General features: G+C 37.2%; 48 protein-coding genes and 1 riboswitch. Of the genes, 7 read left to right on the top strand and 41 right to left on the bottom strand.

What is annotated here, in order from left to right; genetic code table 11:
• The 14 genes from ACFFUE_RS02990 to ACFFUE_RS02925 form a co-directional block, all read right to left on the bottom strand.
• Window positions 1–1,135 (bottom strand): phage tail-like protein (locus tag ACFFUE_RS02990; protein ID WP_376832739.1); only part of this gene is annotated, 1,135 nt, incomplete at its 3' end.
• A gap of 425 nt (window positions 1,136–1,560) precedes the next feature.
• The gene (locus ACFFUE_RS02985) at window positions 1,561–2,115 is read right to left on the bottom strand and encodes an IS30 family transposase (protein WP_376832738.1); all 555 of its coding nucleotides are present in this window, start codon (window positions 2,113–2,115) and stop codon (window positions 1,561–1,563) included.
• The gene (locus ACFFUE_RS02980) at window positions 2,049–2,219 is read right to left on the bottom strand and encodes a helix-turn-helix domain-containing protein (RefSeq protein ID WP_376832737.1); all 171 of its coding nucleotides are present in this window, start codon (window positions 2,217–2,219) and stop codon (window positions 2,049–2,051) included. The genes ACFFUE_RS02985 and ACFFUE_RS02980 overlap by 67 nt, the downstream gene beginning before the upstream one ends.
• A gap of 131 nt (window positions 2,220–2,350) precedes the next feature.
• Complete coding sequence (locus ACFFUE_RS02975; protein ID WP_376832736.1) at window positions 2,351–2,632, bottom strand: hypothetical protein; 282 nt, start codon at window positions 2,630–2,632, stop codon at window positions 2,351–2,353.
• Window positions 2,622–2,870 carry a RelB antitoxin-like protein gene (locus ACFFUE_RS02970; protein ID WP_327984286.1) on the bottom strand — a complete coding sequence of 83 codons (249 nt, stop codon included), beginning with the start codon at window positions 2,868–2,870 and terminating at the stop codon, window positions 2,622–2,624. Before ACFFUE_RS02970 ends, ACFFUE_RS02975 begins: the two co-directional genes overlap by 11 nt.
• Before the next feature lie 71 nt (window positions 2,871–2,941).
• Window positions 2,942–3,580: a hypothetical protein gene (locus tag ACFFUE_RS02965; protein WP_376832735.1), complete on the bottom strand. Its 639-nt coding sequence runs from the start codon at window positions 3,578–3,580 to the stop codon at window positions 2,942–2,944.
• Window positions 3,581–3,587: 7 nt separating this feature from the next.
• Entirely contained in the window at window positions 3,588–4,514 is a 927-nt protein-coding gene (locus tag ACFFUE_RS02960; protein ID WP_376832734.1) for a hypothetical protein, read from the bottom strand.
• 88 nt (window positions 4,515–4,602) lie between these two features.
• Window positions 4,603–4,917, bottom strand: a complete 315-nt coding sequence (locus ACFFUE_RS02955) for a hypothetical protein (RefSeq protein WP_376832733.1) — start codon at window positions 4,915–4,917, stop codon at window positions 4,603–4,605.
• 7 nt (window positions 4,918–4,924) lie between these two features.
• Window positions 4,925–5,350: a hypothetical protein gene (locus ACFFUE_RS02950; protein WP_376832732.1), complete on the bottom strand. Its 426-nt coding sequence runs from the start codon at window positions 5,348–5,350 to the stop codon at window positions 4,925–4,927.
• Between the two features lie 89 nt (window positions 5,351–5,439).
• Window positions 5,440–5,616 carry a hypothetical protein gene (locus ACFFUE_RS02945; RefSeq protein ID WP_376832731.1) on the bottom strand — a complete coding sequence of 59 codons (177 nt, stop codon included), beginning with the start codon at window positions 5,614–5,616 and terminating at the stop codon, window positions 5,440–5,442.
• A gap of 41 nt (window positions 5,617–5,657) precedes the next feature.
• Window positions 5,658–6,161, bottom strand: a complete 504-nt coding sequence (locus tag ACFFUE_RS02940; RefSeq protein WP_376832730.1) for a hypothetical protein — start codon at window positions 6,159–6,161, stop codon at window positions 5,658–5,660.
• A gap of 363 nt (window positions 6,162–6,524) precedes the next feature.
• A complete protein-coding gene (locus tag ACFFUE_RS02935; protein WP_376832729.1) occupies window positions 6,525–8,264 on the bottom strand; it encodes an OstA-like protein in 1,740 nt (579 codons plus the stop codon).
• 12 nt (window positions 8,265–8,276) lie between these two features.
• The gene (locus tag ACFFUE_RS02930) at window positions 8,277–8,750 is read right to left on the bottom strand and encodes a Fur family transcriptional regulator (protein ID WP_376832728.1); all 474 of its coding nucleotides are present in this window, start codon (window positions 8,748–8,750) and stop codon (window positions 8,277–8,279) included.
• Between the two features lie 215 nt (window positions 8,751–8,965).
• Complete coding sequence (locus ACFFUE_RS02925; RefSeq protein WP_376832727.1) at window positions 8,966–10,936, bottom strand: KUP/HAK/KT family potassium transporter; 1,971 nt, start codon at window positions 10,934–10,936, stop codon at window positions 8,966–8,968.
• A gap of 271 nt (window positions 10,937–11,207) precedes the next feature.
• Between ACFFUE_RS02925 and ACFFUE_RS02920 the strand changes: the two genes are divergently transcribed.
• Window positions 11,208–11,627, top strand: coding sequence for a DUF2147 domain-containing protein (locus ACFFUE_RS02920; RefSeq protein WP_376832725.1), 420 nt, complete (start codon window positions 11,208–11,210; stop codon window positions 11,625–11,627).
• Window positions 11,628–11,747: 120 nt separating this feature from the next.
• Here the strand turns inward: ACFFUE_RS02920 and ACFFUE_RS02915 are convergent, their stop codons facing one another.
• Window positions 11,748–12,074: a helix-turn-helix domain-containing protein gene (locus tag ACFFUE_RS02915; RefSeq protein WP_376832723.1), complete on the bottom strand. Its 327-nt coding sequence runs from the start codon at window positions 12,072–12,074 to the stop codon at window positions 11,748–11,750.
• Window positions 12,075–12,217: 143 nt separating this feature from the next.
• On the opposite strand from ACFFUE_RS02915, the gene ACFFUE_RS02910 reads away from it, so the two are divergent.
• Window positions 12,218–12,967: a hypothetical protein gene (locus ACFFUE_RS02910; protein ID WP_376832721.1), complete on the top strand. Its 750-nt coding sequence runs from the start codon at window positions 12,218–12,220 to the stop codon at window positions 12,965–12,967.
• Between the two features lie 126 nt (window positions 12,968–13,093).
• On the opposite strand, the gene ACFFUE_RS02905 is transcribed toward ACFFUE_RS02910, so the two are convergent.
• Complete coding sequence (locus tag ACFFUE_RS02905) at window positions 13,094–14,641, bottom strand: serine hydrolase (protein ID WP_376832740.1); 1,548 nt, start codon at window positions 14,639–14,641, stop codon at window positions 13,094–13,096.
• A 109-nt stretch (window positions 14,642–14,750) separates the two neighbouring features.
• On the opposite strand from ACFFUE_RS02905, the gene pyrF reads away from it, so the two are divergent.
• Window positions 14,751–16,112 (top strand): orotidine-5'-phosphate decarboxylase, encoded by a 1,362-nt coding sequence (pyrF, locus tag ACFFUE_RS02900; RefSeq protein ID WP_376832719.1) that lies wholly within the window; start codon window positions 14,751–14,753, stop codon window positions 16,110–16,112.
• Window positions 16,113–16,627: 515 nt separating this feature from the next.
• Here pyrF and ACFFUE_RS02895 read toward each other — a convergent pair.
• The 6 genes from ACFFUE_RS02895 to ACFFUE_RS02870 form a co-directional block, all read right to left on the bottom strand.
• Window positions 16,628–17,467 carry a glycosyltransferase family 2 protein gene (locus ACFFUE_RS02895; protein ID WP_376832717.1) on the bottom strand — a complete coding sequence of 280 codons (840 nt, stop codon included), beginning with the start codon at window positions 17,465–17,467 and terminating at the stop codon, window positions 16,628–16,630.
• 16 nt (window positions 17,468–17,483) lie between these two features.
• A complete protein-coding gene (locus tag ACFFUE_RS02890) occupies window positions 17,484–18,587 on the bottom strand; it encodes a hypothetical protein (RefSeq protein WP_376832715.1) in 1,104 nt (367 codons plus the stop codon).
• Between the two features lie 15 nt (window positions 18,588–18,602).
• A complete protein-coding gene (gene recR, locus ACFFUE_RS02885) occupies window positions 18,603–19,214 on the bottom strand; it encodes a recombination mediator RecR (protein WP_376832713.1) in 612 nt (203 codons plus the stop codon).
• Window positions 19,215–19,302: 88 nt separating this feature from the next.
• Entirely contained in the window at window positions 19,303–19,818 is a 516-nt protein-coding gene (gene purE, locus ACFFUE_RS02880; RefSeq protein WP_376832711.1) for a 5-(carboxyamino)imidazole ribonucleotide mutase, read from the bottom strand.
• Window positions 19,819–19,999: 181 nt separating this feature from the next.
• Window positions 20,000–20,239 carry a hypothetical protein gene (locus ACFFUE_RS02875; RefSeq protein WP_376832709.1) on the bottom strand — a complete coding sequence of 80 codons (240 nt, stop codon included), beginning with the start codon at window positions 20,237–20,239 and terminating at the stop codon, window positions 20,000–20,002.
• 30 nt (window positions 20,240–20,269) lie between these two features.
• Window positions 20,270–20,485: a hypothetical protein gene (locus ACFFUE_RS02870; protein ID WP_376832707.1), complete on the bottom strand. Its 216-nt coding sequence runs from the start codon at window positions 20,483–20,485 to the stop codon at window positions 20,270–20,272.
• Window positions 20,486–21,225: 740 nt separating this feature from the next.
• Here ACFFUE_RS02870 and ACFFUE_RS02865 point away from each other — a divergent pair.
• A complete protein-coding gene (locus ACFFUE_RS02865) occupies window positions 21,226–22,950 on the top strand; it encodes an ABC transporter ATP-binding protein (RefSeq protein ID WP_376832705.1) in 1,725 nt (574 codons plus the stop codon).
• Between the two features lie 115 nt (window positions 22,951–23,065).
• On the opposite strand, the gene murA is transcribed toward ACFFUE_RS02865, so the two are convergent.
• Genes murA through ACFFUE_RS02850 form a run of 3 tightly spaced genes read right to left on the bottom strand, consistent with a single transcriptional unit; the run spans window position 23,066 to window position 25,445 of the window.
• The gene (gene murA / locus ACFFUE_RS02860) at window positions 23,066–24,373 is read right to left on the bottom strand and encodes a UDP-N-acetylglucosamine 1-carboxyvinyltransferase (protein ID WP_376832703.1); all 1,308 of its coding nucleotides are present in this window, start codon (window positions 24,371–24,373) and stop codon (window positions 23,066–23,068) included.
• Window positions 24,373–25,002 (bottom strand): DUF4290 domain-containing protein, encoded by a 630-nt coding sequence (locus ACFFUE_RS02855; RefSeq protein ID WP_327984965.1) that lies wholly within the window; start codon window positions 25,000–25,002, stop codon window positions 24,373–24,375. The genes murA and ACFFUE_RS02855 overlap by 1 nt, the downstream gene beginning before the upstream one ends.
• 38 nt (window positions 25,003–25,040) lie before the next feature.
• Complete coding sequence (locus ACFFUE_RS02850; RefSeq protein ID WP_376832700.1) at window positions 25,041–25,445, bottom strand: thiol-disulfide oxidoreductase DCC family protein; 405 nt, start codon at window positions 25,443–25,445, stop codon at window positions 25,041–25,043.
• Window positions 25,446–25,638: 193 nt separating this feature from the next.
• Here ACFFUE_RS02850 and secG point away from each other — a divergent pair, with 193 nt between their 5' ends.
• Window positions 25,639–25,965, top strand: coding sequence for a preprotein translocase subunit SecG (gene secG, locus ACFFUE_RS02845; protein WP_327984967.1), 327 nt, complete (start codon window positions 25,639–25,641; stop codon window positions 25,963–25,965).
• A gap of 89 nt (window positions 25,966–26,054) precedes the next feature.
• Here the strand turns inward: secG and ACFFUE_RS02840 are convergent, their stop codons facing one another.
• The 3 genes from ACFFUE_RS02840 to ACFFUE_RS02830 all read right to left on the bottom strand — a co-directional run bounded on the left by ACFFUE_RS02840 (window position 26,055) and on the right by ACFFUE_RS02830 (window position 28,444).
• On the bottom strand, window positions 26,055–26,660 hold the full coding sequence (locus tag ACFFUE_RS02840) for a fumarylacetoacetate hydrolase family protein (RefSeq protein ID WP_376832697.1): 606 nt from the start codon (window positions 26,658–26,660) through the stop codon (window positions 26,055–26,057).
• An 89-nt stretch (window positions 26,661–26,749) separates the two neighbouring features.
• Window positions 26,750–27,514 (bottom strand): exonuclease domain-containing protein, encoded by a 765-nt coding sequence (locus ACFFUE_RS02835; protein WP_376832695.1) that lies wholly within the window; start codon window positions 27,512–27,514, stop codon window positions 26,750–26,752.
• Between the two features lie 216 nt (window positions 27,515–27,730).
• On the bottom strand, window positions 27,731–28,444 hold the full coding sequence (locus ACFFUE_RS02830; protein ID WP_376832693.1) for a CDP-alcohol phosphatidyltransferase family protein: 714 nt from the start codon (window positions 28,442–28,444) through the stop codon (window positions 27,731–27,733).
• A 70-nt stretch (window positions 28,445–28,514) separates the two neighbouring features.
• Between ACFFUE_RS02830 and ACFFUE_RS02825 the strand changes: the two genes are divergently transcribed.
• Window positions 28,515–30,437, top strand: coding sequence for an LTA synthase family protein (locus ACFFUE_RS02825; protein ID WP_376832691.1), 1,923 nt, complete (start codon window positions 28,515–28,517; stop codon window positions 30,435–30,437).
• Between the two features lie 305 nt (window positions 30,438–30,742).
• Here the strand turns inward: ACFFUE_RS02825 and ccsA are convergent, their stop codons facing one another.
• The 5 genes from ccsA to ACFFUE_RS02800 all read right to left on the bottom strand — a co-directional run bounded on the left by ccsA (window position 30,743) and on the right by ACFFUE_RS02800 (window position 36,345).
• On the bottom strand, window positions 30,743–31,537 hold the full coding sequence (gene ccsA / locus ACFFUE_RS02820) for a cytochrome c biogenesis protein CcsA (protein WP_327984972.1): 795 nt from the start codon (window positions 31,535–31,537) through the stop codon (window positions 30,743–30,745).
• A 1-nt stretch (window position 31,538) separates the two neighbouring features.
• Window positions 31,539–32,816, bottom strand: a complete 1,278-nt coding sequence (locus ACFFUE_RS02815) for a cytochrome c biogenesis ResB family protein (RefSeq protein ID WP_376832688.1) — start codon at window positions 32,814–32,816, stop codon at window positions 31,539–31,541.
• A gap of 94 nt (window positions 32,817–32,910) precedes the next feature.
• Window positions 32,911–34,374 (bottom strand): ammonia-forming cytochrome c nitrite reductase, encoded by a 1,464-nt coding sequence (gene nrfA, locus ACFFUE_RS02810; RefSeq protein ID WP_376832686.1) that lies wholly within the window; start codon window positions 34,372–34,374, stop codon window positions 32,911–32,913.
• Window positions 34,375–34,393: 19 nt separating this feature from the next.
• The gene (gene nrfH, locus ACFFUE_RS02805) at window positions 34,394–34,972 is read right to left on the bottom strand and encodes a cytochrome c nitrite reductase small subunit (RefSeq protein ID WP_376832683.1); all 579 of its coding nucleotides are present in this window, start codon (window positions 34,970–34,972) and stop codon (window positions 34,394–34,396) included.
• A 95-nt stretch (window positions 34,973–35,067) separates the two neighbouring features.
• A complete protein-coding gene (locus tag ACFFUE_RS02800) occupies window positions 35,068–36,345 on the bottom strand; it encodes an alginate export family protein (protein WP_376832681.1) in 1,278 nt (425 codons plus the stop codon).
• Between the two features lie 200 nt (window positions 36,346–36,545).
• On the opposite strand from ACFFUE_RS02800, the gene ACFFUE_RS02795 reads away from it, so the two are divergent.
• The gene (locus tag ACFFUE_RS02795) at window positions 36,546–38,687 is read left to right on the top strand and encodes an endonuclease MutS2 (protein ID WP_376832679.1); all 2,142 of its coding nucleotides are present in this window, start codon (window positions 36,546–36,548) and stop codon (window positions 38,685–38,687) included.
• A gap of 67 nt (window positions 38,688–38,754) precedes the next feature.
• Here the strand turns inward: ACFFUE_RS02795 and ACFFUE_RS02790 are convergent, their stop codons facing one another.
• The 8 genes from ACFFUE_RS02790 to ACFFUE_RS02755 all read right to left on the bottom strand — a co-directional run bounded on the left by ACFFUE_RS02790 (window position 38,755) and on the right by ACFFUE_RS02755 (window position 51,690).
• Window positions 38,755–39,738 (bottom strand): pyruvate dehydrogenase complex E1 component subunit beta, encoded by a 984-nt coding sequence (locus ACFFUE_RS02790; protein ID WP_376832677.1) that lies wholly within the window; start codon window positions 39,736–39,738, stop codon window positions 38,755–38,757.
• Between the two features lie 173 nt (window positions 39,739–39,911).
• A complete protein-coding gene (locus tag ACFFUE_RS02785) occupies window positions 39,912–42,665 on the bottom strand; it encodes a reprolysin-like metallopeptidase (protein ID WP_376832675.1) in 2,754 nt (917 codons plus the stop codon).
• A gap of 2 nt (window positions 42,666–42,667) precedes the next feature.
• A complete protein-coding gene (locus ACFFUE_RS02780) occupies window positions 42,668–43,495 on the bottom strand; it encodes a T9SS type A sorting domain-containing protein (RefSeq protein ID WP_376832673.1) in 828 nt (275 codons plus the stop codon).
• A gap of 250 nt (window positions 43,496–43,745) precedes the next feature.
• Window positions 43,746–44,894, bottom strand: coding sequence for a leucine-rich repeat domain-containing protein (locus ACFFUE_RS02775; protein WP_376832671.1), 1,149 nt, complete (start codon window positions 44,892–44,894; stop codon window positions 43,746–43,748).
• A 131-nt stretch (window positions 44,895–45,025) separates the two neighbouring features.
• Window positions 45,026–47,275, bottom strand: a complete 2,250-nt coding sequence (locus tag ACFFUE_RS02770) for a DUF5074 domain-containing protein (RefSeq protein WP_376832669.1) — start codon at window positions 47,273–47,275, stop codon at window positions 45,026–45,028.
• Window positions 47,276–47,301: 26 nt separating this feature from the next.
• Complete coding sequence (locus ACFFUE_RS02765) at window positions 47,302–48,522, bottom strand: cell surface protein (protein WP_376832667.1); 1,221 nt, start codon at window positions 48,520–48,522, stop codon at window positions 47,302–47,304.
• Between the two features lie 16 nt (window positions 48,523–48,538).
• Window positions 48,539–49,669: a YncE family protein gene (locus tag ACFFUE_RS02760; RefSeq protein WP_376832665.1), complete on the bottom strand. Its 1,131-nt coding sequence runs from the start codon at window positions 49,667–49,669 to the stop codon at window positions 48,539–48,541.
• Window positions 49,666–51,690 carry a TonB-dependent receptor gene (locus ACFFUE_RS02755; protein WP_376832663.1) on the bottom strand — a complete coding sequence of 675 codons (2,025 nt, stop codon included), beginning with the start codon at window positions 51,688–51,690 and terminating at the stop codon, window positions 49,666–49,668. The genes ACFFUE_RS02760 and ACFFUE_RS02755 overlap by 4 nt, the downstream gene beginning before the upstream one ends.
• Window positions 51,691–51,789: 99 nt before the next feature.
• Window positions 51,790–51,978, bottom strand: a riboswitch (cobalamin riboswitch).
• Between the last annotated feature and the right edge of the window lie 274 nt (window positions 51,979–52,252).

The following is a 52,252-nucleotide window of genomic DNA, read 5'->3' as shown; positions in this document are numbered from 1 at the left end:
TTACAGCATTCGGGGCAATAGTAGTCGCATTGCTATTGGCTGCAGCTGTTACATCTCCTGTCAATGCAGCCCTTTGGAAGCTGTTTCCACTTAATGCAACCGAAGTTGAACCTGTGTAAGTGGTATTCGTATCAGTATCCGCTGCGGGTGCCCAAGTGTTCGTTGTTGCGTTATATTTCAACACTTGTCCATCGGTGGCTCCCATTTGGTTGAGATCGGCAGCTACTATAGACTTGTCTACAATCTTAGAAGAGTCCACTGAGTTTGCTGCTAAATCTGCCAACGCTACCTGTCCATCGGCTATCTTCGCTGAGGTTACGGCATTCGGGGCAATAGTAGTCGCATTGCTATTGGCGGCAGCTGTTACATCACCTGTTAATGCAGCTCTTTGGAAGCTGTTTCCACTTAATGCAACCGAAGTTGAACCTGTGTAAGTGGTATTCGTATCGGTATCCGCTGCGGGTGCCCAAGTGTTCGTTGTTGCGTTATATTTCAACACTTGTCCATCGGTGGCTCCCATTTGGTTGAGATCGGCAGCTACTATAGACTTGTCTACAATCTTAGAAGAGTCCACTGAGTTTGCTGCTAAATCTGCCAACGCTACCTGTCCATCGGCTATCTTCGCTGAGGTTACGGCATTTGGGGCAATGGTGGTCGCATTGCTATTGGCTGCAGCTGTTACATCACCCGTTAATGCAGCTCTTTGGAAGCTGTTTCCACTTAATGCAACAGAGGTAGAACCTGTGTATTGCGTTGCATTGGCTCCTATGGCTACCTTCACCCACTCTACACCGTTGTAGTAATAGTAACCTTTCTCTGTAATCTTCGCTACTTTAGCATTGGTGCCTGCATAGGAAGCAATGGTGCTAGAGGCATCATCGGTTACATAGACTAGAGTCCCCTCTACAAGCAAAGCGTCTTCTATATTCGCTACTCTGGTCTTGGAGAGTTTGGGGATAAGGATACCCTCATTGGTAGTCGCTGTTTCTTGTCTGTTGTCATCATTCGGACGAATGTCTATGGTCGCCTGTGGCGTCATTATGTTAATCCCTACTTTGCCCAAATAGCCTTTGTCTGTCTGGGCACTAGCAAAGCCTGCTGCTAGCAGTCCCGCTAAAACAAACTGTTTTTTCATTTGCGTTTACTATTTAATTTGTTACATGTTATTGTTATTAAGTTCCTTATCTACAACAGAAAAACTCAGAGCAAGTCCGAAGACTTCGGACTTGCTCTGAGTTTTATTTTAAAAATACCCCATACTAATACCCCAGCATTAGAAAGGTCTTTTATCCATAACTTATGTGTGTGTGTGTGTGTGTTTACACAATTATCTGAAACCACCAAATAATTGGGGTAGTTTTTTTCAGAAATTTGTAATGTGTGGATACTGTGCAACATAGAATGCGGCAAAGATAAAAAGTTTTTTGTAATAGGCAAATTAAATTTTAGTTTTTAGCCCCGGCAGATTCAACCCCCAAGTGCAATTTTTAGATTACAAATTTATAGAATAAACTTTTAGGCTCCTCAAAATCTAATGTTAATACTCACTTTTTATTGTTTTTAATTCAAGGAGTTCGTGATGTTCTTCGCAGTTCTAGGTCTACGGTTAATTTTATGTTGTATTTCTTTTATTGTTTCCTTGCTAACTTTCTCAAAATAAGTACCTTTCAGAATATATTGCCGAATAAGTCCATTGGTATTTTCATTCAAGCCTCGCTCCCAGGAGCAATAAGGATGTGCAAAATAAAAATCACACTCTAATTTTTTACTAATATACTGATGTTCATAAAACTCCAATCCATTATCGCTTGTAATGGTTTTTACAAAATCTTTATAAGCAAGCAAAGCCTCTACCATTGCTTGGGCTAAATTTTTGGCATTTTTACTACTTAACTTCCTCATTATTAAAAATTTTGTCTTTCTTTCTACGATGGTCAAAATCGCTGCTTTATGTTCTGCCCCGACGATTAAATCTACTTCAAAATGTCCAAATTCTTCATTCCTTAAAACAATCTCTGGACGCAAATCAATGCTTTTTTTATTTTTAATCACCTCGTGTTTGCCTGATACAGGGCGTTTTCTATGCTTGAGTTGATGGCGAAGATTTTGGTACAAATTTCTCTCCCCAATTGCTCGGCAATAAATTTTTGAGATTTATTGCATTTCAGATAAGCTTTTATTTCATACCTTTGCTCCAAAGTTAAATGTTTGTATTTCATTGTTTTTTGTTATTATTAAACTAAGTCTTCAAGAGAGAAAATATATCCCAAAAATTGCATTTACTAATGGAATTTAAGAGATACCTCGTTCTAATCTAAAAAAGCAACCTTTGTGGGGTTGCCTATAATGGTTATTGCTTGTTGCTACGGAATAGTTTAATGATTATCACATTTTCTTCATCAAGAATATCATAATACAAAGCAAATTTACTATTGAAGAAATGTCTTTGATACAACTTAACTTTCTTGATAAACCTTGCCAAGAAGTAAGGGTTTTCTGAGATGGATTTTTCTACTAATTCTACTTGTTCAAGAATTTTGAGGGCATAGTTGGGGCTTTTGTTACGCTCTGTCCAATAGTCCAATGTATTCTCCAAAAGCCTTGATGCTTCTTCTGTCCATCTAACCTCCATATTTGTTTCTTAGTTTTTGGAACAAATCTTTACTACTTATGGTCTTGCTTTCTTTGGCTTCTTGGTGGGAGATTTCTATACTTTCCAACTCTTCTTCGGAAAAATGAACATCCTCCTCTATATCTTGGTATTTCTCTGCAATGCTCAATAAATCTTTATACTCATTGATAGGGATAACCACAGATAGAGGCTTCCCATTATGGTCTGTGATAAACTGGTGTTGTAATTGCGTAGCCATTTTACTCATATTTTTTACAAAGGTAAATATTTTAAGAGAAAAGCAACCTTTATGGGGTTGCTTTTTATTTGTTATTTAGAATTCAATAATTCTTGAATATCTTGATATGCCGAATAGCAGAAAGTAGGTGCAGAAGGATGTGCTACTGCAATGATAGGAACTTCTCTACCATTTACTGAATAATAATAAATCCCCTTACCTCTATTTACGGAAGAAGGCTCCCCAAATCTACCTGTGGAAGGCATATTTCCCCACAGTCTCCAACTCCAAGCAATAATAACATCAGGTTGATATTTTTCTATAACTTCGTAAAATGCTTGTTCGCTCTGCTCAAATTCCTCTTGAGTAGGAGATGTTCTCACCGCTGTAATAGGAAACTGCACATAATTGTAAAACGCCACTGATTGCCAGAACTCTACCAAATCTACTTTATCCTCTTCCCAATTGTAAAATTCTTTAGCAAATTTGGTAAAAGAGTTCATCCAAGGACTATGCTCTCTCTCTCCTTTTTGATAAGAAATATAGGCGTTAATCACATCATCTGTAAAATCTAGATATTCCCCATTTTTCAAATCTTCGTAGGTGTTTTCGTAGATTTCTTCACCCCAATAGTGGCTCTCGCCCAAAATAAGAATTTTCTTACCATTGATACCCTTTTCGTAATTAGCTCCTACAAAAGGAGCAAAATTTACATTGTTAAATTGACTCATTGTTTTTTTATTGATTTTTTGTTTCGTTAATAATTTCTTGTATGGTTTTGCCCTTTATCTTAGCTTTATGATAAAACTCTATAATAGAAATAGATAGCTCTTGTAGTGTTTTTTCTGAAATATCTTTTCCATTTCTCAAATCATTATAGTCAAATTTCAAGGTTTCATATCCTACAAACCAATCTTTGGAATGCCCTCTCTGTGCGTACCTATAATCTGTATATTCTCTATGACTGAAATCAGACCAGAAAGTAATATAAGTAGTACCACTATTTCCTGTATCACCAAATCTTAGCCACATTCCTACCTCTTCTGTTCCTATCCTCCACCAAAGAATACCCTCCTCATCTACAAATTCCTTTTGAGCCAAAAAAGTCAATTTATCTGATACTTCGGAGCTAATATTATGTTTTCTTACCAAATCACTTAGCTTTTGGATATTTTTCTGTCTATTGAAAAACGGCATCACTTTGCTTTCCAATGAAGCTATCTGCTGCCTCACTTCTGCATTAAGTTCTCCTCCCAAACCAATTTCCTTTGCCAAAACATTGATAATATTAAACACATTTTCATCTATTTTCTCAGGCATATCTTCTTTATCAATACTATCTGCAATAACATTAAGGTAGCCCAATATTTCTTTGGTGGTATTAGGCTTCGTATAAGGAATAATATCCTTGCTCACTCGCCCAATAATCTCCACTATCTCATCCATAGAAATACTCTTTTTCTTCCAAATTCCCCAAAGATTGTTCATAAAATCATTGAAAATCTCTGATTTCTTCTCAAAAACTTTCATATTCTGCTCTTTCATTTCCTCCGTAGCCGTTTGCCCTTGCAGTAAAAGTACCGTAATAATCGCCGTTAAAATACCGCCAATAGTAGAATTATTGATTTCTTCCACCAATTTTGGAAGTTCATTCTGGTAAATCATTCCAAAGATGAAAATACTTAAAGATATTGCTAAAAGTGTAAGCAGAACAACAAATAACCTACTTGATAATATATTTTTTCCTTCCATTTTATCTTGCTTGTTTTGAGTTAATTTTCTTGCCGTTTTTATCGTAAGTTTCTAAATAATTACCGTTTTTCATTACAATAGTTTCCCCTGAAAAACTAATAAAATCTCCTTTCATTGCCACACAATTCACACTCTTATACTTCCTTCCCATATCATCATAAAACTCATAAGAACTCCCTCTTTTAGTCACAAAAAACACACTGCCAAATCCCATCAACTCTCCTATTGTATTAGAATGAATGGATTTAGATTTTTTACCCGAGGCATCGTATAATTCATAATACTGCCCATTTTTTACCACATTTGAAATTGCCATAATATTATTATTTTTTAATGATTTTATCTATTGCTTTTTTAGTCAATTTATATTCTTCGTTGAAATATGGAATTACAGAAATCTTTTTATGATACCTCACATTTTCAATACTTTCCTCATCGTGAACTATTTTGGTTATCCAGCCTTTTTGCTCAAGTCCTTCTATAGCTTTGTAATATCTTAATGCTTCTATTTTAGGAAATCTTAATTTTTCTACAACATCAGGGAATAGTATATTATCACTTTCTTCTACTTGTAATGCAAAAATTGCTGTAAGAAAAAACGCTTCCATTTCTGTAATTTCTAACTCTACTGAAATAACTTCTAGGTCGTTCTTAAATCTTGCTAACCTCCTTTCAATGTTCAATTTATCATCAGAATAAAATTCTTCATTCCAATAACTAATTTCTGAGAATGCTTTTAGTAAATCCATTTCTTATAAATTTTTATTTTTCTGCAAATCTAAATCTCAACTACGCCAAAATATGTCCTTTAAAGTTTTTTTTACTTTAATGATAAAGACTACACTTTTTCCTCCTCGCTACTACGCCCCAGCCATCTTTTTACCTCGCCCTGCATCCTCCGTTGGTGGCTAAAGCCACCTCCCAACCTCGAAAATCGTGCTTCGGAGGTGGGTAAAGTGTGCTCCGTTGGTGGCTTCATCGTGGTCTGGCGGTCGATTTTTGTACTTCCAACCACACTTTGCCCACCTCCGAACCTCGCTCAGCGTAGTCGCAAGGCTATTTTTCGCCCTCCGATGCCTGATTTTCACCATTCGGAGCTTGTTTCTTGTTAGATTTTACAAAAAACTGCTTCAGCTCTCGGTATTTTTCCTCAAAACCAACCGATTTAGTCCCTGCTTTATAAGTTGCAAAGGCATAATCTGCCAAAGCATCTTGGTAATTATCATAATCACCCAAAATTTTATGATTTTTGAGTTTCAGTTGCAGGTCATCAAGGCGAGACATCACCGTTTCGTAGAAATTACGGTCTTCATAATCCTTAAAAAACTCTGCCCAATCCACATCTGGTGAGCGTAACCCCTCTCTACTTTTTGCAAAATCATAAACTTTATTCACAAAAAGCTTGTTCTGCTCATTTACCCTGCCGTATTTGTTGCGGTCTTCTGGAGTTAGGTTGATGGATAGGCTCTGCATAGCCGTTTCTAATTGTGCCAAAGCATCGCTGATTGCCTTGATTTGTTCATCACTTAGATGACTGTTGTTTAGATTACTAATGCTCATTTTTTATAAAATTAAAAGTTAATTTGACATTTGAAGTTTAAGATTTCCCCTCTCTACAAAAGGAGAGCCTCGCAGAGACGAGGGGGATAAACATAAAAAATCCACTCCGAAGACTTTTCATCTCCGAAATGGATTTTTTCATTATTCTATAAAAGAAATTTAACCTAAATTTTACGCTGAACGCTGAACGCTGAACGCTGAACGCTGAACGCTGAACGCTGAACGCTTTCGCATCTCAAAGATACGGAAAATCAAAGATTTATGCAAATTTATAAAAGGCAAAAGCATTATTTTATCAAAAAAAAGTGATGCGATAAAGATAATAAAATTTTCATTACAGAGGTGTTTTTCAATCTCTCAAATTTACCTCCTCGTTCTTTTTTGTGTCTTAGGTTGTTTTTTCTTTTGCTCTTCTTCTAGTGCTTTTTGGGCTTTTTCGTAGAGTGTATCGTCTGAGGTATAGACCGTGGCTGGGTAATTAGGCGTTTCTTCAAAGATGTCTTGCCATTTTCTAGGTCTGTCTTTGGTGTTCCAATTAAAATCTGGGAAAAACCTTTGGGCTTTGGAGATTTTAGACATTGGATATGTCTGAGATTTAGCCCCAATATTACAAGAGATGATATGGGCTCTTCTGTCTACAAACTCGGCCTCTATGGTGCCACAGGTGGAAAGCACTACGCCAAACCGTTCCAATTCTTTGGTTTTAGCATCCTCCGAATCGGCATAGGTAATTGCCTGAGCGTTGCCCAATGCCTGAGCCAGACGGATTTCGTTATTCTCATAATATACCGTCATCACCCTGCCTTTCACTTGGTGAAACTCATCTTTGGTATTTAAAGAATCTACTTTGCTGATGGCAAAGGCGTTTTCTAAGACTTTCAGAGAGTCTATATTTTCCTTTTGAGTATCAAAATAGGCTTTTATCCTCTCGCCCGTTACTTGTTTTTCTCCACTCCATAGGTAGGGTTTGCCATCCAGATGCAAGATGCCATCGGTTTCATTAAAGCTGATGGAATCGGCTCTTGCCTGAGCGTTGCTTTTGAACAATCGTCCTTTTCGGAAGGCTCTTAGATAGCTTTTCTTCTGCATTGACGAATCTAATTTTTGAAACGCCAAGATGTTCTCTGCGGCAAAGTAGATGGAATCTTTTTCTAAAATTTTCACTGCATAAGGCTTTTGGGTAATCATTGCAGAGTCTTTCTTTTCAAAAATTTCACCGTAGCCACCTTTGATGTAGCGGTTTTCCTTCGGGTCGTTCAGAGTAACATTGCCTTCGGATTTTCCAAATCCTGAGAGTTGGTTATAGTACATTTTATCCCCCTTCAAGGTCTTACCATTGTAATAGATGATGGAGTTTTTATTGAGCCAAACTTCTTTGGTATTCATATTATAAGAGCCATTTTCGGTATAAACCCGATTGGCTGGGTTGGCTCTATTGGTAATGGTAGTAGCTCCCGTAAAAGTAGCGGTATTGGTGTTTTGATTTTGAATGATATTAGCCCCTTCTACAATGTAATCCGAATTGTCTATCTTCACATTTCCAGATAGGTCTATGATGCGGCTGGCAAGGTTGTAAGTGCCCGATTGGGTATAGATAACATTGCCCTCTCTTACGATGGTGCCTCCTGTATTAAAGTACGCCTTGTTAGACAATCTATCATAGTAGAGCGTTTCGGTTTTGATGGTTTGCATCGGGTCCGATAGATTCACCTTTCCTCTGGCGATACCCCGCTGGGTGTTGCCATCATATTCCATCTCTTGGGCGGTGATGACAGAGCCATCGGCATTTTGCAATTTCACATTCCCAATGGCTTTAATGAAGTTTTGCTCCCGATACAGAATCACCTCATCTGCTGTGAGCACCGAGCCTTGATGGGTAAACTGTACATTGCCCGAGAAAAAGGGATTGCCATTGTATTGATCTGCTCGAACGCCAAACTGGTCAGAATGCACCAGCTTCACTTTTTCACCTTGCGAAGCTTCGGCGGGTGTTGCTTTTTGAAAAAAAGGGTCTTTCACCAAAGGGTCTTTGGGCTGTGTAGCAATCTGAGCCAAGCAGATATTGGCAAGGAAGAGGAATAGGATTACAACAATGTTCTTCATTAAAGCGAGGGCTTATTTTTTCTTAGTGCCATAAAAATACAGGGAGTGGGTATCAATTTCCACACCAAAAGCCTCTTCTATGGATTCTTTAATGCCTTGGATTCTTGGGTCGCAAAACTCAATGATTTCCTCAATCTCTTTATCTGTTCCTTCTTTGTAAATCACGAGGTGATCGTGCTGTTTATCAAAGTACGATTTCTCATAGGAAGAGGTGCTGGCAGTTTTCTCACCAAACTGATGTTTGCGGATAAGCCCTGCATCAAGGAAAATCTCGATGGTATTGTAGATGGTAGCTTTGGAGACATGGTATTTCTTTTGCAACATCAGCAGGTAGAGGTCATCTACATTAAAGTGATGATTCATTTTATAGATTTCTTCCAAGATGGTGTATCGCTCTGGTGTATTGCGAAACCCTTTGTCTGCAAGATACTGCTTTAATACTTCCTTGATAATCTCAATGCTATTATCGGTTTGCTTTTTTCTCATTCAATCAAATTTACGGACAAATTTATTAAAAAAATAGGACAATTGAGAAAGTTGGACATTAGAGGTTAGAGGTTAGAGGTTAGAAAAAAGTCTTTGTTCTTTTTTCCTTCCTCTTTTCTCAAAAAACTCAACACTCAAAACTCAGCACTTAAAACTCTTAAGAAAGTCTTTTCTCTTTCTTCTTTCTTCAAAAAAACTCAAAACTCAACACTCCCCTAGCATCTTTCTATCTTCTCCGTAGCAATGGTTTGGTCAAAAATAGGTGCCGACTCCACGGTGGTATTATGTGGTGATACTCCCCAAGCTTTGAAATCATCACTGCCTACATATTTTACAAAATGGTAGGCATTGAGAATCATTTTCTCTTTCACCGTTAGCACTCGGTCGTTGATATAGGTATTATCAATGATGATGTATTTTAAGTCTGGTAGAATGTCAAAATGTTGCAAAGACGGATGCGGACTTTTATCGGAAATCACTCCAGATGCCATCAAATCTCTTAGTACATCATCAAAATAATCATTGATGCGTCTATCTATTTTAAAACCTAAAAGGAAATTAATACGGAAAACAGTTCCTTCTAAAACCTCTTCCACCTTGTATTTAAAGGTATAAGGATCTTCTTGATTGATGATATTCAAGATAAAATAATGCTCCGCCCGTTTCGGTTGCTTTTTTAGAATAGAATAGATGATTTTAGCTTCTACTTCGTCTTCGCGTTTGCTTCGGCTCAAGAAAGCGAGGTTGGTGGCATACATAGGAATAGTGGTATCGTGCTTCATCTCCTTGATGATGGGCAGGTAGGTTTCTAGCTTGATGAATTTGATAAATTTATTCTTAATGAGTCTTCCGTTGTACCACGCATACATACTGATGCCAATAGACCCCGCAATGATAACAGTAATCCAACCGCCATCAAAAAACTTGACCACATTTGCCGACAAAAAACCTAATTCTATCACCGCATAAATGCCAATAAACAGAAAAACCAATCCTCTATGCACGCGTTTTCTAATCAACCAAAAAGTGAGTAAAACGGTGGTCATAAACATTGTTACGGTAATGGATAGTCCGTAGGCAGCTTCCATCTTGCTCGATTCTTGAAAATACAGTACTACAATGATACAAAACAAGAGCAGTCCCCAGTTAACCCTTGGAATGTACATTTGCCCCTTTACCCCCGAAGGATAATCAATCTGTTGATTAGGCCAAAAATTGAGCGACATTGCTTCGGAAAAAATGGTAAAAGCCCCCGTAATCAATGCCTGCGACGCTATAATAGCCGCAGCTGTTGCCAGTATAATCCCAAGTAACACCAGCCACTCTGGCATTATTCCAAAAAACGGATTGAGCCCCACAAAGGAATCTTTGCCATAATGTTCTAAAAGCCACGCACCTTGACCTAGGTAATTGAGTATCAACATTGTTTTTACAAAAAACCAACTCACACGGATATTCTTCACCCCACAATGCCCCAAATCTGAATACAATGCTTCGGCTCCTGTAGTACACAGAAAAACAGCTCCCATAATCACAATAGCACTGGGTGAATGCGTGATGAGGTTATAGGCATAATAGGGATTAAACGATTTTAGAATCTCCAAATTCCCCCAAAGGTGGTAGCTCCCAAGTCCGCCTAACAATAAAAACCAAAGCAGCATCACAGGTCCGAAAAATTTTCCAATAAAATGCGTCCCAAACTGCTGGATGAAGAAAATGAAAAACAAAATCACGCAGGTAATTAGCACTATAGGAGTGTGAGGATTGTAAATCTCTAATCCCTCTATGGCAGACATCACCGTAAGGGAAGGCGTGATAACACCATCTGCAATAAGCGCTGATGCTCCTACAATAGCAATGAGATAAAGCCACGGTTTTTTGAGTTTCTTTATCAAAGAGTAAAGTGCCAAAATACCTCCTTCGCCCTTATTGTCAGCACGAAGAGCTATCCATACATACTTTACGGTGGTTTGCAAAGTAAGCGTCCAGATAACGCAAGACAAGGCTCCTTCTACAAATTCATCAAAGGGTAAACTACTGTGTGCATCAAAAGCAGAAATAATCGCTTTCATTACATAAAGTGGCGAAGTTCCTATATCCCCGAAAACTATTCCGAGCGAAACCAATATGCCTACCAAGGATAGTTTTTTCACATCAAAGTGATGTGCAACGGATTTTTTATCCATTTCAAAAAATTTTGGCAAAGGTAGCGTTAAATATTATCCAATTACGGCTTTTAAAATTGATTGTTATAATGGAGGAATGGTTTTTCAAAAGTTTCTATCTATTTTATAATTGCCTCTATTTCCCGTACTCAAAGTTAGGATTAAATTTCTGTTTAATTTTCACACTCTACTCAATTCATTGATTTCAAAAAAGATTTTCAAAAAAAGCATTGGCTGTTTAGTTTTTTTTATTTACTTTTAGCCGATAGAAATTTATTTAAATTAATTCAATATGAAAAAGTCATTATTTGCATTTTTTGCACTCACATTATCTACATTGTCTTTTGCCCAGATTGAGGGTAAATGGAAAACCATAGATGATGAAACAGGAAAGGAAAAGTCTGTGGTAGAAATTTTTAAAAAGGCTGATGGTAAATATTATGGGAAAATTGTCCAGCTTTTTTCTAAACCAGAAAATAACAACTGTGTAAAGTGTACCGATGATAGAAAAAACAAGCCTTTGATTGGCTTAGAAGTGATTAGAGGGTTGAAAAAATCTGGAGACGAGTTCACAGGAGGTACCATTACAGACCCTAAATCTGGTAAGACTTACAAATGTACCATCACAAAAGATGGTACCAAACTGAATGTAAGAGGCTATGTAGGTGTTTCACTTCTTGGAAGAACCCAAACTTGGCATCAGACGAAGTAATTGGATAAAGAGGCTGTCCGAAAAGGGCAGCTTTTTTGTTAATAGAATGAATTACCGTCAAAAATATCACCCCAATATTGAGGAATATCTCTGAAAAATATTGTTTCATCGAGGCTTCAGCTACTTTTCTCGATTCAGATTATATAATTCTTCTTGTATGATTTTTCTTACCACTCCTTCATCTATCATATTGATATTAGAATTGTAATTTCCAGAATAAGAGGAATTGATAAATACCTGTTGTCTTTCTGAAAATTCAATAGCTTCTAATGGATTAAGTTCTAATTCATCCAACAAAACTCCTAACTTCTGAATATCAAAACTTACTTCTCCATTCTCCAATTTAGAATATTGCGATTGAGAAATGCCTAATACCTGAGCCATATATTCCTGAGAGAATTCTTTCCTTTGTCTAGCTTCTCTTATTATTTTACCTTTTACTTTCATTGTGATAAATTTTTCATTGCAAAGATAGTCTTTACGAACAAATAAATTATTCTATTAGGAATAATTTATTTTAAACAGAATTGTCATTAATTTTAGAATGATTTAATTTTGAAAAAAATTAAACTAACTAAAAATTAAAAACAATGAGAAAATTATTTTTACCCCTTTTGCTTGGTTTAACTTTAATAAGTTGCTCTCGTGATGGAGATAGTAATGTATCCGAAGAAACTCCAGTATTAGTTACTAAATATGAATCCACGGATGGGTTTTATGTTAATTATAAATACAATGGTGATAAACTTGCGGAAACAGTATGGGTGGAAGGTTCAAACGATGAGCTTAAAAAAGTATTTAGTTATACGGACAACCTTATCACAGGGTATGTAGCTTATGATAACAATAAAAAAATGTTTGAAGCTAACCTGCTGTATAACAATGGAAAACTTATAGAATATACAAAACAAGGTCTTGCCTATGTATATCTCAACGGCGGATATGCTGTAAAAAGTTTTTCAGATATCTATAAGTACGAGCATAGAAATGATAATCTTATCATTCGTACAAGAATTTATACCGAAGAAGGTTTACCTCAATCTACTACCGTAGATACTCTAAAAGTTGTAAATGGAGTACTCTTAGAAGAAACTGATGGAAATTATACTACTACATATCAGTATGATAATAAAAATAATCCTTATAAAAATGTAAAAGGGTTGGAGAATATTATTGCTTTAGTAAATGATATAGACGAAGTATATTGGGGAAAAGGAAAAGTTAATAATTTGATAAACCCTTACATCACTTACACTTATAACTCTTTAGATTACCCTACAGCCGCTATTTGGAGTAATGGAGAAACCTCCATAAAATATACTTTCACTTATAACAAATAATCTGAACTCATAAAATTACAATAAAGCCACCTCTGTATTGAAGTGGCTTTTTATTTTATCCCAGATTACGCATTAGAAAAGATGTTTCTATCTTATTGGAATTAAAGCCTACTGCATCATTGGGGTTTACTTCTTCCTTTTTAATTCCAAATTTTCAAAATCAAATGAGAAATCGGTAATCCCAGAGATGGGTTTAATCTTTGCCCATTGAGCCTTGCCTGTTTCATCATAAGTGAAGGTGATGAAAGCATCGGCATCATAGCTTCTGTCATCCCATTTAATGATGAAAATGTTAGAGGAATATGGAAGCAATTCCCCTTTAAGCCGTGGAGAGGTTTTGCAGAATATTCTGTACTGCCCTTTCTGATGAGAAATTTCTACATCGCCAAACCAAGCATCATTATAAGTTCCAGCTATTTGCTCTGGTAAAACCTGATTTTGTTTAGATTTTCTAAACGCTTCAGCTTTTGCAAAAGCTTCTTTTTTCTCCTTCTCGTACCCTTCATTGAGTTTTGTCATTCTTTCGCTGTAAGTTTTCAGCCAATTTCTATCAGCAATACCCAAATACGAGTCTTTCACCGTGTTGGTGATGGTATTAAACGCTGCACCGCTCTGCTGATTGGTAAGCACCACAATTCCCAATTTCAAATCTGGAATCAGAGTAAACTGTGTTACGGTGCCTATTAATCCGCCCGTGTGTTGTACTTGTTTATAGCCTTTTACATCGCTGATGAACCAGCCTAATCCATACCCATAATTCTGTGTATCATACGGATTTTTCAATGCTATAGGTGTTGGCTGCTGTATTTGCCAAAGCTGCTGTATCTGCTTATCCGAAACCAATTTCTTGCCCTCTTTGGTGGTAAAACCATTCATTAGACATTCTGCCCAAATGAGCATATCGGTAATATTACTCATAATGCCTCCTGCAGCATTGGCGGTTTCATTCCAATCGTGAGGGACTTGCACCGCTTTACCGTTGATAGGAGCGTGGGCGTCTATCTTATTGGCTACGGCGTGGGCTCTGTTATAACTTCCGAAGCTATGCGTCATTCCCACAGGTTTCATAATGCGTTGCTCTACAAACTCTGCCCAACTTAAACCACTCACTCTGCTAATCACCTCACCCGCTACGATGAACATAATATTATTGTAATCCAATTGATTTCTAAAAGAATGATGAGGTTTTAAATACCTTACATTGTAGATAATATCTTGTATGGTCTGCGTACCACCCTCGGGGAAGAACATCAAATCACCTTGCCCCAATCCTAAGCCAGAGCGGTGGGTAATCAAATCTTTGATGGTGATTTCCCGCGTTACAAAAGGGTCGTACATCTGAAACTCAGGGATAAACTTCGTTACCTTATCATTCCAATTGAGCTTGCCCTCATCTGCTAAAATAGCCAAAGCCGTTGCTGTAAATCCTTTGGAGTTAGAGGCTATTCCCACCAAAGTATTGGCATCCATTGCACGCTGGGAAGTAAGAGAAGCCACACCATATCCTTTGGAATGGAGGATTTTTCCATCTTTAACAATCCCTACCGACATCCCAGGGACATCAAAGGTTTTCATTGTATTTTGTACCAACTCGTCCAACTGCTGTTCTGGAATCTGAGCCGATACCACAGCATAAAGCAATGCCCAAACAAAAGCTAATCTTATTTTGATCATCTTATTAAATTTAATTGGCTTCAAAGATAAGCAAAGATGGGATAATCTTGCTCCTAATATTGTTTTCATTTCATAAATAATACTAACTTTGTGGAAATCTAAAAAAGGAATGGAAACAAAAAAAGATTTTTTTCTAGAGTGTTATCAGTTAGGCATTATCAAATTTGGTAGGTTTACCTTAAAATCAGGGATTGAAAGTCCGTTTTATGTGGATTTAAGACCCCTTGCCTCAGACCCTAAAATTCTAAAACATCTCGCCAATTACTTGCTGGATATGCTACCACTGGACAATTTTGACCTGATTTGTGGTGTGCCATACGCCGCCTTGCCTATGGCTACAGCAATGTCTTTGGAAAGTTATCTCCCGCTTATCATCAAAAGAAAGGAAGCTAAAGCCTACGGAACCAAAAAACTCATCGAAGGGCTTTATCAAAAGGGACAAAACTGCCTTTTGGTGGAGGATGTTATCACTTCTGGGAAATCCCTCTTGGAGACCATTCCTGAAATTGAAAATGAAGGCATTACAGTGTCTGATATTGTAGTGGTGCTCGATAGAGAACAAGGAGGCAGACAGCTTCTGGAGAGCAAAGGCTACCGCGTGCATACCCTATTCACCATTAGCGAGGTATGCCAGATGCTACAAGAAGATGGTAAACTGACGGATGATGAAGTGGAAAGAATACAAGATTTTCTTGCAGGAAATGTGGTGAAATTTGAAGAGAAAAAACGCCCATCTTATGAGAAAAAACTGGAAAACGAAACCTTGCATTCTAATGCTAAAAAACTTTTAGAAATTGCCATTGAGAAAAAATCCAACCTCATTGCTTCCGCAGATGTGATTACTACCAAAGAGCTTCACGAGTTGGCAGAAAAAGTAGGGCCGAACATCGTAGCTCTTAAAACCCATATTGACATCATTACAGATTTTGACTACGATACCACCATCATTCCCCTGATTGATATTGCTAAAAAACATAATTTCCTTCTAATGGAAGATAGAAAGTTTGCCGATATTGGCAGCACTCAAGAGTTGCAATATTCCTATGGGGTTTATAAGATTTCTAATTGGGCAGACCTTATCACTTCACAAGTGATTGGAGGGTATCCATCGTTGGATTTCTTTCACAATTCTGGGGTAATTGCCATTTTAGGAATGTCTTCCGAAGGCACCCTTACCGATAATCACTACCGCGAGGAAGCTATCAAAGTGGCTTTGGCTCATCCTAATGTGATAGGTGGTGTGGCTCAAAATGAAATCCCTGAAGAGTTGTTGCTCTTCACTCCGGGGGTTAATTTGGAAACCAAAGGTGATGGAAAAGGACAGCAATACAATACGCCAGAGTATGTATTTAAAAACCTTCATACCGATTTTATCATCGTGGGCAGAGGAATTTATAAAGCCGAAAATCCTGAGCAGGCTTCCTTAAACTATAAAATAGCAGGCTGGAATGCCTATGAAGCTTCGCTATAATTGAACATCAAAATAATTATTTAGCTGTGGGATAGATTATTCCACAGCTTTTTTTATAAAGTTAGGCTAAACGCACGAAATTATATTTTGAAGACATTTGCCCAGTACGCATATTGAATATCAGTATATTATAGTTTAACTTTGATTGACTCTATAGAGAATGACTAAAATATAAAATGCTAGTTATTAATGTTTTATAAATTTCGTGCGTTTGACCTATTATAAAGTGATTTAATTTGCGAGATACTTTCCCACAATGGGAAAATGCCAAGCAGATTTGCAGGAGACTTTCTAAGGTTTAGAAAATGTCAAGATGATTTGCAGGAAACTTTCTAAGGGTTAGAAAACGCCAAGATGATTTGCAGGAGACTTTCTAAGGCTTAGAAAATGCCAAGATGATTTGCAGGAGACTTTCCCACGATGGGAAAACGCCAAGATGATTCGCAGGAAACTTTCCCTCGATGGGAAGAAATATTACAAGACAGAAAAAAAAACAAAGTTAATATAGCCTTGATTCATCGCAGTTTCAGCCGTTCAAGGAAGTGTTTAAACTTTAATCCAAAGGATAGTAATAAATGTTGTAAAGGCTTTTGCTTTCGGTAATACTTATCTATAAAAGTTTGCATTGCCCCATAGAACCGCTGAAGGTAAACCGCATCCTTTGTGGTGCTTTCTCCCTTGTGATGAAGAATAGTCATTGCCCCATAATACCAATTTTGAAGCCCTTTTTGTTGCAATGTATAGCAAATATCAATATCTTCTCCATACATAAAATAAGCTTCGTCTAATCCTCCTATCTCTTCATAAACCTTTCTTTTACAAAGAAAAAAAGCTCCCGTAATGATCTCCACAGGCTGAATGGCTTTTTCATCGATATCATTGCGATAATACGATTTAGAAGAATTGGTTTTGAAATTGGTAAATAGTTTTTCAAAGGAGTTGAACATATCAGGTACCGCCCTTTTGCTTTCGGGAAGGAAATTTCCTGCAGCATCTACCATTCTTACCCCAAGACAGCCGAAACGCTCTTGTTCATCAGCAAAGCGAATGATATTTTGCATTTGATTGTCCAACAACTCCGTATCAGGATTGAGCAATAGAATATATTCCCCTTGGGCTTGTTTCACCGCTTTATTATTAGCAAAGGCAAATCCTTTGTTTTCTGCTTCTTCTATGAAGATTACATCGGGAAACTCGGTTTTTAAAACCTTCCAAGAGGTGTCTGGGGAATGATTGTCAATGACAATAATTTCGTAAGATACGCCTATAATATACCGTTGCACAGAAGCGATACACGCCCTAAGGAGTGCCGTTACATTATAATTGAGTATGATGATGGAGAGTTTTATAGGCATTGTATTTTCAGGGGAATTAGATGTTGGATAATATGTATTCTACTTGTTGTCTTTCCAAAGATAACTGAAGGTGCCTTTGCTGTACTTTATCGCTGTTCCCTTCTGGTAGGGATAAGTTGTTCTTGATTTTCGCTATAAAATCGGAGGGAAGGGTAGCGATATGGCAATAGCGTCCCCACTTGGTGCCAGCTACCATTTTAGGATTAACGATAATTTCTCCATTGTATGGTAATACATTCATCAGTCTTAGCTTTAGCCCTGTATCTTGCTCCGTGTATAGGAGGTGTATTTTAGCATTAGCAATCAAAGATGTCATCACTGTTTCATCAGGATTTTCTATAAGTTCAATTTGAAATTGACAGCATAATGCTCTGAGCCACTGGGGAGGATTCTTTCCTGCAATTTTACTCTTTTGAGGCAAATGTTTCAATACATTATGGATAAGCCAAACCACTGCTTTTTGATTTTCTTCTACATCTAAACTGCCTTGATACAAAACATAAGGCATTAAAGCCTGAGGTGGAGCCATCACATCATTAAGAGGTAATGAAGGTAGCAGCGTGGTATTAGGATTGATTTTTTTGAAATATTCTACATCACACTCTTGTATGGCATAGAGATGAGAAGCTTGGGATAAAATAGGTTCATAGCGTTTTAGCTTTTGAGATTCCCAAAGAAAATACCAGCGTTTAGGGGCAGGAGTTCCTTGTGCCAATCCATCATAGTAATAATGCTCTATATTGTGTACCCTTACCAGCAGTTGGCGTTCTGATGAGGAGAAATAGTTGAGGAGCCAAGCACAGTGCAAACCTTCCATCCATATAGGATATAGGTCTTCTTTTAGCCTTTTGATAAGCAGATGATTAATTCTTGTTTTTACAATAAAAGGAGTAGAGGAAAATAAATCCCAAACTCTTTTAGGACGGGGGTAATAATAAACTTTGGTGCAATAATCTTCCAACTCTCGGTGCCGTCCTCTACCATATTCATAGCAATGTAAAGTAATGGCATACCCTAACTGATGCAGGCATTTTATCCTACTAAACACATCAATAACGCCGCCATAGTTCGCAGGAAAAGGAACATCAAATGCAACAATATGTAGAGGCTTGAGATTCATAGAATAGAGAAACAATTATTGTCCTTCATTATACTCCACACGATTCTGAATGGAGCGTCCAAGGGAAATTTCATCAGCATATTCCAGCTCATCACCCACGGAAATACCACGAGCAATGGAAGTAAATTTTACATTAAAATGTTTAAATTTCTTGTAGATATAATACGCTGTAGTATCGCCTTCCATTGTAGCACTAAGGGCAAAAATCAATTCTTTCACTTCATTGGCTTCCAATTTTTGTTGTATCGAGGAAATATTCAGTTGCCCAGGGCCTATGCCTTCCATTGGGGAAATTTTACCTCCCAAAACCAAATACTTCCCCGTATATTTCCCTGTATTTTCTATTGCCATTACATCTCTCACATCTTCTACAATGCAGAGCAATTCCGAATTCCTTTTGGGATTAGAACAAATATCACACACTTCAAAATCGGAGAAGTTATGACATTCCTTACAATATTTGATGTCCGACACCAATTTCTGAATGGCATCCCCTAAAGCCATTGCTTGGCTTTCTGGCTGTTTCAGCAGATGTAATGCCAGCCTTAATGCTGATTTCTTGCCAATCCCCGGCAATCCCGAAATTTCCTCCACGGCTTTTGCCAATACTTTACTCGGATAATCCATAGAGCAAAGATAATTTTTTTGTCCTAGCTTTCAAAAATAAAAACAGTATCAACTCAAAGTGTTCATACTGTTTTTACTTCATTTTACATTAAGAGTGTGTATTCTCATCGTAGTGGTTGGGATGTTCTGCTTTAATGCTTTCCATCGTTCCTAAAACTTTATCTTTCAGAGAATCTTGATATTTTTGAAGATTTTCAGCTACTTGTTCATCGTAAGTTCCAACGATTTTAGCCGCCAAAATCCCCGCATTGGTAGCACCATTCAAAGCTACCGTTGCCACAGGAATCCCCGAAGGCATCTGAAGAATAGACAAGATAGAATCCCAACCATCTATAGAATTGGAGGAAAGAATAGGAACACCTATCACAGGCAATGTGGTACAACTCGCCACCATACCTGGGAGATGAGCCGCTCCACCCGCTCCTGCAATAATAACTTTAACCCCACGGGCGTGAGCCGTTTTGGCATAATCAAACATTCGCTCTGGTGTACGATGGGCAGAAACCACCGTAAGCTCGTATGGAATATTTAAAGTTTTTAAAAAATCTGCAGCTTGTTGCATAATCGGCAAATCACTCTGGCTGCCCATAATAATCCCTACCATAGTTTTACTTTTTAGATTTGAAATGCTACAAATATAATCATCGCCTTGCACTTTAACAAGTTTTAAGTGATGAGTTTTTACTTTACATATTCAACTCACAAAGGTAACTTTCTTGAGAGGATAAATAAAACAAGGAGATACTTAATCCCTCCCTCTTACTTTTTAAAAATTTGATAGCGTATTATTTTTTGAAAAACCTTACGATAAAGGTTATCAAATCAACCCGTCCTAATCCTGCTTCTCTAAGCCTAGGAAAAAACAACCCTAAAATTGATGGTAATGCAATAATAAAAATAAACCAAAAAGGTCTAATCGTACGCTCCGAGTCTGCTTCCATTGTTGTAGTTGTTGCTGTTAATATGAAATAGACAACAATATATGAAACTATAAAAATTGAAACAAAAGCTACTATTTTCTTCATAATTCTAAATATGCCAACAACAAAAAATTATTATTTTGTTTGGTCTTTTTTAAAGTATTCTAAAAACATTGCAATGGATGTTAATAAACACGCTATAATTGTTGCAACAGAACCTCTAATTTCTCTCGTTTCTAATTTCTCTTCTCCAAAACCAAATATTGTAGGTGAAATGTACGCCAATGTTGCACCAGCAAGAAATAGGGCTACTATCTCAATATATTTACTTCTATTTTTTCTATTTTTCATAAATTAATGAAAGGGAAATTACTTTCCCTTTGGCTTTAAAAATAATAATATCGTTATTATTAAATAACAAATAGCTACAATATACTTATTCTCATACAATTGAAATAAATCCATAAAAATGAGAACTAAAGATATTAAAGCTAATAGCTTTCTAATATTATCATTCATATGGTTTATTACTTAAAAACATCATATAAAATCTAGTACACATTTCAAAAACGACTCCCAAAGCAGTTATTATGGCTGTGGCATTAGGTGTAAACATTGAAACAACACTTCAATGAATCCAAAACCTTTAACATTCTGCATTTGCACCAGCTCTAATTTTTTTTCATAAAATTAAAGTTCCCAAAATTAATCAAATTCCTGTTAGTGAACAATATTTTTTCTTCTTTGATTAAAAACAACCTTGTTTGCCCTTTCGTACTGCTGTATTTGATTACAAGCAACCTTATTTCTCTTTTCATACTGCTGTATTTTATTTCAAACAACCTTGTTTTTCATTTCATACTGTTGTATTTGATTACAAACAACCTTGTTTGTCCTTTCATACTACTGTATTTTATTTCAAACACAATGCGGGAAATTAAAGTATAATTTTTTAATATGATTTCAGCTTTATTTTAAATAGATTAATCAAGTTATTTATTTAATCAATGTGAATCATCAAAAATTGAATTAAATTCAAATTCAAAAAAATAGGAGGTGATTTATTTTCCCTATTTTTGTACCATTATTTTATGGAAAAGAAAACAACTTGGCATACCATCAGCAGACTCTTCTCTATCGGGATGAAATTTCGCTCGTGGTTTATATTGGCACTTATTATTTCGGTTTTACTGTCTTTGGTCTCTACTTATCGCCCGTATCTTACGATGCAGATAGTGGACAACGATATTATTGCCCAAAGAGATAAAGCCCAGATGATGACGCATATCTATTGGCTGGTAGGGCTGGTGCTGTTGGAAACGGTACTCAATTTCCTATTGGTTTGGTTTTCCAATTATATCTCTCAAAATGTGATTCGGGATATTAGGGAGAGGCTTTACAATCGGCTTATTTATTTTAAAACTTCGTTTTTTGATAAAACGCCCATTGGGCAATTGGTAACCAGAGCGGTGGGCGATGTAGAAACCATTGCCACCGTCTATACCGATGGGTTTCTAATGGTATTCGGGGATATTCTAAGGATTGTTTTTGTACTGGTGATGATGTACCGCACGGATACCAATCTCACGCTGATTTCCATTGTGATACTTCCGCTAATGCTGGTGATTACCCGTTTTTTTCAAAAGCGGCTGAAGAAAGCCTTTGGCGATGAAAGAACTTGGACTTCCAACCAAAACGCCTTTGTTCAAGAACGATTGGCAGGGATGTCCCTCATCCAAATCTTCAACCGTGAGGAGCAAGAAATGAAGAAATTTGAAAGCATCAATACCACTTTAAAGGCGGCACTACTCCGCACGGTATTTATCTTTTCACTTTTCTTCCCAGTTGTGGAGCTTATCTCCTCTATTTTCATTGGTTTTGTCTTGTTTTATGGCGGCTATATCACCATTACAGCAGGGGTGGTAATTGCTTTTATCCAATACATCTCTATGCTCATACGCCCACTGAGACAGATTGCAGACCGTTTTAATAACATCCAAAGGGGAATTGTAGGGGCAGAACGCGTCTTGGGCTTGATGGATGAAGACCTTACAATGCCTAATGAGGGTAGCGTGGTAAAACATCATTTTGAGGGTAAAATAGAATTTCAGAATGTGCATTTTGCCTATGATGAAAAACAAGAGGTTCTGAAAGGCATTAGCTTCACGGTAAACCCTGGCGAAACTGTTGCCATCGTAGGAGCAACAGGGGCAGGAAAATCTACCATCATCAGCCTGATTACCCGTTTCTATGATATTAATTCAGGGAAAATCCTCATAGACGGCACCAATCTAAAAGACTATGAACTCTATAATCTCCGCCATCATATTGGCGTGGTATTACAAGATGTATTTTTGTTTCACGGTAGTATCTATGACAACCTCGCGTTTGGCGACCAATCTATTACCATAGACCGCATACGCCAAGCGGCAAAAGAAATAGGCGTGGACGATTTTATACAGCAATTGCCAGACAACTATCACTATACCGTGAGCGAAAGGGGCTCTTCCATTTCATTAGGACAAAGACAGCTGCTATCTTTCCTTAGGGCTTATCTTTCTAATCCTGAAATATTGATTTTAGATGAAGCGACCTCCTCCATAGACCACGATAGCGAGAAGCTCATTCAAAAAGCAACTGAAAAAATCACCCAAAACCGAACTTCCATCATCATTGCCCATCGCCTTTCTACAATAGAACAAGCGGATAAAATCATTGTGATGGATAATGGTTTCATAGTGGAAGAAGGCACTCATACCGATTTACTACAACAAGATGGCTACTACGCCAACCTCTATAGAGCTCAATTAAAATAGCCTCTGAATAATTTTGAGTTTTGAGTGCTGAGTTTTTTGAGGAAAGAGGAAAGAAGAAAGACCATCAACCGACAACCATCAACCAACAACTATAAACTAACAATTAAGTTAAAATCTATATCCTCACGATATCCGCTCCCAAAGCTCTGAGCCTACCATCGATGTTTTCATAGCCTCTATCAATCTGCTCAATATTATGAATAATAGATTTTCCCTCTGCCGAAAGAGCAGCAATGAGAAGAGCATTACCAGCACGGATATCGGGAGAGGTCATTGTAGTACCTCTTAGTGGCGACTCGTGGTTAAGCCCTACTACAGTAGCCCTGTGGGGGTCGCAAAGGATAATCTGAGCTCCCATATCTATCAGTTTGTCCACGAAAAACAAACGAGATTCGAACATTTTCTGATGAATCAAAACTGTTCCTTTTGCCTGAGTAGCCGTCACCAAAACTATAGATAATAAATCTGGTGTAAAACCTGGCCACGGTGCATCTGAAACAGTAAGAATAGAACCATCTATAAATTTTTGGATTCTGTAATGCTCCTGTGCTGGGATATAAATATCATCGCCACTTTGCTCCAACTCAATTCCCAGTTTTCTAAAAGTAGATGGAATAACCCCCAACTGATTCCAATGTACATTTTTAATGGTCATTTCGGATTTGGTCATCGCAGCTAAACCTATCCACGAGCCTATCTCTACCATATCTGGCAACATTGTATGCTCGGTGCCGTGCAGGTGCGAAACACCTTCTATCGTTAGAAGGTTAGACCCAATTCCAGAAATATTAGCTCCCATTCTATTGAGCATCTTGCAGAGCTGCTGAAGGTAAGGCTCGCAGGCGGCATTATAAATTCTAGTTTTTCCTTTCGCTAAAACCGCCGCCATTACCACATTTGCAGTTCCCGTTACAGAGGCTTCTTCCAAAAGAATAAACTTCCCCTGCAGTTCTTTAGCTTTCAAGGTATAGAAGTTTTCAATTTCATCGTAGTGAAACTCTGCTCCCAGCTCTACAAATCCTTGGAAATGTGTATCCAAACGGCGACGCCCTATTTTGTCCCCGCCTGGTGTAGGCATATAAGCTTCGCCAAATCTTGCCAGCATAGGACCTAAAAGCATAATGGAACCTCTGAGCTTAGCCCCATCTTTTTTGAACTCTTGGGATTTTATATAATCAAAATTAACCTGATCTGCTTTGAAAGTGTAATCCCCCTTTCCGTTTTTAGTAATTCTAACACCGAAATCACCTAAGATTTCAATCAGTCTATTAACATCGTGGATGTCGGGAATATTTTTTATCCTCACTTCATCATCTGTTAACAATACCGCACAGAGAATTTGCAGAGCCTCATTTTTAGCTCCTTGGGGAGTAATCTCGCCGTGCAATTGCTTTCCACCTCGTATTTGAAACATTCCACTCATTATTTTCTTCTATTTTTAAATTGTTGATTTCTATACTTGTTTTTATTACCGTTTTTCTGGTTCTTATTACGATGATTGGTATAATAGATTTTACTTTTTTCCAAAGATTCTATATTCGTAAGATCCAGTCTATCTTCTGATAATTCTTTTAGATGCCTGAAAATCACCTCATCTGTAACGTGTTCTTTATTATAAATGTTATAGGATTTTTTCATATTGTTGGCAATGACTTCTATCAGAGCATCTTTCTCTTCCCCATCTTCTTGATTGATTGCCAAGTCTATAAGCTGTAAAATACTTTTCCCATAAAACTTAAAATCCCCTTGTAGTTTAGGGTATTCCATTTTTTGAGGTTTTTGAGCAAGCTCTTCTGGCGTAGGGAAAGGATATGGTGCATCTACATCCAAATCATAATTTGCCAAAATATACAAGTGGTCCCAAAGTTTGTGTTTATAATTTTCTTCATCGCGAAGCTGAGGGTTTCTTTGCCCCATAAAATCAACAATGGCGTGGCACATCTCATTGCGTTCTTCCTTTGTAGGAAGTTCTTTGCATCGTTCCACCAATTGCTGTATGATACGCCCGTATTCTGGCATATTGAGCCGAGAGCGATTTGTATTATATTCCATAGTTTGCAAAGATAGGAATTTGGACTTTTAAGATGATTTTATTTTATAATTTTTTTGCGTTCTTGTTCCGTTGGCACATAGCAATTTTTAGCCGAAATAGATTGCCTATTGCGAGCCAAGAGGTTGTAGAATCTATCGGATAACGCATCGGGAAGCACATTCAGATGGCTAAGGATTTTATATCTTCCTCCCAGAAGTTTCAATATCTGCATTGTGGCTGCCGTTTTGGTAAGGTAATAGGCATTGGGCTTCCAAAGGTAAAGGGTTTGAAAATTATTGGTTGCAAGATTTCTATCGGATAAGAATTGTTGTCCTAAATCTGATTGCAAAGAGACAAAAAGGAACTGATCTTTTTTATCTCGTTTTAAAATCCACGCGATGGCTTGGTTGCAAAATCCGCATTCTCCATCGAAAAAAATATAGTGTTTATCTTGGTTTATCATTATTGTAATATCTACCGAAATCTCTTTACAAATGTATGAAATCTTAGCGACATTTCATTTTAAATCTTTTCATTCAATAAATTAAAAACCATACAAATAAACATTTTCACTTCTCTTTAAAAACATATTAAAGCTTTCACTTGCAGATTCTTTCTAAAAAGATTATATTTGCACCCTAAATTAGGAAAAGATAATGAGCACTGTATTTACATTATTTATGATACTTATAATAATTGCCTCTGTATTGTTGGTAATTATCATTATGGCACAAAACCCAAAAGGAGGCGGTCTTTCCGGGACTTTTGGTGGAGCTGGAGCGGCTCAGTTTGGTGTACAGAGAACCAATGATTTTATGGAAAAATCTACTTGGACTTTAGCAATTACCATTGCTGTTCTGATTGTGCTAAGCGTAGTTCTTACAGGTAAGCCTGTACAAAAAATTCAAACCAAAGCTCCTGCACAGACTACAGCACCTGCAACACCATCGCCAACTGCTCCAACGCAGCAACCAGCGAAGTAATTATTTTTAAAATTACAAACAAAATAAAAATAACCCGTCTTATAACTGAAGCGGGTTATTTTAGTTTATCATTGAATTGACTTATTTCTTTAAATCACCTTTAGTTCTAACAACTTTTCTCCTTCTAAAAATGCTTCTAAAACATCATTTGCTTCTACTTTACCTACGCCTTTCGGGGTGCCAGTGTAGATTAAATCACCTTCGCAAAGGGTAAAATATTGTGAGGCAAAAGCAATGATGTCATCAATGGAAAATAACATCTGCTCTGTATTGCCATCTTGCACCGTAATTTGATTTTTCGCTAATGAGAATTGCAAACTTTCTAAACTATAAGCGTGCTTAGATTGAAAGTGTCCCACCACCGCAGCACCATCAAAAGCCTTGGCAAGCTCCCACGGAAGGCCTTTGGCTTTCAGCTCAGACTGAACATCTCGGGCGGTGAAATCGATACCCAAACTAAAGGTTTCATAATGCTGGTGTGCTTGGTCTTTGGGAATATCTTTCCCTTCCTTGGAGATTTTCACCACAACTTCCAGTTCATAATGGACATCATCTGAAAATGATGGTAGGCGAAATTCATTCCCCTCCAAAATAGCAGTTTCTGGTTTCAGAAAAATCACAGGATTTTCTGGTACTTCGTTACCCAATTCTTTAGCGTGTTCACTATAATTTCTTCCGATGCAGATGATTTTCATAATTGTAGATTAGAGGTTAGATATTAGAGGTTAGAGGTTAGAAATCTATTCTCTTTCTTCTTGCTTCTTTGTTCAAAAACTCAACAATTTTAAAACTTGCTTCTCAGCTGTATTCCCGTGAGGATTTTTTTGGTGTAAAGTGGGAAATCAGCATTTTGAATCCAACCGAAATAGCCAATATCTCGCTGGAACACTTCTTTTACGCGTTGTCCTTTGTATTTTCCAAAGGTGAAAATCTCTTCTCCAGCATCATCAAGAGCGATGAACCCTGCTAAATCTACAAACTTATTATGGTAAGAAAACTCACTCAGGGTAGCAATGTCATTCGGAACTTCTTCGTATCGCCCTACCTGTGCATCTAGAATTTCAAATGTAGCCAAAGTATCGGCTTCCGCAGAATGAGCGTTTTCTAAGGTTTTGTTGCAGTAAAACTGATACGCCGCCGAAAGGTTTCTCGGTTCCATTTTATGGAAAATCACCTGTGCATCTACGAGTTTCATTTTGGATAAATCAAAATCTACGCCTGCCCGTAGAAGTTCTTCCGCTAAAAGAGGAACATCAAAGCGGTTGGAATTGAACCCCGCCAAATCAGAGCCGTTAATCATTTCCATAATTTTAGGTGCGATTTCTTTGAAAGTAGGAGCATTGGCAACATCTTCATCGTAGATACCGTGCACTTCGCTGGCTCCCGTAGGAATAGGTATTTCTGGATTTACAAGCCAAGTTTTGCTCTCTCGCGAAGCATCTGGGTTTACTTTTAATATGCTAATTTCTACAATCCTATCTTTGGAAACATTGGTTCCAGTCGTTTCTAAATCGAAAGTACAAAGAGGTTTATGGAGTTTTAAGTTCATTATATATTTTAAGTTTTAAGTTTTAAGTTTTTTGAAAAAAGAAGAAAGAAGAAAGAGAAAAGACTTTCTTAAGAGTTTTAAGTTTTGAGTGCTGAGTTTTGAGTTTTCACCATCAACTATCAACTGACAACCAATTTAAGTTTTGAGTTGGTTTACAATTAACAATTACCCCTACAGCTCTCTAACCTCTAACCTCTAATCTCTAATGCCTAACCTTTAATACAATTGCCTAGCAAACAGCATAGATACCAACATATAATACACAATTGCCAATGGAATGCCTGCCCACCCAAAAATAACGATTATAGGGATGATACCTGCCACTAAGGCGATTTTAGGATAATTATCTTTCAGTTGTTTGGACTTAAATTTCATTGCAATCATCCTGATAGAGCTTACCAATAACCACGAACTAAGCACGGTGAGAAGTAATAATAACCCTACATTTTCGGTGAGGAAGGCAAAAGCTCCCGTTTTTTGATAAGCAAAATACAGTCCGAAAATAAGAAAAGTATTGCTAGGGGTATTAAGCCCGCGGAAGGAATAACTTTGCTCGGTATCGATGTTGAAAATAGCCAATCGGAGGCAAGAAAACAGCGTGATGAATAAGCCTAAATATTTGATTTCAAATGGGAGTGAAACGCCCGCTAAATCGTTTCCGAAGGGTGAAAGCATCGTGTACATTGTAAGCCCTGGTAGCAACCCGAAAGTCACCATATCTGCTAAGGAATCCAGCTGCACACCCAGCTCGGAATTGGATTTTAACGCCCTTGCAATAAAGCCATCAAAAAAATCTAAAACAGCCGAAATTAAAATGCAAAGTGCTGTCATCTCGTAATTTCCAGCCAATAGCTGAATGACGCCCACACTCCCCGAAAAAAGATTTCCAAGGGTAAAAATATTGGCGAGGTTGTTTTTAATGAAATTCATAGGCACAAATGTAGTTTTTTTATTATTCAATTCAAAAAACTAATTTTGCAATCTTCAAAATATATTTACAATGAAATATTTTCGCTGGCAAGAAATCAAGGTATTAGTTTATAGATTATTTCTAGCATTTTTATTCTATCAGTTGGCTAGGCTATTATTTTGGTTAAATAATAAAGACTTGATAGAAATCAGTTCCTTTACAGATTATTTTTGGCTTTCTTATTACGGAACTGCTTTTGACACCACTGCAATTTTATATATAAATTCTCTCTTTATATTACTGAGTCTCTTACCTTTGGTGATAAACACTTCCAAAGGATATCAGCGGGTGTTATTCTATATTTATTTTATTCCAAATGCACTAGCCTATGCTATGAACTTTGGAGACTTCATCTATTTCAGATTCAGCCAATCTCGCCTTACAGTAGCCGCCTTAGATGTTACAAAGAATGAAAGTAATCTAAGTAAGGTATTTTTACATTCTATTATTCAGAATCCATTGGTATTAATATCTTATATCATACTATTAGCATTGTGGATATTTTTATATAAAATAGTAAAGGTCAAAGTATCCAAACCTGTTGTTTCTTGGCAATACTTTTCAGTTTCATTGTTTGTACTAAGCATTTCTGCTATACTAGTAGTAGGAGGCATTAGAGGCGATTTTAAACATAGTACTAGACCTATCAATATGGTAGATGCCAATAGACATACTAAACATCCTATACAAGCCAACATAGTACTGAATAGCGTATTTTCTTTTCTACGAACCATTGGTTCTAATAATTTCAAACAAGTTCATTTTGTAGATGAATCGTTTATTGAACAATATATTAAACCTTATAAATACTATCCTAGAGAGGTTCATAGTAAGCCTAATATTGTTATTTTGATTGTAGAAAGTTTTGGAAGAGAATACTCAGGTGCTTTTAATCAAGGAAAAAATATCCCAAACTATGAGTCTTTTACGCCCTTTGTAGATAGTCTATCTAAAGAGAGCTTAATTTTTCCTAATAGCTTTGCGAATGGAAGACAATCTATACACGGTATGAGTAGTATATTAGCAGGAATACCCGCCTTAAAGGATGCCTTTACAGGTTCTCCCTACGCTAATCAACCTATACAATCTATTGTTTCTGTATGTAACGAGCTAGGGTATGACACTTCATTTTATCACGGAGCGCCTAATGGCTCTATGGGATTTTTAGGGTTTTCAAACATACTAGGGTTCAAACATTATTTTGGAAAGACAGAATATGGTAACGATGCAGATTGGGACGGCATTTGGTCTATCTGGGACGAGCCTTTTCTACAATACTTTGCTAAAAATATAGGAAAATCTAAACCCTTTATGGCAACCGTTTTTACGGCATCATCACATCATCCCTTCAAAATACCAGAACAATATAACGGACATTTCAAAAAAGGATATAATGATATGCATCAACCCATTCAGTATACAGATTATGCACTGAAAAGATTCTTTACAACAGCTCAAAAGCAACCTTGGTATCACAATACAATATTTGTAATAACAGGGGATCATACCAATCAAGTGTACTATGATGAATATAAAAAAGCGATGAACAGTTTTGCGGTTCCTATTATATTCTATTCACCTAACCCTACTTATCAGCTAAAGGGAGTAAGCCCCAAAATAGCTCAGCAAATGGACATCTACCCCACATTAGTAGATATATTGGGATACAATAAACCTTTCCGAAGCTGGGGAAGGAGCTTATTATCCAATGATGAGCATTTCATAGTAAACTCCAATGGAATACAAGAACAAATGATCATCGGTGATTACATCTATACTTTCAATGGAGAAGATGTTACAGGTATCTATGCTATAGAAGATTTAAATCTGGAAAACAACCTCATCGATGCTTTAACAAATACCGAAATAGAACACCATAAAAATCTTTGCAAAGCTTGGTATCAGGACTATATGAATAGAATTATTAATAGAAAACTTACAAGAACACAATAATTGTTCGAAAATACCATCAAAGTCTAATGCATAATCTGGGTTTAATACCCTAAAATAACGATACCGAAAAAGCAGGCGAGCCTTTAGGAAAAAGCAGGCGGGCTTTTAGGGAAAAGCAGGCGAGCTTTTAGGGAAAAGCAGGCGAGCTTTTTGAGAAGACCTACCGTATAACTTCACAACTGAATACCATATTCCTTGTGCAGATAGATTGATATCTAAAAATGTTAACCTTATACAGAAAAACACGAGTCATTTTGTTTATTCTCAAAATGACTCGTGTATAGATTCTATCGTTTCACAAAATATTATCCAGAATAAGTATGCACGCTATTAGCCGCAGTAGGAAGGTAATTAACCCCAAACCAGCACATCAGAAGCAAAATAAAAGCAATGATGATAATGATGAAGTCTTGTCTATCATTGATGTTTTTATACTTATACCTTAGATGGATGTAGATAAGGTAGCCTAGCCAAGTGATAAATGCCCAAGTTTCTTTTGGGTCCCAAGTCCAATAATGTCCCCAAGCTTCTTTAGCCCAAAGAGCTCCGAAGAGTAATCCCAAAGTAAGAAAGGTATATCCTATGTTGATGAGCTTGTTCACCAGCGTGACTTCTTCCTCTGTATTCTTGTGAGTGTAAGATTTGTATAAGCCAAATACAGCCAATACCGTTGCCATTCCAAACATTGCATAAGCGAAAATATAGACCACTACGTGAGGGATAAACCATACACTATGCAAGGCGGGCATCAGCGTTTTATTCTGAGTATCAGGATGGAAAAAAGTAATTCCCAAGAAGACCAAAGTCATTATGGAAGAATAGCTTACAATCCATTTGTAGCGATACATAAGATATAAAACCCATCCGATGGCTGCCACAAAAAAAGAATACCAAATCCGCGTTTCTGCTAATGTTCTGAGTGGAGGTCTCTCTAATGAAATCCACAATTGCGTGATGAATACTCCCATCACTATCACAGAGATAGCGTATAGTACCAGACTTATTTTCTGTAAAAAAGATGCTTTACTGTATAGCAGAGCGTTGGCCAAGAGTATTAAAACCGCTACTGCATAGCACAAAATATCAAAGTATTGCCACATATTATGATTTACTATTTTTGATTAAAAAACTAATAGTTCCAAGCATAAGAATGAAAATTCCTAAATAGACCAAAGGAAGCCAAGGGTCTGAAACCAATTCTACCACGCTGATGTCTGACCATCTTCCCAATTTTTCATCATAACTGGTCTGATAAATTTTCCATCCATTGAGAGCCAAAGGTTGATTAACAAAGATGGAAGCTGTCTTAATGTCTTTGGAATCTTTCTGATAATAAAGCAACTCCGATTCAAATTTTTTAGCTTCTGGCGGTGCCATTACCAGCGTATGTTCTTCATCCATTTTCACTACGCGGGGCATAAACTGAAAGTTACCACAAGAAATCCATTCAGTGCGTTTTTTGCCTGTTTTGGTATCTTCTATTATGATTTTGGCAGCATTGGTAGAGCCCCACATTGGATTTTTAGCAAATGCCTTATCGCTCACCATTACCGCATTTTCCACATACTCTAAAAGGGTTACTTTCCACTGCTGAAACTGATGGGTAGTCCCAGCTTTTTCTAGTAGAAATCCATCTGGCTTACTGGTGGGCAGGGCTTCCCCTTTTTTGTTGATGAGGAAAAGTTTATTAGGATAGATTTCCATCTTGAATTTTTTCAATTCTAAAGCAATGGGCAACTCCAATACATTACCCTGCTCATCTACACCACGCCACTCTGGGAGGTCTTGTTGCAAGGTCATTTTGAGCTTTTGTACATCTCCTTGCCCTAGAACTCCAGCAAATAAACAGAGCCAAAGTCCAAAGTGATTGAGCAAGAATGTGATGTTTTTAGCTTGAAATACAATTGCTCTCTTCAATGTTGCAAACCAAAGATTGATGAGCAAGCCCAAAAATACAAAAGCAAAATACCAAGTGGCGGTAATATTCTTTAATCCCAACTGAATGAGGTAAGGATTGTGTTCGTGTGGCATTTCAGCGGGATGCACGCCTTTCTCAGCCGCCATTTCTGGAATTTTATGGTCTAGATTGATACTTCCCAAACCAATGGTGAGAATTCCTAAAACGATAATGACCACCAGAGCAAAGGGAACTCCTCCCAAAAGATTGACCAATTCTCGGTTTTTGAATTTCCAAAATAGCCCTGTAGAAATCAATACAAAGCTCAAGCCTGTATAGATGTTGTAAGGAAAAGAAAACCACGCTTTGGGAATAGAACCTACAGTGAACTGTAAAACTAACCCTATAATCAATAGGGCTAAAATTAAGATGATGCTCCATTGATAATGGTTTCGTTTGTGAAAAGAAGATTCAAAAGTCATACTGAAGATTTTAAAATATAAAATCGGCTGATCAGTTCTTTCAAAAGCTTATCAGAAGCCAATCAGCCGAAAAAATGATTACTATTTTGTTTCTTTAATTCATTACTAAAGTTCCTTGTGCTTTAGCTTTTTTTATCCATTCTGGAACTACAGTTTTTAAGAACTTCGCTTTAGCTGCTCGCTCTGCTGGTATATCCAGGCCAATAAATTTTTGAGCTTTTTCTTTAGTATTGATATCGGGCATTATGAATTTTCCTGAAAGTTTTTTTCTATCGATAAGGAGATTCATTGTATTGTCTGCTTCCATTGCATTAAACATACCATCTGCCAAAACTCTCTGAGATTCCAAAGGGGCGTGGAAAGCTGCTCCGTGAGAAGCCGCGATGTAATCCCATCGCCATTGTGCTTTTCTGATATAATCTAATACAGGCTTCATTTCTGTAGCATTGGCACCATTATCCCAAAGGAATTTGGCTTTTAGGTGGGCTTTTACCAATTGTTTTTCTAAACGGTTTCTTAGGCTAATCACCATATCTTGTCTTTCATAAACATTCTGTGCTAAGACAGCTTCAGACTCTCTGTGACAAACTTGGCAGGTATTATTCATATTAGCCAATGGACTGGTAATATGGTGGTCTGTAAATTTTACTCCACCTTCGGACTTGTAAGGCATATGGCAGTCTGCACAAGATACACCTCTCTGGGCGTGAACACCCATTTGGAAAATCTCATAATCAGGGTGCTGAGCTTTTAAAATAGGAGTTTTACTAAGCTTGTGTTCAAAGTCCACGTGTTTTACATTGTCGTAATAAGCTTCCATTTGCTCCACAGTCTTACCGTTATCCCAAGGTAAAGTAAGGTATTTGCCTTCTCCTTTGAAATAATATTCTACGTGGCATTGGGCACATACTAGAGAACGCATCTCTTGGTGTGTAGCTTGTTTTATGTCTTTTCCATTTCTTTGGAAAGCTTCTACTAATGAAGGGCGGGTAATGGTAAGATTCATTGTTTTCTGGTCGTGGCAGTCTGCACAGCCTATACTATTGGTCACCTCATGTCCTAATGAAGACCACGATGTTTTATAAAACTCTGCTACCCCCATTTTGTTCATCATTCTTGGTACATCTGGAGACTTACAAGTCCAGCAAGTACCTGGCTGAGGACCTGGGTCTTTTTCGTTGGGAGCTCCTGTTCTGAGGGTATTGGTAATATCTTGTATGGAGTAGTAGTGTCCTCTAGGCTCGCCATAGTCTTTCGCAAAGGCATACCCAGCCCATAGGATGACCATCTCTGGACGCTCTTTGAGAGCATCTACCATCCCACTGCTCATATGTTTTGAGCGGAAAGTGGTGTCTAAGGTTTGTTTCCAAGATTGATATTCTCTAGGATAAAACTCTTCCCAAATCTCATTACGACTTTCAAAAGGTTTTAGATTGTTGTTTGCTGTTGAAAGATGCTTAGACTCTGCTCTTCTTTGCATAATGGAATTGGCTAACATTCCTAAAGCAAATACAACTATACCTAATATTGCAACTAGCAGCCAATTTTTCTTTTTCATAACAATGAGGGTATTTTAATTACTGTTCTTTTTTTTCTGTTAATTGATTCAGCCAATCTGGCACGGGCGTTTCAGCTAAAGGAACTCTAGCATTCGGAGCAGAATTGAGACCTCTGGCAATACCGTGAGGTACATCTCTATGGCACTCCCAGCAGAGCTTACCTTCGTCATTATGAGCCATTGTAGCGGTAACCTGCCCTGTACCCACTACGCTATTAAGGTCACTATGACATCTGATGCAGTTTTCCTGCACTACAGTCTCTCCAGGTTTTCTTATTCTAATAACTTGAGGCTCTAGCCTAAGGGCAAACATACTAGCGTGTCTGGCACCATCCATAGCTTTGAAATAATATTTTCTCACTACATTATCGTGCGGTACATGGCAATCATTACAAGTAGTATTCCTACCGTGCGAAGAGTGAAACCAAGTAGAATACTCTGGAGCCATAATGTGGCAGTTTACACAAGCTTTAGGATCATCAGAGAGGTAGGAATAAGCTTTAGAAATATAGAAAATATAGCTAAACATTCCCAAGATGATTCCCAATAAGCTTGGAATAAGCCATCTGTTCCATTTTTTGTGATGAGTTTTTTTCATAACTCCTTCTTTTTTTTGATGGAATAAAGTTAGCCGTAATTATCTCGTTAAAAGAATAAAAACGGCTGATATACATCATCAATGATATATATCAATTATTTCAATCGTGTGAGAGTATTAAAATTTAATCCTATCCAACTCCAAGTTTGTAAATCCTTAGGCTGATGAATGTTTTTCAGATACTGCATTCCCTCAGCAGCAAACAGATGAGAGTGTCCTACTTGTAATGTAAAATAAGAAGCTACTTTATACTGAAAAACAAGGTCTAGCTCTGTACCAAGGTATTGGGATAGCTTATCATTATTAGCGTTATAGCCTATAGCAGCATTGCTGCTAAAAGCGTGAAGATTGGCACTCAATGTAGCTTTTGGATTGAATTTGAAATTAGATTTTATATAAAAATCTTTCAGCCCTACACTATTAAAATGATTGCCCACGAAGAAATAATCCATAAAACCATTGAACTTATGATTGGTACCATAAAACGGACTAAAAGAATGGTTTTTAGAAGTATCCTCATCAAAATCAGTTCCTGAGAGCCATTCTGTTCCAAGGACAATATTATGCTGCCCCAAAAGGACATCTGCATTTAAAGAAAACTGATACGCACTTTTGCTTTGTGCCAAAGAATTTTTACCCACTTGATAATACACCGAACCAAAAACACCAAAATGCTCCCAATAATGTTTGGCGTTCGCTCCTAAAGTTACCATATCATAATGGTTACCATTGAGATGTTGGGTGATGCTGTTTAGACCAATTGTAGAGAATGTGGTTTTATCCTTTTTATATTGATAATGAATAAGCTGTAAAGATTTGGTTCTTTCGCCAGAGTCTAAAACATTATAGAATTCATTTTCTGCTAAATCATCACCATCTTTATCATCATTATTATAGGTAATAACGGTTTCTAGCTTAGAATACGGATTGAGGATAAAAATACCCTTAGCCGCATCAAAACTTCTTCCTTGCATCTGCCAATCTAAAGCTCCAAAAAGCCTTTCGTCATCATACGAAAGAATCTGACGCCCAATTTTTACACCAACTTTTTCATTAAACTGATATTGAGCCCAAGCTTCATAAACATTAAAACTTCCACTTCTTTGATTGGTACTACCTGTTTCACCCCATACTCTGGCATCTTGCAAAGCGGCATAAAGTTCTAAATGCTCTCTATGGTAATCTATTCCCAAGCGGGCACGAGAGTACACCGAAGTTTCAGGTTGTTTACCTTTCGGAATCAAGGTTTTTTGCCCGTTGTCCATCTCTGCACGAGTTCTGAAATCAAGATTGAGCAAGAGACTGTCACTCTGAGCTTTCGCAGTGAAAAAAAATAAAAAACACGCTCCAATGGATAATATCTTAGTATTCATAAATGATATTTTTGGGGTTCTTAATGCACTCAAAGATATTGAGAAATTACATTGGTGTTTGTGTTTTTATTAACAAAATTCAAGTTTATGTTAAAAATCATAAAGTTAATTTATATCTTATATAGAAATTTGTTTTTCAATTGATAATAGTAATAATAGGCAAGTTTGAACACCTCTGAAAAATTGATTAAATTTGCCCTGTGTATATCCATAAAGAAGATTTAATAGAGCTTGAATTTCCTGAACTATTGCAGGAAATCGTCCCTTATGCGTACTCGCCCAAGACGGCGGAGCGTATCGCAGAGCTTCGTCCAATGCCAATGGAAGAAGCCTTACTTTCACTAAAAAAAACATCAGAATACCTTACCAGTTTTGAAAGTTCTAACGCTATTCCCTTCGATGAATACGATGATATAGAAACCGAACTAAAACTGATGCTGATAGAAAACTATCGGCTTGATAACAAAGCTTTTGGAAAGATAAAAAACATCACAGAGCAAATTGGGCGACTGCAAAAGTTTTTCCCCACACTTCCCGAGACTTTCCCTCATCTTTTGGAGGAAATCAAAGATATTGAGTACCACAAGGAAATCGTGGAGAAAATCGATAAAGTGTTCAATAGATTCGGAGAGGTGAAAAGCGATGCGTCTTCCATTTTGAAGGACCTTCGCACAGAGATACAACACGCGAAAAAAGCCATTCAGGACAATTTTAATAGAGCTCTTACCACCTATGCCGATGTATTGGAAGACATCCGCGAAACCATCATAGATGACCAAAGGGTGCTTGCCGTAAAATCAGGGTTCAAAAAACGCGTTCCTGGTAGGGTTTTAGGCATTTCCAAAACGGGGTCTATCACTTATATTCAGCCAGAAAATGTGGTGAAGCACTATTTCAAATTGAGGGAAAATGAAGAGGCAGAGAAAAAGGAAATCGATAAAATATTAAGACAACTTACCGCTGAAATTTCTGAATATCAACCTTTTTTAGAAATTTATCAGCATTATATTTTTCACTTGGATTTAATCCGAGCCAAGGCAAAGTTTGCAGAAAAAATCAATGGCGTACTACCGAAGATTAATCCGCACCCTACCTTGCGACTGAAAGAAGCTTTCCATCCTTTGCTTTGGCTAAGAAACACAGCCGAAAACAAAAAGATATTCCCTCAGACGCTTACCCTTACGCCTCAGAATAGGATTATTTGTATCTCAGGGCCTAATGCAGGGGGGAAATCCATTACGCTAAAAACCGTGGGATTACTTCAACTGATGATTCAGAGTGGTATTTTGGTTCCCGTACACCCCAAGTCTGAAATGTTTTTCTTCGATAAAATAATGACCGATATTGGAGACAATCAATCCATTGAAAATCATCTTTCCACCTATTCTTCAAGGTTAAAAAAAATGTCTGGCATCATCAGAAAAGCCGATGCTAAAACCTTACTTTTGATAGATGAATTTGGAACGGGGTCAGACCCAGAGTTGGGCGGTGCTTTGGCAGAAAGTTTTTTGGAATTTTTCTACGAGAAGAAGAGTTATGCCATTATTACCACGCATTACACCAATATCAAACTCGTGGTGGAGCAGTTGCCTCACGCAGAAAATGCAGCTATGCTCTTCGATGAAAATTCTTTAGAACCTCTATATAAATTGGAAATCGGTCAGGCGGGGAGTTCCTTCACCTTTGAGGTGGCAGAGAAAAATAAAATCCCAAGATTTATCATCAAAAATGCTCGGCAAAAAGTAGAAAAAGATGTGGTAAACCTGGATAAAACCATCGTGAAACTTCAGCAAGAGAAATTTGAGGTAGAAAAACTCAAATCTAACCTTACCGAGCAGAAAGAATCCGTGGAAGATAAACGGGACAACCTCCAAAAACTGAATGAGCAATTGGAGCAAAAACTCTTTAATTTTCAGAAACTTTATGAGGAAGAACACCGTAAATTGCAATTTGGAAACAAGATAGAAGCCTTTATCAATTCTTATATCAACGGAAAATCTCGTAAAGAGGTAGTAAAAGATTTTGTAAAGATTTTAGAACAAGAAAAATACCGAAAGTTAGGCACGGATAAAGACGAAAGCAAAAGGCTACAAATCATCAAACGCAAGATTACGCAACAGCTGAAAAAGACGGAGGTAAAAGAAAAAATAGCCGAAACCAACGAGAAATTAGAAGAGAAACGCAAAGAAGAACGCTCGGTCTGGCTAAAGCCAGGGCAGCGGGTTCGTATCAGTGGTTCTACCAGCGTAGGCACAATAGAGAAAATCACGAAAAACAAAGCGATTGTTAATTACGGAACCTTCAAAACCACCATTGCTACAGATGAGCTGGAAAGAATTTAAACAATTGGACTTATTCAGCTTTAATAAAAAATGCTTCCGAAGAGGAAGCACTTTTTATTAGATTGAATTAAGCTTTGATGTACATTGCTTTTTTGATTTCTTCTTTTACTTTTTCCAATTTTGGGAACCACTCTGCAAATAACGCTGCAGAATATGGTGCTGGAGCATCTGGAGTAGTAATTCTCTTGATAGGTGCATCAAGGTAGTCAAAGGCTTTCTGCTGTACCATATAGGTAATCTCTGATGCTACCGAACCAAATGGCCAAGCCTCTTCTAATACCACTAGGCGATTGGTCTTCTTCACAGATTCTAAGATGGTATCGTAGTCTAATGGACGCACAGTTCTCAAATCGATGACCTCTACAGAGATACCTTCTTTAGCTAAGTCTTCTGCTGCTTGTAATGCCAGCTTCATAATCTTACCAAAGGATACCAAAGTAACATCTGTTCCTTCTTTTTTGATATCAGCTTTACCTAATGGCAAGTAATATTCTTCCTCTGGAATTTCCATTTTATCGCCATACATCTGTTCAGATTCCATAAAGATAACAGGGTCGTTATCTTGGATAGCAGTTTTCAATAGCCCTTTAGCATCATAAGGATTAGATGGCACTACTACTTTTAGCCCTGGGCAATTGGCATACCAACTTTCTAATGCCTGAGAGTGGGTAGCACCCAGCTGTCCTGCAGAAGCCGTTGGACCACGGAACACGATAGGGCAGTTCCACTGTCCACCACTCATTTGGCGAATTTTTGCAGCATTATTGATGATTTGGTCTATCCCTACCAAAGAGAAGTTGAAGGTCATAAACTCTACAATTGGGCGGTTACCATTCATTGCGGCACCTACGGAAATCCCTGCAAAACCAAGCTCAGCAATAGGAGTGTCTATTACTCTTTTAGGTCCAAACTCAGCGAGCATTCCTTTAGAAGCTTTATAAGCACCATTATATTCTGCCACCTCTTCCCCCATAAGGTAGATGGATTCATCTTTACGCATTTCTTCGCTCATTGCCTGTGCAATTACCTCACGAAAAGTATATTCTGCCATTGTTATTATAAATTTTTTGAACTGCAAAAATATGAAAACTTTTTGATAAATAAACCTTGATTTCTGAAAATCGCATTCAATAGTTAGGCAAAAAAAACTGCTTTACTTTAGCATTGAAAAAAGGGAAAACCTTTTCAGATTTTCCCTTTTCAAAATATTGTAAATATAGTATTCTACTCTACTATTCTCACTTTGTAGTCTTCTACTTCTCCGTATTTGAATTGGTTGACTGATGTTTCAGCACCTATTAAATTTCCTTCACAAGCACTTGCAGGAGCAGAGTTGATGGATGGTCCTACTTTCAGTGCAACACGCATTCTGAGTGATTTGTTGACCACAGCGTTGCTTGGTACGCTGAAGGTATAGGTTTTAGTGAGCGTTCCTACGTTGTCATTAGAAGGGTCTTCTATGAAATCTTTGATGACTCTTTCGTTCTCGCTCAACTGACCATCTGCGTTGAAATCAACCCATACACTAAAGGTTTCATAATAGTCTTCACCTCCAGGGAATGTGACTTGTAGTGAAAGTTGGTTATTTTGAGAATCTTTTTTCAGAGTGATGGTTTTATCACTGTCTTTAAAATAATCACTATAGCCGTTGCCTGTGGAAGTGTTGTTGAGCAACGCTTGTCCATCAGCACTATTAATGCTGATATTAGAAATATATTCCATTTCAGAGTTTGTTGCTATTAGCTTACAATACTCCACATCTGGGATAGATACTTCTAAAATATTTGTGAAAGCACTGGTAGTAGTTCCATTGCAAACTTGTGCTACTTGAATTTCGTAAGTATCTCCACGCTCTACGCCTGTTATCTGATAAGAGGCATCGTTGGTCTCGGTTTGTGTCCAATTGGTAGTGCCTTTTACGCGGTATTTTACAATGTAGGTAGCCTCCTTGGTTTTATTCCAAGTGAGTGAAATCTCATCGTTAAGGTATTGTCCTGTTAAATTTCTAGGAGCATCAGCACTACAAGCTTCAGGGTCGGCAACAGTTAAGACAGGACTTACGGCATAAAAAACATTATCTATCGCCGATATTCTGATTTGAATATTTTGTCCTATAAGGCTATTGGATAGGGTAGCGTTTTCGGAGCCATCGTTCGGGGTTGACTCTGCTACGGTTATCCAGGTTGCTCCCTTATCAGTAGTGTAGTCAATTTTCACATTAGCTACATTATATGGAGATTGGTCTGTATTTGCCACGTCCCAAGTGATAGCGCTACCATCGGTATAAAAGGTATTGCGATTTTTCACTACAAAAGGTCCATCTGCACCTACTGTAATGGTTTGAGAAGCAATACCTACCTGCTGTTGATCTACGGTAGGGTGGTTGTCTCTAACGGTAAGCGTGAATTGCATTGTTCTTGCTACGTTAGAAATGGTTTCCCAATCGCTCACTTTGGTAAGTTCTCCGTTCATTACGTGGGTAAGTTTAGGGAAATAGCGGGTAGGGCTTTCTCCTGGTGCGATGGAACGGAAATTGGCACCATTGGTTCTTGTAGGTGACACTCTAGTGACTGCTGTGGTAGCGGAGTTTTCTTGCTCCCAAGTGTAGGTGAGGGGGTCGTTTTCCGCATCTGTAACATTAGCACTTAGCACAAAAGCTGTTCCTTTCGGAATGGTATATTGGTTCAATGCAGCAATCTGTGGTGGTGTGTTGGCAACAGCTGTTTCTGTATCACAAGATTTACTGGTGAGGACGTTTTGCATTTGTCTTATACTCGCAATGCTGAAATAAGCATCGGAGTTATTTTGTACGTTATAATAAGTAATGCCCGCATAGCCCATAATGGTAGAGCCAGAGCCTGGTTCTACTTGTGCACCTGTGTTTTCAATACCGTGGGAGAAGGTATGGTTGGCTCCCATTTGGTGTCCTATCTCGTGGGCTACATAATCGATGTCAAACGTATCGCCGTGGGGAACTTCATCTGCTGGAGAAGTATATGCAGAACCTTTACCAACACCAGTTACGTAGCCAGCGGCATTCACTCTAGGGTTGGTGCATATGCAACCGATACATCCTGCATTACCGCCACCACCACTTGCACCGAAGAGGTGTCCTATATCATAGTGATCATCGCCTACCATACGGGTAAGGGTGTTCTGTAGCTCTAGTGTCCAAGCACCACCAGTGCCATCATCGGCATCAGAATATGGATCCGTCAGAGGGTCATCAAAAATGACTTGTGGTGCATCTACAAGGGTGAAATGGGTAGCCATATCTTTTTCAAAAACGCCATTCACTCTGGTAAGCGTTGCATTAATCTGTGCTAGAGCTTGTGCTGTGCCTCCAAAGTACTGAGTATATTCTCCCGTTACAGAAACAGCTAGCCTCAATGTTCTATATTTCTGATCAGAAGAAAAAGGCGTATAGCTATTGCTTAGTTTTTGAGAAGAAGCTTTTTTATAAAGAGCTTTGATTTGATTCTGTTCTTCTACGCTCTCATTTGTAGTACATTCAAAAGCCTTTCCGCTGTGGGTTTTGTTAGATTTTTCTTTTACAATGTAGAGGTCTTTTGTGGTTCTTTCAGGGTCTATAAACTGCATCTTATTGCCTTCCATAATCATTGATTGGAAGTTGTAAGGCGATACACTGAAACGCACCGTTCTATGAGGATTTTCTGTAGAAACCCCATAGTATGATTCCAATTGATAGCGAGCGGCTAGGCTAGGTGCCACCACAGGAAGAGACTTGATGTAAAAAGTTTCTAGTTTGCCTTCCAAAGTAGGAATTACCAAAGTAGCCTGACTGCCTTTAGCGGTAGAAGACTGAGCTAAGTAGTTTCTAAGGCTTTGTAAATCTAATTGATAAGTATTGTACTGTTGTTTGCCAGATAGAGCTGTGCTCTCTGCTTTTTTCCAATAGTTCTGAGCATAAAGCAAGCTTCCTGAAATGACAGAAAGAGCAAGTATTATTTTTTTCATAGTTATTTCTTAATGAATTTGAAGGTTTGTTTTACATTGTCTCCATCCACTAGAGTCAAGAAATAGATGCCTTGTGGTAATGCTTTTACATCTACTTCTTTGGTAGAGCCTGTTAGTACCAATTGTCCCGCATTATTGTGGATATCATAGTGTTTTATCTTTCCTTGTCCGCCAATATGTAAGGTTTCCGCTACAGGGTTTGGATAAATCGCAAACTTCTCTGCAGATAACTCTTGAGTAGATAGATTTTCCTCTTTTACTACTTTTACTTCATCTAGCAGAAGTACAAATTGGAAGAATGTTTTATAATGTCTCCAATAGAATCTTACTTTTTTACCTTTATAAGCAGAAAGGTCTATCTCTTTGGTTTTCGCTACCGACTGCCCGTTGAAGTTTTCTTCATCTATAGGAGCTAAGAACGGATTAAATTTTGCACCTTCTTCTACTATGTAGAGTTGATAGGTAATGTCACTCATATCAGAGGTGGTAACTCCAATTTTAAAGCTTAGTTTGCTTTTTCCGTCTGCAGGAATATCTATGGCTGGGCTCACCACTAGGTCATCTACATCCAAGGGAGCATTTTGCCCAGGGTTTAAATTATAAGCGAAAGACCCCGCCATATGACCGGCATCTCCATCCCATCCTGCTAATGCAGTAAAATCATCACTTCCCTGGAGAATGCTCCAAGCCTCGTCATCTCTATCTCTATCGAAGCCTAGCCAATCTACGATGTTGTCTGGATTGTTGAAGTTTTCGTAAAAAATAACTTCTTGTGCACTGCCCCAGAATCCCATAAGGGCTAATGCGGTCATTGATAGTTTTTTCTTCATATACTATATTTTTTCCTTGAAGCCGAATTCACTTCAAATGTTAAAGTGTGCTAAATTATTAAATCCAAACAATATAAACAAGTATTTTAAACAAAAGTTTAAATTAAAATGCAACATTTATTAGAAATAAGATATTTTCAAAACCATTTACACTTTAAATATTCTAAATTTTATCATTAAAAAATCTTCAATCTTTTATAGACTGAAGATTTTTTAACAGATTTATCCTAAAAAAGAATATTGTATTTTATTATTTCTTTACCACTTTATGAATGATACTTCCGTGTTCAGTTTGGATTTGTAACCAATACAGCCCTCGGTTTAAATGTTTTACATTGACGGTGCCATCAGACCATTGGATAGGAATATTCTGTCCCAATTCATCAAAGAGTTTAATGTCTATAATGCGATGCTCCGTCTGGATATAAAGTTTCTCCGTAGTTGGATTGGGATAAACACTGAAAGAATTGGAAGAAACGCTTGCTAAAGACAGATTTCCGCAGTTGTCCTTCACATCTATGGAAGCAGGTAAGGTAGCAGGCAAAGCATCATTGCAATCTTTCAAAATGGTGGTAAGCGAGGTGCTGCCTTCTACATTGAGGATGCTGATGTTTTCCGCATCTCCATTTTGAAAATCTAAGGAGCTAAGTGCGGTATTGTTCTTGAGAAAGATACTTTTCAAAGCGGTATTGCCTTTGAAGCCCAGCGTTGTAAGCTGATTATTATCCACATTCAGCCAATTGAGTTTTGATAATCCCGTGAGGTCTAAACTCTGCAACTGATTGCTATCTAAGTGAAGTCTTAAAAGCGATTGATTTCCACTCAGATTAATGGTATTAAGTTGATTCCTAACAATATTTAATGTGCTTAGTTTGGGCAATTGAGAGGCGTCCAACTCCGTCAAAAGATTGTCATTTAGATAGATGAATCTTAATTTATCTTGTTTAGGAAGTAATAACTGAGTGAGTTGATTAGAAGTAAGTTCCAAGTTACTCAATTCCGTAAGCATACTCACATCTAATGCCCCTGCTATTTGATTTTGTTTTAGGTTGAGGACAGAAAGTTTTGTAAGTTGAGAAACATCAATAGAAGTAAGTTTAGAATTTACGAGAGTAAAATTAGTAAGATTTATAAATGCTTCAATTCCCTTTGCTGAAACAATATCTTTGTTTCCTACTGGATCTGCCAATCTAATTATGGTAACTTTCTGGGCTTCCTCAAAAGAGATTTCGCCATCTTTATTGGCGTCCACCGTAGGGTAAGCTTTTAGTATGGCTTCTTTTAGTTTTACATCTTCAAAGCTAACGGCATCGGTAGAACTTTGAGCATAGCCCAATACACTGCTTGCTAAACAAAACGCTGTGGTAACAGATTTAAGAGAAATAAAATTTTTGGTCATAATAGTATTATAAAAGGTTAAACGATATAGCCACTCATTTTAAGTCAGCTGTAAATGAATAGGTCTATAGGATAAGATTTCTGAAAAAAATATTGGTGAATTTTACTCTATCCACCAATATCTTTATAAAACTATTTTACAATAAGTTTTGAAGTAAAGGTTCTATTTTCGGTAGAGATTTTCACAAGGTAAACTCCCGTTTTAATGCCTTGAAACGCCAATCTACCTTGGACAGCTTTGCCCTTTTGGATGAGTTTACCATTTAGAGTATAGATTTCCACCTCTGCATTGGAAGCATTGGTAATCTGGATAAAATCTGTGGCAGGGTTTGGATAAATCTTGAATTGCTCTTGTTTTATATCATCAGTGTGGAGAGTCCGTGTATCTATATGATAAGTTTTCTCCGCTAATTGTCCATTAGAATTAAAACTCACAACGATATCTACTATACCCTTTCCAATAGGTGTTAGAACAAGTTCATCTTGTTCATTTATTTCAGCTTGTACCAAAGATGGATTAGAATTAGATTTAATAGATTTTACAATTGCTCTTTGTAGATTATCCTCATCCGATACTACATCAACCAAACTAATCTTTTCTTCTGCATTAAGTGCTATATATTCCTCACTAGAACCATTAATTGTAGGCATTACATTATCTGGAAATACTGGCATCGATTGAAACCAATAATAGTCATTTAGCACCTTTGTATCCGTTAATTCCCCATTAGAACTAATAGTATGTATCCAGTTTTTTTGATAATTAGCTCCCCAACCACTTTGTGTTGTCGTAAGTATCAATTCATCTGATATAGGATTCAATCTAAGGGCGGCACCATAAGGGATTTGTTTTGGTGAAGCATCTTGACCTGGTATCGTAGCAAAGTTTTCATTAAAAGTTTTGGAAGTAATGTCAAATTTAACAATTTGAGTTCCTGATGACCAACTACTAATAGAATTAAGCCAATATAATGCGTTCTGCTGAGTACTATATGTAAAACTTCCTGCATTCCAAGCTCCCCAAGCCGTAAAATATTTGGTCTGAGGAATAATATATTCTGTAGTAGTAAATGTTATTGGATGAATATTCACCAGTTTTGTACTCTGGATAGCCCAAATACTTCCATCCTTAGCTTGTGTGATAGACTGGAAATCTCCTTCAATAGTATTTTTTAGTGTATGAGTTTTAGGGTCTATTATCAAGATTCCTGCATTTTGTTTTACAGCAAATACATATTGAGAGGAACGAATCATATTACCTATTTGCCCGCTATACTGTGAACCACCTCCAGTTCCTGGTATGATATTTCCCACATTCATATTAGCGATGTCAAATGTAACAATACCATTACTAGCTCCTATATATCCTATATTTTCATTAACGCCTAAAAAGGAACGCCCATCACCGCCACCAATACCATCAAAACTAGCTATTTTTTTCAGCGTTTTAGCGTCTGCTACTATTAATCTTCCGCCTTTATCTTCATAATTTTGTTTAGAAACAATGTATAGTTTACCTCCATAGATAGTGCCGTAAGCAGCAGTATTTCCCAAGGTTTTTCCCTCATTAACCATATTATACACCTTATAATCCACTACGCCATTATTTCCTATAAAGTTAAGTGTTCCTCCTTCGTGCCCGAACCATCCTTCATTCAAAACAAAATAGCCATCTGTAAAATTACTTCTTTGAACATAAGCAGATACAGGGGTAAAAGTAGTGGCTATAGGTAAAGTATTAAATTGTACAGAGAAATTCCAAAGATCCCAAGAACCATCCTTTAAAGTTCTTCCACTTGCTCCTACACTAGAGAAAGCGAAACTAGTTTCAGTTTCCCTTGTATAGTAACTCCAAAATCCTTTTTCTGTCCAGCCAGATTGCCAACGATCATTAGTATCAATAGAAGTATATGAATCAAAATCATAACTCGTAGTTCCTATAATGCCATCTGTAGGATATTTAGGGTAAGTAAGGTTTCCATCTTTATATAACCCCACACTCCCAATATTATCAGTATCAAAACCCAATCCTCCTATTGCATCTCCATACTGTGTACCTCCATATATCAAAGAATAAAATCTAGCATCTGCCTTTGCTATTGCCTTTAGCATATCTACTCCAGTAGCTTCTCCATTCCATCTGAATCCCCATACCAATGCACTGGGATTTTGAGTATCATTCCACTGAACAACAAAGGCTGCTTTATTTTCGCCCTCTCCCACCCAGTAGGTAATATCATCCATTGTAAAGCTAGCATCATAAGGAAGATATGCTGTTGGTTGAGATTTGATATCCTTTCTTGGGATACCTTGCACGGTAATCTGTGCATTAGTAAAAAATGCAAACAAAACCAATAATGTAAAAAAGTAAAACTTTCTCATAATGTTTAAAATTTAATATACTTTAATTATTTCAAATATAAATTATATGCACCTGATACCTCAGTAGAAACCTCTCCCAGCCATCCAGCTTCTTGATTAACACCTGTATACACTTTTACAAAGTTTATCCCTGGAAGTTTTACATAGTTTCCGTAGGCATCTACAGCCCAAGAAATATCTATATCAGAAGCTTCATCATTATTAGGAGCATTATCTGCATAGCCATAGGCATAAGACTTCCCTACCCAATAATTGCCCGTTCCACTTTGGTCATAGAAATTATTTTCTAGTTTTGTTCCTCTAAAAGTATAGGAAGTATCTGCAATCCAAAGTGGATAGTAACTCTGTGTATGAAACATTATTTTGCTCTTATACCCAGAATTTCCTTGATTATCTTCCCATCTGATGTATTGAGTATCCGTCTGCCAAGATGCTCCTGGCACAGCTGGTTTATTATCATCTGGTTTATAATATGTAATCTGATAATTCTTAATAGTTTTATCCTTAAAGTATTCGCTACCTGCTATCTCATACCATTCATCATCATCAGGCTTTCCGTTTTTATTTTTATCATAGGCTACCATAATGATACCTGGTTCACAAGAGCCAGAACGAGCATCTTGACTAGCATTTGCCCAAAAAGCATTTCCCAAAATCTTGAAATCTCTTCCCTCTAAATTAGGAATCGTGTGATCAAACCCAAAAACCACATAGCCTCCATATCCCCCTAAGCTAATCATCTCATTACTTAGTAAAGCTTTTCTTGCCTTTTGTCTCAGATCCTCTGCGGTGTTTCCTTGTTCATAAGAAGGCATTTTATTCACAAACTGCCCTACTGCTGGGCGATACTCTAAAACATCCGCTATATATTTACTATATGGTAAACTTTCCTTCATTACAGAGATTTTAGTAGGATATTCCATTACCTTTTCCCCTTCATATACCTTCAAAATAATGTCGTAATTTTTCGCATAAGGGCTAATGAATTCCAATGTGGACATTTGGCTAAGCAGAGAATCTTTAGTCGCATTATTTCCATCTGACACTTTAGCATACCATTCTACCTTTGAAGATTCTTTAGCTCCAGAGCTAATGTTGAGCACTTTGAAACGGACAATAGAATAATGATTTTCTATGGTGATTGAAGTAAGACCATTATCCTCTTCTACTCCTCTATCATCTTTGCAAGAGAACATCGCTAGTAGCGTCCCAAATAGAAGTGTGTTTTGGGTAATTATTTTTCTCATTAGTATATATTTTATTCTATTTATTATACAAAAAAGCGATATGAGCAGGGATATTTCCTGCCTCTGTTTTCCATTTTAGTTTTCCATTTTTATCAAAACAATAGATATAACCCGTAGAAACATAATTACGAGCATCTGTAAGGAAAATTTCTTCCGTGATGGGGTTTACAGCAATCCCATATGGTGTTTTGATTTCCTCTTGATAGCTTGCATCTACTATTTGTTTAGAAATAATTTCTTCAGTTTTTACATCTATAATTCCGAAGGTCTTGGTGTAAGAATGGGTATTGTAGCTAAATTCATTACCGTAAAAATAGAGCTTATCATTAGCGATAGTCATCCCACTCACAGCAATACCAAAATCTTTTTTCACTGTTCCCGTTTGGCTATCCAACAGATAGAGATTAGAAGGTGTATTATAATAGTCTCCTCGTGAGCTCACATATAAGTCTCCATAAGCATCTTTCTGCATACGATGAAGATTGATACCTACTTCTATCTTTTGGACTTCCCTAAAATGGTCTAAATCTATCACCGAAACAGTATTATCATAGTTCGGAAAACGATACCCTCCAGAGTTGGCTACAAATAACTTTCTCCCCACTACCTGCAATTCCTCTGGCTGATATCCTACTATGGACTCTCGGGTAATAGATAGAGAAAGGGTGTCTATCTCTACTACTTTTCCTAGTGGTGCATTAGGGTTAAGTTCTACCGACCCCGCGTAGCTTGTAGCATAGGCTTTTCCTCCAAAAAAGGTAAGGTATCTACAGTTTTGAAGAGGAATACTGGTGATTCTCTTGGCGGTTTTAGCATCTAAAACTTCTATTTTATTAGACACATTAATCACGGCATATAGCTTTCCTCCATAGATTTTAATATCATTCCCCACATCTCCCAACTCTTTCACCACATTAGGATTTATGGTAGCGTAGATATTTCTATGATAAGTTCCTGTAGTATAATCAAAATAATCTATTGTAGCTTTATTACTCCCCATATTACCTTCATTCAAAAGATAAAAACCTCGGATAGCTGCATTCTGTGGCGGTGCTATAGTCTCTCTCTCTTCTGATATAATATATTCATCTCCTCTACAAGAACATAGAGTAAACAAAACGATAATAAATAGAACTACGCTTTTCATAATACAAAACTTAAAATAAATCTATAATTTCTACCCGGCATTGGATAATTGAGAACTACATCATAGTATTGATTCAAAATATTATTGATTTCAAAACTCGCTCTAAACTTATGCTCGCCCCAAAAGATGTTTTTATGAAGGGATAAATCGTGAGTGTACCAAGGCTGTACATAGTTGTATCTTATGTTGTTTTGCTGTGCATCATACCGTTCACCTACATAAACAAAGCTATAATTGAAACCCCAAGTCTTATAATCTGCCAATAAAGAAAAACTCCCAGAATGCCACGGCGTATAAGGAATCTGATGTCCATAATAAGACTCAGCTCTATCTGTAAAATCTCTTGCTCTTTGATAAGTATAATTGAGTAGTGGTTTTAAGTATAAACTTCCCAAATGCAATTCAGACTGTACATTCATATCTATACCTAAGATTTCCACATTACCTAAATTTAGCATCATCCAGCGAAACATACTACCATTAGGAGCTGCTATAATTTTGTCTTCCACCTTATTAAAATATCCATCCATTTTTACATTAATGGATTTAAAGATAGGATGAGATATCTTTTTTTTGTAAGCAAATCCTAAATTGTACTGAGAAGTATACTCTGGCTTCAGAAAAGAATTTCCAATCATTGTATAATATAAATCATTGAAAGTAGGCATCCTGAAAATCCTCTTATAAAACGCTCGAAGATGAAAATCTTTGCTCTCAAATGGCTGATAACTCAAAAAGAGAGCTGGTGTCCATTCCGCTTTATCGGGAGACTTGGTATTTCGTTCTACATTTTCTCTCACGAAAGTTCCTAAAAAACTTCCCATAAATTTTAAACGCCTCCATTGGTAAGTACTTGCCATAGCTAATAAAGAAGTAAAACGCTCTGGATAAGAGAAATTAATCAGATTAGCATCTAAATTATTATACTGAAAATCATAACTCAGATTAACATCCCAAACTGGCGATATAGTATAAAGATTTGAAGTTGAAAAATACAATTCTCTCTGGATATATTCGTTTTCTACGGGATAAGCAGCCTGTGTACGCACAGTATCTATAAAATGGGTAAAATCATAGGCAGCTTTGAGCTTCAATTGAGTTTCAAATTTTGGGAAAAGTTTCTTCCTCCAATGTCCTTGCACAAAAAAATTTTCATCTATTAGCCGTTGTCCCCTCGCTCCAAATCTACCGTTTACAATCGCCGCAGGAATCCCTCTATCTGATAAATAAGCATAACCACGAACTGCCCAATCTCCTCCATCCATCTTCCCATACCAACCACTTTCAAATCGCTTAGCGGTAATATCGCCATCCAAACGCTTGGCAATTGTATCATATGCCACAGAATTATCCAAATTCAATCTCCTATATCTATACTTGTAAACCCCATCACTCTGCAAAAATTCCGAACTAAAACTTGCAGAAATACGCTCTGAAATCTTTCCCTCTATACGAAAAGATGGATTAAATAAATCAATAGAACTATTCTTTAAACGAATCGTAAGATTGGTCTTCCTTCCTTTTTCAAAAGACGGAACCTTTGGCTGTAGATACACAGAACCTGATGCTCCAAAATCTTTAGCAGGTTGAAAAATATCGCTTTTCTGCCCATTATATAAGGAAATCTCTTCAATATCATCAAGAGAAAATCTCCCTAGGTCAACTACTCCATTCTGAGCATTTCCAAGCTGGATACCATCATAAAATACACCAATATGCTGGCTACCCATACTACGGATATTAATAGTTTTTAGCCCACCAATACCTCCATAATCTTTAATCTGAACTCCAGAAAAATATCGCATCGCATCAGCTACAGAATGACTATTCATACGATCCAAAGTTACTCCTGAAAGAGTTTGAGCAGGCAGTATTTCTTTAAAATCTCTCTTATAAAGATGTATCTCAGAAATATTTTTGAAACGCAATGAATCATTCTTGTTCTGAGAAAAACAAAATGCAGAAAACAGAAAAATGCAGAATATCAATATCTGCCGAAATATAAATAAATTTGTCACCATTAGCAATTATTAATAATGATGACGCTAATGGATAAGACTACAATTTCTCCTCAAATTAAGAAGAAATCATTGTTCTTAGCTTTATTCCTCGAAAGCGTCAAACCTAAATATTCATTGGCAGGTTTTCTGACTTGCTTCACTCTCGGCATCCTTCCCATTTCAGCAGAAACAGTGGATATTTTAAGCCAAGAACTTTTTTTAGAAGCTCACAGCAGCGGGTCTGTTTTGGATTTTCACCAAATTCCCTTTTAAAACTTTTTACAGTTCACCAATGCCACAAAGATACTAACTTATAATCTAACTTTCAAGAATATTTTTTATCATTCAAGATTTAAAGTTAGAGGTTAGAAATTAGAAGTTAGAAAAAGCGAGAAGGTTGTAAAGCTTGTTGATGGTTGATCGTTGTCGGTTGATGGTGAAAACTCAGCACTCAAAACTCAGCACTTAACACCTATTGATCAATCATTGTACATTGTACATTGTACAACCGTACCCTCGTACAAAGACAAAAAAAAACTCCTCACTGATTTCTCAATGAGGAGTTCAAAATTAAAAACTGGCG

The sequence above is a fragment of the Bergeyella porcorum genome, from assembly GCF_042427575.1.
GTDB classification, from domain to species: Bacteria; Bacteroidota; Bacteroidia; order Flavobacteriales; family Weeksellaceae; genus Bergeyella; species Bergeyella porcorum.
The sequence above is the reverse complement of the archived record's forward strand: the minus strand, read 5'-3'. Positions and strand labels throughout refer to the sequence as shown.

Bases quoted from the DNA above. Each gene is read 5' to 3' on its own strand.
- ACFFUE_RS02815 (WP_376832688.1), bottom strand. From the start codon at position 32,816: ATGACTTTTGAATCTTCTTTTCACAAACGAAACCATTATCAATGGAGC.
- ACFFUE_RS02895 (WP_376832717.1), bottom strand. From the start codon at position 17,467: ATGCCTATAAAACTCTCCATCATCATACTCAATTATAATGTAACGGCA.
- ACFFUE_RS02770 (WP_376832669.1), bottom strand. From the start codon at position 47,275: ATGAGAAAGTTTTACTTTTTTACATTATTGGTTTTGTTTGCATTTTTT.
- ACFFUE_RS02850 (WP_376832700.1), bottom strand. From the start codon at position 25,445: ATGATAAACCAAGATAAACACTATATTTTTTTCGATGGAGAATGCGGA.
- ccsA (WP_327984972.1), bottom strand. From the start codon at position 31,537: ATGTGGCAATACTTTGATATTTTGTGCTATGCAGTAGCGGTTTTAATA.
- ACFFUE_RS02965 (WP_376832735.1), bottom strand. From the start codon at position 3,580: ATGAGTCAATTTAACAATGTAAATTTTGCTCCTTTTGTAGGAGCTAAT.
- ACFFUE_RS02875 (WP_376832709.1), bottom strand. From the start codon at position 20,239: ATGAAGAAAATAGTAGCTTTTGTTTCAATTTTTATAGTTTCATATATT.
- ACFFUE_RS02970 (WP_327984286.1), bottom strand. From the start codon at position 2,870: ATGGCTACGCAATTACAACACCAGTTTATCACAGACCATAATGGGAAG.
- ACFFUE_RS02765 (WP_376832667.1), bottom strand. From the start codon at position 48,522: ATGAGAAAAATAATTACCCAAAACACACTTCTATTTGGGACGCTACTA.
- ACFFUE_RS02785 (WP_376832675.1), bottom strand. From the start codon at position 42,665: ATGAAAAAAATAATACTTGCTCTTTCTGTCATTTCAGGAAGCTTGCTT.
- ACFFUE_RS02755 (WP_376832663.1), bottom strand. From the start codon at position 51,690: ATGGTGACAAATTTATTTATATTTCGGCAGATATTGATATTCTGCATT.
- ACFFUE_RS02930 (WP_376832728.1), bottom strand. From the start codon at position 8,750: ATGAGAAAAAAGCAAACCGATAATAGCATTGAGATTATCAAGGAAGTA.
- ACFFUE_RS02890 (WP_376832715.1), bottom strand. From the start codon at position 18,587: ATGAATCTCAAGCCTCTACATATTGTTGCATTTGATGTTCCTTTTCCT.
- ACFFUE_RS02920 (WP_376832725.1), top strand. From the start codon at position 11,208: ATGAAAAAGTCATTATTTGCATTTTTTGCACTCACATTATCTACATTG.
- ACFFUE_RS02975 (WP_376832736.1), bottom strand. From the start codon at position 2,632: ATGGAGGTTAGATGGACAGAAGAAGCATCAAGGCTTTTGGAGAATACA.
- secG (WP_327984967.1), top strand. From the start codon at position 25,639: ATGAGCACTGTATTTACATTATTTATGATACTTATAATAATTGCCTCT.
- pyrF (WP_376832719.1), top strand. From the start codon at position 14,751: ATGGAAACAAAAAAAGATTTTTTTCTAGAGTGTTATCAGTTAGGCATT.
- ACFFUE_RS02865 (WP_376832705.1), top strand. From the start codon at position 21,226: ATGGAAAAGAAAACAACTTGGCATACCATCAGCAGACTCTTCTCTATC.
- ACFFUE_RS02955 (WP_376832733.1), bottom strand. From the start codon at position 4,917: ATGGCAATTTCAAATGTGGTAAAAAATGGGCAGTATTATGAATTATAC.
- ACFFUE_RS02790 (WP_376832677.1), bottom strand. From the start codon at position 39,738: ATGGCAGAATATACTTTTCGTGAGGTAATTGCACAGGCAATGAGCGAA.
- ACFFUE_RS02870 (WP_376832707.1), bottom strand. From the start codon at position 20,485: ATGAAAAATAGAAAAAATAGAAGTAAATATATTGAGATAGTAGCCCTA.
- ACFFUE_RS02800 (WP_376832681.1), bottom strand. From the start codon at position 36,345: ATGAATACTAAGATATTATCCATTGGAGCGTGTTTTTTATTTTTTTTC.
- ACFFUE_RS02855 (WP_327984965.1), bottom strand. From the start codon at position 25,002: ATGGAATATAATACAAATCGCTCTCGGCTCAATATGCCAGAATACGGG.
- purE (WP_376832711.1), bottom strand. From the start codon at position 19,818: ATGGTAGGGATTATTATGGGCAGCCAGAGTGATTTGCCGATTATGCAA.
- ACFFUE_RS02760 (WP_376832665.1), bottom strand. From the start codon at position 49,669: ATGAAAAGCGTAGTTCTATTTATTATCGTTTTGTTTACTCTATGTTCT.
- ACFFUE_RS02840 (WP_376832697.1), bottom strand. From the start codon at position 26,660: ATGAAAATCATCTGCATCGGAAGAAATTATAGTGAACACGCTAAAGAA.
- recR (WP_376832713.1), bottom strand. From the start codon at position 19,214: ATGGATTATCCGAGTAAAGTATTGGCAAAAGCCGTGGAGGAAATTTCG.
- ACFFUE_RS02905 (WP_376832740.1), bottom strand. From the start codon at position 14,641: ATGATCAAAATAAGATTAGCTTTTGTTTGGGCATTGCTTTATGCTGTG.
- ACFFUE_RS02910 (WP_376832721.1), top strand. From the start codon at position 12,218: ATGAGAAAATTATTTTTACCCCTTTTGCTTGGTTTAACTTTAATAAGT.
- ACFFUE_RS02835 (WP_376832695.1), bottom strand. From the start codon at position 27,514: ATGAACTTAAAACTCCATAAACCTCTTTGTACTTTCGATTTAGAAACG.
- ACFFUE_RS02925 (WP_376832727.1), bottom strand. From the start codon at position 10,936: ATGGATAAAAAATCCGTTGCACATCACTTTGATGTGAAAAAACTATCC.
- murA (WP_376832703.1), bottom strand. From the start codon at position 24,373: ATGAGTGGAATGTTTCAAATACGAGGTGGAAAGCAATTGCACGGCGAG.
- ACFFUE_RS02950 (WP_376832732.1), bottom strand. From the start codon at position 5,350: ATGGATTTACTAAAAGCATTCTCAGAAATTAGTTATTGGAATGAAGAA.
- nrfH (WP_376832683.1), bottom strand. From the start codon at position 34,972: ATGAAAAAAACTCATCACAAAAAATGGAACAGATGGCTTATTCCAAGC.
- ACFFUE_RS02980 (WP_376832737.1), bottom strand. From the start codon at position 2,219: ATGAAATACAAACATTTAACTTTGGAGCAAAGGTATGAAATAAAAGCT.
- ACFFUE_RS02825 (WP_376832691.1), top strand. From the start codon at position 28,515: ATGAAATATTTTCGCTGGCAAGAAATCAAGGTATTAGTTTATAGATTA.
- ACFFUE_RS02935 (WP_376832729.1), bottom strand. From the start codon at position 8,264: ATGAAGAACATTGTTGTAATCCTATTCCTCTTCCTTGCCAATATCTGC.
- ACFFUE_RS02960 (WP_376832734.1), bottom strand. From the start codon at position 4,514: ATGATTTACCAGAATGAACTTCCAAAATTGGTGGAAGAAATCAATAAT.
- ACFFUE_RS02830 (WP_376832693.1), bottom strand. From the start codon at position 28,444: ATGAATTTCATTAAAAACAACCTCGCCAATATTTTTACCCTTGGAAAT.
- ACFFUE_RS02915 (WP_376832723.1), bottom strand. From the start codon at position 12,074: ATGAAAGTAAAAGGTAAAATAATAAGAGAAGCTAGACAAAGGAAAGAA.
- nrfA (WP_376832686.1), bottom strand. From the start codon at position 34,374: ATGAAAAAGAAAAATTGGCTGCTAGTTGCAATATTAGGTATAGTTGTA.
- ACFFUE_RS02780 (WP_376832673.1), bottom strand. From the start codon at position 43,495: ATGAAGAAAAAACTATCAATGACCGCATTAGCCCTTATGGGATTCTGG.
- ACFFUE_RS02940 (WP_376832730.1), bottom strand. From the start codon at position 6,161: ATGAGCATTAGTAATCTAAACAACAGTCATCTAAGTGATGAACAAATC.
- ACFFUE_RS02775 (WP_376832671.1), bottom strand. From the start codon at position 44,894: ATGACCAAAAATTTTATTTCTCTTAAATCTGTTACCACAGCGTTTTGT.